The sequence below is a fragment of the Actinomadura kijaniata NBRC 14229 genome (assembly GCF_001552175.1).
Lineage (GTDB): Bacteria > Actinomycetota > Actinomycetes > Streptosporangiales > Streptosporangiaceae > Spirillospora > Spirillospora kijaniata.
Map to the genome: position 1 here is coordinate 1 of NZ_BCQR01000017.1, position 55,253 is coordinate 55,253.

The following is a 55,253-nucleotide window of genomic DNA, read 5'->3' on the forward strand; positions in this document are numbered from 1 at the left end:
ACCTCCCCGGCGATCGCGGCCGGGTCCCCGGCGAGCGTGCCGTACACCAGCGCCAGCCCCTCGCCGCGCGCGGCGGCCCGCACGCCCCGCCGGTGGCAGAAGACGTAGCCGCGCACGTCCTGCGCCTCCACCGCGACGCCCCGCAGGCCGCACTCCCGGCAGCAGGTGTAGTCGGCGCGCGCGGCGATCCCGGCGGCGTCGAGGTCGCGGCAGGCGGCCAGGAACCGTTCGGTGTCGGTCATGCGGTCGCCCCAGCCGCGCTGTTCCCGCCGGTAGGCCGCCAGCCCCGCCGCCACGGCCCGCGCGGCGGCCGGGTGCTCCCCCGCCAGCTCGGCCACCAGGGTGTCGTGGTCGTCCTCGGCCAGCGCCAGCGCGACGCGCACTTCGGCTTCCAGCAGGTCATCGGTCACGCCGGGATTATGTCCACCGGGCGTGACGCCGCGGACGCGGTCGGTGCGTTACGCCCGGTACCGGTCACCCGCGCCGAACCCGCCGCGGTGGGCGAAACGCACGGTCTCCTCCGGCGTCAGCGTCCGGCCGCGCCGGTGGTTGCGCTCGAACGCCTCGGCCCCCAGCGCCGCGCGGGCCTGCTCCTCCAGCCGCCGGTGCTGGGCGGCCAGCGCCCGGTCGCCCAGGTGCGGGACGCCGGTCCGCGCCGGGTATCGGGACGCCGCCCCGAGCAGGATCGCGCCCTCGGCGTAGCGCCGCCGCCGCGCCAGCACCCACCCCAGCACCTCGAAGCAGTTGGTGACGCCGACCGGGTCCCGCATCCGGTGGAACATCTCCAGCGCGGGCATCAGGTGCGCGGCGCAGGACTCGACGTCGCCCGCGAACCAGTGCGCCAGGGCGTTCATGTAGGAGAACCAGCCGCGCGCCCACGGCTCGCCGGGCTGGTCGGCCAGCAGGGCCAGGCCGGCCGCGCACTCGGCGATCCCGGGGCCGGGCTCGCCGTCGCGGATGTGCAGGAACGCGCGCAGCAGCCGATGGACGACCAGGTCCCGGGTGAGCCCGGCCGCCTCGAAGACCGGCAGCGCCTCGGCGAAGGCGCGTTCGGCCCCGGCCCGGTCGCCCAGGAACGTGGCCGCCATCCCCAGCGTGCGCTGGACGCGCGCGTACCCGGGGCGGTCGTCGGCGCGTTCGGCGAGCTTGAGGCCCTCGGCCAGCAGCGCGTGCGCGGCCTCCGGGTCGCCCTGGGAGACCCGGAAGACCGCGTTGCGCCACAGCAGCCCGACGCGGCCGGGCGTCGCCTCGCCGGTGACCGCCAGCGCGCGGTCCATCCAGTGGCGGCCCTCGGCGAAGCGGGACCGGCCGATCCACACGTGCCACAGGGCGTTGAGCAGGCGCACGCCGGTGGCGCGCTCGCCGGGCACCGACAGGCTGTGGTCCAGGGCGGCGCGCACGTTGTCGCGCTCGGCCTCCAGCCGCCGCACCCAGTCCAGGTAGTCGCCGGTCAGCCAGCGGCCGGCGGCGGCCTCGGCCAGGCGCAGCACGCAGTCGCGGTGGCGGCGGCGCAGCGGCCGCACGTCCTCGACCAGCTCCAGCCACGCCGCGCCGTACTCGCGGACCGTGTCGAGCATGACGTACCGGTCGGGACCGGCCCGCTGCACGATCGACTTGTCCACCAGGCCGACCAGCCGGGCGACGACGCTGACGCGGTCCAGGCGGTCGTCGGCGCACACGTCCTCGGCCATCGTCAGGTCGAACCCGCCGGCGAACACCGACAGCCGCGCCCACAGCAGCCGCTCGTGCGGGGCGCACAGCTCGTGGCTCCAGCCGACGGTGGTGCGCAGCGTCTGGTGGCGGGCCTCCTCGGAGGGTCCGTCGCCCAGCGTCCAGAACAGCAGGCCCAGCCGCCGCATCAGCTGCTCCAGGCTGAGGGTCCGCAGCCGCACCGCCGCCAGTTCGATGGCGAGCGGGATGCCGTCCAGGCGGCGGCACAGCAGCTCCACGTCGGCGCGGTTGGCGCGGGTGACGGCGAAGCCGGGCACGGCCTCGGCGGCGCGGGCGGCGAACAGCGCGACCGCGTCGCCGCTCCCCGCCGGGGCGTCGTCGCCGGAGGCGGGCCCGCAGGCGGACCCGGAGACGGATACGGCCAGCGGCGGCACCGGAAGGACGCGTTCGCCGAGCACGTCCAGCGGCTGGCGGCTGGTGGCCAGCACGCGCACCTCCGGGCAGCCGGCGAGCAGGGCGCGCACCAGGTCCGCCGCGGCCCCCACCAGGTGCTCGCAGGTGTCCAGCACCAGCAGCAGCCGCCGGTCGCGCAGGCCGCCGGCGAGCAGGTCGACCGGGATGGGGGCCATGCCGTCGCGCACGCCCAGGAAGGTGGCGACGGTGTCGGCCAGCAGCCCGGGGTCGCGCAGTCCCGACAGCTCCACCAGGCGGACGCCGTCGGGGAACGCCACGGCGGCGTCGCGGGCGGCGCGCAGCGCGACGCGGGTCTTGCCGACGCCGCCGGGCCCGGTGAGGGTGACCAGCCGCGCGGCGGCGAGGGCGTCGCGGACCCGCCGCAGCTCCCGCTCGCGGCCGACGAAGGTGCTGGGCTCCGGCGGGAGGCCGCCGTGCGGACGCCACGACCCGTCCATCGCGCCTCCTCCCGCCCGCCGGGGAACCGCTCCCAGTATGGAACGCGTCGCGCGCCGTAACGAGCCCTTCGCCGCGATGTCCGTATCCGGCTCCGTCCGGGGCGGCCGGGGTCAGCCGAGATAGGCGGCGCGGACGACCGGATCCTCGCGGACGCGGTCGGGCGGCCCGTCGGCGATGACCTTGCCGAGGTCGAGGACGACGACGCGTTCGCACGCCGCCATCACGAACCCGACGTCGTGCTCGACCAGCAGGACCGTCGCGTCCAGGGACGCCACGACCGAGGCGAACAGCGCGGCCTGCTCCTCGTCCAGGCCGGAGGTGGGCTCGTCCAGCAGCAGCACCGCCGGGTCGTCGGCCAGGGCGCGGGCCAGCTCCACCATGCGGCGGCGGCCGATCGGCAGGTCGGCGGCGTAGGAGCCGGCCAGGTCGGCGATGCCGCAGCGGTCCAGGACGGCGCGGGCGCGGTCGCGGCGGTCGCGCTCGACGCGGCGGCGGGCGCGCCAGCCCACCAGGTCGGCGGCCAGCCCTCCCCCGCCGCCGCGCCACTCCAGGGCGGTGAGGACGTTGTCGAGCACAGTCAGGCGCCCGAACACCTGCGGGCGCTGGAAGGTGCGGCGCAGTCCCATCCGCGACCGCCGCACGGCGCTGAGGCCGGTCACGTCCCGCCCGTCGAGCAGGACGGTCCCGGTGGTGGGGCGGCGCAGGCCGGTGACCACGTCGAACAACGTGGTCTTGCCCGCGCCGTTGGGGCCGATCACCCCGCAGGTCTGGCCCCGGGGAACGGTGAGGCCGACGTCCGACAGCGCGCGCACGCCGCCGAACCGGACGCCGACGTTCCTGACCTCGATCATCGTGCTCCCCCGATCCCCAGGTACGCCGAGGTCAGCCGGTCCTGGTCCACCTGTTCGCGCGGTCCGGCCCAGGACACCCGGCCCAGGCTCATGAACGCCACGGTGTCGGCCAGGGCCAGCGCCTCGCTGGCCTTCTCCTCCACGATCAGCAGTGCCACGCCCCGGTCCCGCAGCTCCCCGAACAGCGCGAAGACCTGCTCCACCACCAGCGGCGCGAGGCCCAGCGACGGCTCGTCGGCGATCAGCACGCGCGGCGGGCGGACCAGGGCGGGGGCGAGCGCGAGGATCTGCTGCTCGCCGCCCGACAGCGCCCCGGCGGCGACGTCGCGGCGTTCGGCCAGGCGCGGCAGGCGCGCGTAGACCTCCGCGCGGTCGGCGGCCGACGGCAGCCAGAGCGTCAGGTTCTCCTCCACCGTCAGCGCGGGGAACACGCCGCGCCCCTCGGGGGCCAGGTAGACGCCGTCGCGGGCGCGGCGGTGCGCGGGCCGGGAGGTGACGTCCCGGCCGTCGAGCAGGACGCGCCCGGCGGTGGGGACGAGCGTTCCGGCGGCGACGGCGCAGGCGGTGGACTTGCCCGCGCCGTTGGCGCCGAGCAGCGCGACGACGCTGCCCGCCGGGACGGCCAGGTCCACGCCGCGCAGTACGGTCGCGTCGCCGTAGCCCGCGACGATCCCCTCCAGCCGCAGCACCGCGTCCCCGTCGTGCGGGGCGGTCTCGGGCGCCGCGGCCGCCTCGGCGACGGCCCGCGCCTCGGCCCCGCGGTCGTGGCGCCTGCGGCGGCGGTAGCGCTGCTCGGCGAACTGGGCGAGCACGCCGTCGGGGTGCTTGGCCAGGATCATCCCGCCGAGCCCGAACAGGATCATCCCGACGTACTGGGAGTCGGTGACGTTGTCGAGCACCTCGGGGAACAGCGCCATGATCAGGCCGCCGAGGACCGCGCCGCCGACGCGCCGCACCCCTTGCAGCACCACCACGGCCAGCCACACGAAGCCGGTGAGGGCGGGCAGGTCGGTGGCGGTGATCTGGCCGTTGAACGTGGCGTGCAGCACCCCGCCGAGCCCGGCGATCCCGGACGCCAGCGCGAACAGGGTGATCTTGGCGCGGACGGCCGAGACGCCGACCGCGGCGGCGGCGGTGGGCGCGGAGCGGACGGCGAGCACGGCGCGGCCGGAGGCCGACCGTTCCAGGTTGCGGATCAGCAGCCCGACCAGGCCGAGGACGGCCAGCAGCAGCACCACCCGCACGCGCGGGTCGTTGGTGTCGCCGACCCCGAACGACACGGCGGGCAGCTTCCAGCCGACGGTGCCGTTGGAGAACGCGTCGATCTGGAAGAGCACCTGGTCGGCTAGCAGCGCCAGCGCGAGCGTCGCCAGCGCCAGCACGCGCCCGCCCAGCCGCAGCGCGGGCAGCGCGACCAGCACGCCCGCCGCGACCGCCGCGAGCACGCCGAGCAGCACCGCGACCGGGAACGGCAGGCCCTTGCCGAACGCCAGCCCCGCCGTCAGCGCCGCCAGCGCCGCGAACGACGCCTGCGCCAGGTTCACCATGCCGCCGATGCCGGTGACCACCACGAACGAGCAGAAGATCAGCGCGAGCACCAGGCCCTGCGCGACCAGCCCCACCCAGTAGTCGTCGCCGACCGTCAGCGTCCACGCCAGCAGCGCCGCCACCGACAGCGTCCACGGCAGGGCGCGCCGCCAGCGCGGCAGGTCGGCCAGGTAGTCGGGCGGCGGCGCGTCCTCGGCGATCGACCCGGCGACGCGCGCCCGCGACCGGCCCAGCACCAGCAGCCCGGCGAACAGCAGGATCGCCGGGACGGCCGTGCGGAACCCGGTGACCTTCTCGGCGAAGTCGGCGTACCCGGCGACCAGGTTCTGCACGACGCCGAGCGCGAGCCCGGCGGCGAACGTGACCGGGATCGACTGGAGCCGCCCGAACACCGCCGCCGTCGCCGAGGCGAACAGCAGCACCGTGAACGCGTTGGAGTCCAGTCCCAGCGTCGGCACCGCCAGCACGCCCGCCAGCCCGGCCAGCGTGGACGACAGCATCCACGCCTGGGCGGAGGCGGCGTCGGCGTCCACGCCGCGCATGGTCGCCAGCCGCCGCCGGTCGACGGTGGCGCGCATCCGCAGGCCGAGCGGGGTGTGCCGCATGACCGCCCACAGCGCGACGGCCGCCAGCAGCGCCAGCGCGAACGTGGTGACCTGGTCGGAGTCGAGCCTCACCCCGCCCAGCGGGCTCCAGTGCTCCACCGGCCGGGGGCCGAGGCCGCGCGCCGCCGCGCCCTCGGTGACCTTCGGCAGGTCCGCGCCGGCCGTCTCCACCAGCACGTCCACGGTCCACAGCCCGAGGGCGGGCAGCGCGATCGTCAGGCCGATGGTCGCGACGATCTGCGCGGTCTCGCCCGCCGACGCCAGGCCCCGGAACATCAGCCGGTGCAGCAGGTAGCCCAGCAGCGGCGCGAACACGACGATCGTGAACGGCCCGGCGGCCCACACCGGCCAGCCGAGCCCGGCGGTCAGCTCGAAGAACACCAGCGCGGTGAGGAACCCGACGGCGCCGTGGGCGAAGTTGAACACCCCGGTCGCCGCGTACGACAGCGTCAGCCCGGACGCCAGCAGCGCGAACACCGCGCCGGTGACGAGCCCGCTGAGAACGTAGCCGATCAGTTCGGTCATGGGCTGCGGTTACAGCGGGGTGTTGGCGAAGCACTTGAGGTTCTGGGCAACGGTGAACCTGTCGCCCTGGAGCCTCACGAGCGCGCCGCAGCCGTTGGACTCGGTCTTGCCGGAGGGGAACCGGATGCGTCCGAAGCCCTTGTTCTCGTAGCTGAAGTCCTGCGTGGCGGCGAAGAACCTCTCACGGGTGAGGTCCTTGCCGGTCTTCTCCAGCATCTTGAGGAACACGTCGGCCGACCAGTAGCCGGTGGCGGCGTGCTGGTCGAACTGGGTGACGCCCGCCTTGCGCAGGTCGTCCTTCATCCGCGTGACGTCGGGGGCGTCGGACTCGTAGGGCTCGAACTGCGGGGCGGCGTACACGCCGTCGAGGGCCTCGCGGGTCTGCGGGTCGGCCAGCACCTTGGGGTCGTAGGAGGTCGCGTCGGTGATGAGGCCTTTGTACCCGGCCTTCTTCAGCGCCGCGTACAGGCCGGAGTTGAACTTGCCGCCCGCCATGACCGAGACCACGACGTCGGGGGCCCTCCCGCCCGCGCTCTTCATGATCTTGTTGACATAGGGCGACCAGTCCTGCGGCGGGGCCTGGGCGGGCAGCGCGGCCGAGGTGCCCGCCAGGGCGAACCCGGCGGCGGTGAACGACTTCCCGATCGTCTGCAACGCGTACTTGCTGGCGGTGGAGTCGGTGGCCTGGACCCAGACCGTCCTGCCCTTGACCCCGCCGAGCTGGGCGGCGATCTGGTGGCCCCACCAGGTCTGGGTGCCCTGGCCGGGCTTGGGGGCCAGGCAGCCGTTGAACCCGAACGCGCTCTGCTTGCCGCACCAGAACGGCCCGGTCGCCCAGCCCAGCCACGGCACCTTCTGCTGTTCCAGGAACTCCGCGCCGCCGAACTGCGGGGCGCTGACCGGCAGCACCGCGAAGACCTTCTCCTTCTGCACCAGTTTCTTGGCGGCCGCCGCGCCCTTGTCGGGGGTCATGCCGTCGTCCTCGACGCCGATGAACTCGATCTTGCGGCCGTGCACGCCGCCCTCGGCGTTGGCGCGGTCGAAGCGGGCCTTGGCGCCGAGGCGCGCGCCGCCGGTGGAGTAGCCGGTGGCGCTGGTGACGGTGAGCACCCCGCCGACCTTGACCGTCGTTCCGGTCACCCCGGCGGTCCCGCCGCCGCCTCCACCGGCCTCGTTGCCGGTGGCGCAGGCGGACACGAGCCCGGCGGCCAGGCTCGCGGCGAGGCCGAGGGACGCCGCCCCCGACAGCCGGGAACGGATGGGGGATGGATGCATGTCGCGCCTCCGGCAGGGTGAGGGGGCAGGCCCCGAGGTGACCTAGCGCTCGCTTGGGCGTGAGCGTAAGTTCGCCGCCGAGACGGTGTCAACGGCCCGAACCCCCCGGTGACCCCCTATACCAAGCAATTGCTTGGTGCTAGCGTGGCCGTGTTCCGGGCGGGCGACGGGAGGGTGCGACGTGACGGGCACGACGATGCGGGCGGCGCTGCTGCGGGAGTACGGGGCGCCCCTCCGGGTCGCCGAGGTGGCGGTCCAGGACCCCGGGCCCGGCGAGGTGCTGGTGAAGGTGGCCGCCTCCGGCGTGTGCGGCTCGGACCTGAAGGCCATCGACGGCAGGAGCCCGGTGGTGACGCACCTGCCGTGCGTGCTCGGCCACGAGAGCGCGGGGGTGGTGGAGCGGACCGGGCCCGGCGTGGTCTCCGTCCGGCCCGGCGACCACGTCATCATCGCCATGAACGGCCCCTGCGGACGCTGCCGCAACTGCGCGCGCGGCCGTTCCCACCTGTGCGGCGACCGGGCCCGGATGGCGGCGATCATGGGGTTGATGGCCGACGGCACCACCCGGCTGTCGGCCGGGGACGAGGTGGTGCGGCCCTACATCGGGATCGGCGCGTTCGCTGAGAAGGCGGTGGTCGCCGAGTCCATGTGCGTCCGGGTCGCGCCGAACGCGCCGCTGGACCTGCTCGCGCTGACCGCCTGCGGCGTGGTGACCGGCGTCGGCGCGGTCCTCAACACCGCGCGCGTCGAGCCCGGCTCCAGCGTGCTGGTGGTGGGCTGTGGCGGCGTCGGCCTCAACGTCGTCCAGGGCGCGGTGCTGGCCGGTGCCACCACGATCGTCGCCGCCGACGTGGTGGAGTCGAAGCTGAAGCTGGCCGAGGAGTTCGGCGCCACCCACACGCTGCTGGCCGACGACCTGCCGAAGCAGGTGGGCGGGATCGTGCGGGGCGGCGTGGACTACGCGTTCGACGTGACCGGCGTCCCGGAGGTGCTGACGAAGGCGTTCGCGGCGACCCAGCCGGGCGGCACGACCGTCATGGTGGGCAGCCCCGCCGCCGGGCGGAACCTGGAGATCCCGCCGGGGCTGCTGTTCGGGTCGCGCCGCCTGATGGGCACCCAGGGCGGCGACGCCCACCCCGCCCGCGACCTGCCGACGCTGGTGGAGCTGTACCGCAACGGCCGCCTCAACCTGGAGGGCCTGGTCTCCGAACGCGTCCCCCTCGACGAGGTCAACGAGGCGGTCCGGCACGTGCGCTCGGGCGCGGTGGCCCGCTCGGTCATCGTGTTCGACTGAGTGAGCCGACCACCGCCCAGGTCTGGCCCTTCTCGCTGCCGTTGTACTGGAAGCGCAGCCGTTCCCGGTCCGGGGTCAGGGTGATCGTGCCCTGGTCGATACACCGTTCGGCGCCCTGGGTGATGTGCTCGCGCAACGTCAGCGCCTGGCCCGTCCCGATCAGCCGGACCTCGCCCGAGCAGTTCTGGTCGGGATAGGTGACCTTCCCGGGCCCGTCCCCGGCGGTCAGGCGCAGGATCACCCGGACGAACTTGCCGTCGCTCTGCTTTCCGGTCCCGCTCCACTCGCCCGTGAACGCGGTCGGGACGGTGAGCGGGCCGCCGTTCGCGGCGGGCCGGTCGGGCCTCGTGCCGTCCCGCCGGGTGAGGGCCACCGTGGCGGCGGTGGCGGCGCCCGCCGCGACCAGCACGACCGCCGCCACCGCGAGGGGCCGCCGCGAACGCCGCCGCCGGACCGGCGCGGCGACGGGCTCGGGGGGAGCCGCCGGGCGCGTGGCCTCGGTGTCGCCCATCAGGGTCCGCAGCACCTCGGCGGCCGTGGGCCGCCGCGCCGGGTCCTTGTCCAGGCAGCGCGCCGCCAGGGCGCGCAGCGTCCCGGTGAGCGTGCCCAGGTCGGGTTCCCCGTCGGTGATCCGGAACATCACGACGTGCAGGGCGTCGGACCCGAACGGCGGACGCCCGCAGGAGGCGAACACCAGCGTCGAGGCCCAGGCGAACACGTCGGACGCCGGGCCCGCCGCCTCGCCCCGCACCTGCTCGGGGGCCATGTAGGCGGGGGTGCCGACCGTCCCGGAGGAGGTGAGCGTGGCGCTGTCCAGGGCGCGGGCGATGCCGAAGTCGATGACGCGCGGCCCGTCGGGTCCCATCAGGACGTTGTGCGGCTTGAAGTCGCGGTGCACGATCCCGGCCTGGTGGATGGTGGTCAGCGCGGTCGCGGTGCCCACGGCCAGGCGTTCCAGCGCGCCGTCGCGCAGCGGTCCCCGCTCCCGCACCACCCGGCTCAGCGACGGGCCCGGCACGTACTCGCTGACGATGAACGGGCGGTCGCCCTCCACCTCGGCGTCCAGCACCGCCGCCGTGCAGAACCGCGCGACCCGCTTGGCGGTCTCCAGTTCCCGCAGGAACCGGCCGCGCACCACGGGGTCGTGCCCGAGCCCGGCGCGCAGCAGCTTCACCGCCACCGGCGCGCCCTCGGGGGACTCGCCCAGATACACGGTGCCCTGCCCGCCCTCGCCGAGCCGTCCGGTCAGCCGGTAGGCGCCCAGCCGCTCGGGATCCCCGGCGCGCAGCGCGTCGACCAGTGCCATGGGCTTCTCCCGACTGACGAGGACCGGACCTGCAATATCCCGATCATGGTAGGGACATCCGGAATCTTGCGGTATCGCAACGTCGAACACCAGTCGCCGCCACGGCGGGTCGCGCGCGGTGTCCGCCCCTTCCAGTAGATTCCTGCGTGTTCTCCCACCGGAGCGATAGGAACCCCTGTGACCGACACACCTCCCCCGCCGCCCGGTCCCGCCGACCAGCCGCCGCCCCACCACTCGCCCTACGGGCAGGCGCCCGGCACGCCGCCGCCTCCCGGACACGAACCGCCGCCCGGGAACGGGCCCCCTCCCGGATACGGGCCGCCGCCCGGCGGGGCCTACGACCCGAGGTGGGGCTACGGTCCGCCCGGTGTGCCGAACGGGCCGTACGGCCCCCAGGGACCGGTCAACCCCAACGACCTCACCTGGGCGATGTTCGCCTACCTCGGCGCGATCCTCGCGGGCTTCATCCCCGCGCTGGTCATCTACTTCGTCAAACGGCACGAGTCGTCGTTCATCCGCTTCCACGCGGCCCAGATGGTGAACTACCAGCTCACCATGCTGATCCAGTTGCTGGCGTCGCTCGCGGTGGCGCTGGTGCCGTTCGCGATCACCGAGCACCCGGCGTGGTTCGTCCTCATCGCGCCCGCCTACCTGAACGCGGTCATCGGGCAGTGGGTGTTCATCGTGCTCGGCGCGCTGAGGTCGGGGAAGGGGCAGTTCTACCGCTTCCCCACGTTCTTCTGCTTCCGGATGGTCCGCTAGCGGTCACAGGTAGGCGCCCGCGTAGTCGTCGAGGACGGGCAGCACCGCCTCCCGGTCCCCGGCGGGCACGCGCAGCACCACCTCCGTGACGCCGAGCCCGGCGTAGTGGTCCAGCTTGCCGGGGGTCGGCAGCGTCCCGAACGGGACCACCTCCACCCCCTCCCGGCCCGCCGCCGCGCACGCCTCGCGCAGCGCGGGCAGCGCCTCGCGGAGGCCCGCGCCGCCGATCGGCATCCACCCGTCCCCGTACTCGGCGATGTGGGAGAACAGCGTCGGCCCGGCCGCGCCGCCGAGCAGGACCGGCACGCGCCCGGCCGGCTTGGGCCACGACCAGCACGCCTCGAACGCCACGAACTCCCCCTCGAACGACGCCTCCTCGCGCTCCCACAGCTCGCGCATGGCCAGCACGTGCTCGCGGGTCATCGCGCGCCGCCGCTTCCAGGGGACGCCGTGGTCGGCGGCCTCCTCGGCGTTCCAGCCGTAGCCGACCCCCAGCGTGAACCGCCCGCCGGAGACCCGGTCGAGGGTGGCGACGGCCTTGGCGGTGACGATCGGGTCGCGCTGGGCGGGCAGGCACACGCCGGTCCCCAGGCGGATCGTGCCGGTGAGCGCGGCGGCGGCCGCGAGCGCGACGAACGGGTCGGGCGTGCGCCCGTACTCCTCCGGCAGCACCTCGACACCCGTCGGCGGGGGCGTCCGCCGGGAGACCGGGATGTGGGTGTGCTCGGGGATGTAGAGCGAGGCGAACCCCCGGTCCTCGGCCTCTCTGGCCAGGTCGTGCACCGGCATCGTCCGGTCGGTGGTGAACATCGTGATCCCGAGCCGCATCCGGCCGCCCCTTCCTCCGCGAACTCCCGCCCCGCGAGACTACCAAGCGATTGCTCGGTAAGCGCGCATTGATGTAGCGTGCGCTTGTTCAGCAAGTCCGGCGGCCGGAGGGAGGCCACCCCATGGCGTTCGCCGACCTGGGTGAGGTGCGCCTGTTCCACACCGACGACGCGCCGCGGGAGGGCGCCACGCGCACGCCGCTGCTGCTGGTCCACGGGTTCGGGGCCGACTCGCACGACTGGGCGTTCCACATCCCGGACCTGGTCGCGCGCGGCCACCGCGTCATCGCCCCCGACCTGCGCGGGCACGGCCACTCGTCGGCCCCCGAGCGCGGCTACCGGCCCCGCGACATGGCCGACGACCTGGTGGCGCTGCTGGACCACCTGGGCGTGGAGCGGGTGGTCGCGTTCGGCCACTCGATGGGCGCGCTGGTGGTCAGCGCGCTGGCCGTCGAGCACCCCGGCCGCGTGGCGGCCCTGGTCTGCGTGGATCCCGGCTACGGGCAGCCGCCGGAGGTCGCCGCCCTGTTCCCGCGGATGGTCGAGGGGCTGCGGAGCGGCGACCCCTACCCGGTCGCGCTCGCCAACGACCGCTGGTGCTACACCCCGGCCTCCCCCGGCTGGCTGCGCGAGTGGCACCGCCGCAAGATCCTGGCCACGTCCCCGCGGGCGCTCGCGCAGGCGTTCGCGGGCATGTACGAGGGCGACGACCAGTTCGGCGCGCGCCCCGCCTCCGACGCCTACCTGGCCCGCCGCGACTGCCCCGTGCTGTCGTGCTGGTCGGCCGTCCAGGCGGCCTCCGCCGCATGGGAGAACGGCCTGTTCAAGCACCCCGCCTCCCGCGCCGAAGCGTGGCCGGGCGGCGGGCACCGGCTGCACGCCGAGCGGCCGGCCGAGTTCCTGCTCGTCGTCACCCAGTGGCTCGACGAAGTCGACAAGGAGATCTCCGCGTGAAGTTCGCCATCTTCCTCAATCCGCAGATCCCCGGCTCCGGCTGGGCGGCCGAGGAGAACGCCAGGACCCGACGGCCCATCGGCCGCGACGTCGAGTCGTACCAGAAGCTGCTGCACGAGGTGCGCGAGATCGCCGTGCACGCCGACCGCATCGGCTTCGACGCCCTGATGATGACCGAACACCACTTCCACTCCGAGGGCTTCGAGTTCTCGGTCAACCCGCTGATGTTCCTCACCGACCTGGCCGCCCGCACCGAACGCATCCTGCTGGCCCCCCTCGGCCTGGTGCTGCCGACCTGGGACCCGATCCGCGCCGCCGAGGACGTGGCACTGCTGGACCACTTCTCCCAGGGGCGGCTGCGCCTCGGCGTGGCGCGCGGCTACCAGGCGCGCTGGGCCAACGTGCTCGGCCAGCGCTGGCACGCCGCCGCCGCCCGGTCCGACGGCTCCAAGTCCGACGACCGCAACTTCGACGTCTTCGGCGAGGTGCTGAAGATCATGAAGATGGCGTGGGAGCAGGACACCCTGCGCTACAAGAGCGACGTGCTGGACTACGAGATCCCCGCGCCGTTCGACGGGATCGAGGGCTGGCCCGCGCAGGAGTGGACGAAGACGTTCGGGGCTCCCGGCGAGATCGACGACGACGGCGTGATCCGGGCGGTCTCGGTGTGCCCCAAGCCCTACCAGTCGCCGCACCCGGAGCTGTGGCAGCCGTTCACGGTGTCGGACCGCTCGGTGATCCGGGCGGCGCAGGAGGGCATCATGCCCTGGATGTTCACCCCCAACCCCGACGACCACGCGGCCAAGGCCAAGCTCTACCAGGAGGAGTGCGCCAAGCAGGGCCGGGACTACAAGCTCGGCGAGCACACCGGCATCCTGAAGATCGTGGGGATGGCCGACACCAAGGAGGAGGCCATCGCCACCTACGGCCAGGGCATGCAGAAGGACTTCGCGTCGTTCTTCGGGCCGTTCGGCTACCTGGAGGTGCTGCGCACCAAGGAGGACGACCGGCACAAGCCGATCTCCCCGGAGAAGGGCGACTTCAAGCGCATGTCCGAGGTGGAGATGGCGCTGATCGGCGGCCCGGACGACGTCAAGCGCGGCATCCAGCGGATGCTGGACCGGATGCCCGACCTGGAGTGGTTCGGCCTGTTCATGCAGGGACAGCAGGGGGTGCTGCCGCTCGACACGGTCAAGCGCAACCTGGAGCTGTTCGCCACCAAGGTCATCCCCGAGTTCCAGGACTGATCCGGTGCGATTCTGGCTCGGCGCCGCGTTCGTGCCCACGGGCGAGTTCGTTCCGCTCGCCCGTGCGGCCGACCGTCTCGGCTACGACACCGTCGCGGTGTCGGACCACATCTTCTACAGCGACTACCAGGCGTCCTACCCCTACAGCGACACGGGCGCGCCCCCGTACAAGCCGGACACGCACTGGCCGGACCCGTGGGTGACGATCGGTGCGATGGCGGCGTCCACCGAGCGGGTCCGCTTCGCCACCAACGTCTACGTCGCCCCGGCCCGCGACCTGTTCACGGTGGCGAAGGCGGTGTCCACGGCGGCGGCGCTGTCGGGCGACCGGGTGACGTTCGGGGTGGGCGTGGGCTGGTGCGAGGACGAGTTCCGGCAGACCGGCCAGGACTTCCGCACGCGCGGCAGGCGCCTGGACGAGATGATCCCGGCCCTGCGCGCGCTGTGGCGGGGCGGGCTGGTGGAGCACCACGGGGAGCACTACGACTTCCCGCCCCTGTCCATCGCCCCGGTGCCCGCCCGGCCGATCCCGGTCTATATCGGAGGCGACAGCGACGCGGCCCTGCGCCGGGCGGCGCGCGTCGGCGACGGCTGGATCGGCAACCGCGTCTATCCCGAGGACGAGCTGGAGGCGCTGCTGCGCCGCCTGTCCGGTTTCCTGGCCGAGCACGGCCGGACCCTGGCGGACCTGGACGTCGTCGCCCCCATCGCGGCGATGCCGTCCGCCGACCTCTACCGGAGGTGGGCGGACCGGGGCGTGACCGCGACGATGGCGGCCCCCTGGTGGCTGGCGACGTCCGCGGAGAAGGAGAGGCACGGCCACCGGACCCTGCCGCTGAAGCTGGCCACGATGGAACGCTTCGCCGACGAGGTCATCGCGAAGATGTGACCCCCGGCGGAGGACCGGCGCGCGGCGCCGCGTCCGGGCGGCCGCCCGGACGCGGCGTTTCGGCGGTTCCGGGCGCGGAGAGGAACCGGATGCGGCGACCGACGCGGACGAGGACGGGGGCGGGGTCGTGGACGAGTTCATCGCGGGGATGCCCAAGTGCGAGCTGCACCTGCACATCGAGGGCACGCTCGAACCGGAGCTGAAGATGGCGCTGGCCGAGCGCAACGGCGTCGAGATGCCGTACCGGACCGTGGCGGAGGCCCGCGACGCCTACACCTTCGACAGCCTCTCGTCGTTCCTGGTCGGCTACTACGAGAGCATGCGGGTGCTCCGGACCGAACCGGACTTCCACGACCTGGCCCACGCCTACCTGACCAGGGCCGCCGAGCAGAACGTGCGGTACGCCGAGATCTTCTTCGACCCGCAGGCGCACACGTCGCGGGGGGTGCCGTTCGACATCGTGATCCGGGGCCTGCGGCGGGCGGTCATGGACGCCGAACGCCTGCTGGGGATCCGCGCCCAGCTCATCATGTGCTTCCTGCGCGACTTCTCCGCCGAGTACGCCATGGCCACCCTGATGGAGTCGCTGCCGTACCGGGAGTGGATCGTGGGCGTCGGGCTGGACTCCGACGAGCGCGGCAACCCGCCGGTGAAGTTCGCGGAGGTCTTCGCGCGGGCCCGCCGGGAGGGCTACATGATCACCGCGCACTGCGACGTGGACCAGCCCGACACCCACGAGCACATCCGGCAGTGCCTGGAGGTGATCGGGGTGGACCGGATCGACCACGGGACGAACGCGCTGGAGGACGAGGCGCTGACCGCCGAGATCGCGCGGCGCGGGCTCGGGTTCACCGTGTGCCCGATCTCCAACGGCTTCGTCGCCGGCGACACCAAGGCCGGCGCGGTCCGGCGGATGCTCGACCTCGGCCTGCGGGTGACCGTCAACTCCGACGACCCGGCCTACTTCCGGGGCTATGTGACCGAGAACGTGCGGGCCGTCCAGCGGGAGCTGGACCTGACCCGCGACGAGGTCGCGCGGCTCCAGCGCAACGCGTTCGAGATCGCCTGGCTGCCGCGGTCGGTCAAGGACGCCTACCTGGCCGAACTCGACGCGTACACCGCGGGCCACTGAGCCGGGGGGCGGGAGCGGGACTCTCAGCGCACGCGCGCCACGGCGCGGACGGGGGCGCCGTCGTCCCGGAGCCGCATCGGGAACAGCGAGACCTCGACCTCCCCGCCGGCGTCCAGCAGGGTCTCCAGGTTCGTGAGGTTCTCGACGATCACGGCGTGGGCGGTGAGCAGGACCCGGTGGGTGTCCAGGGAGAAGTCCGCGTCCCCCGGCGGCGGGGTGCGGTCGGCGCTCAGCGTGTCCAGGCCGACCGTGCGGACCCCGGCCGCGAGGGCCGCCTCGGCCAGCTCCGGGGACGGGTAGGGGTGGGCCGGGTACCCGTCGGTCCCCCAGTGCCGGGACCAGCCGGTGGCGATCAGCAGGACCGTCCCCGGCCCCAGTCCGCCGGGCAGCCGCTCGGGCCCGATCGGGGCGCGCGGCGCGACGTCGCGGGCGTCCAGCAGCACGGCCCGCCCGAGGAAACGCGTCAGCGGCAGCTCGTCCAGGCGCGGCAGGCCGTCGTCGATGTGGAACGGCGCGTCCACGTGCGTCCCCGTCTGCGAGCCCATGTGCACCGCCCGGACGTTCACCCCGTCCGCCGGGGCGCTCAGCGCGGGCGCGATCTCCACCTCCGGATCCCCCGGGTACACGGGCATGCCCGTCGTGATCGGATGCGTCAGGTCCACCAGGTCCATGCCCCCATCATGTCCCGGCGCGAGGTCCGGTAGCGTGATCGGGTGCTACCGCTAGTCACCGCCATCCGGTACGTGACCCCGCTGCGTGAGGGCGGGTCGCTGCCGGGCGTCGTCGAGGCCGACGACCTGGGCACCTACGTCATGAAGTTCACCGGGGCCGGGCAGGGCCGCAAGGCGCTGGTCGCCGAGATCGTCGCGGGCGGCCTGGCGCGGCGGCTGGGGTTCCGCACCCCCGACCTGGTGCTGCTGGAGCTGGACCCGGTCATCGGGCGGCACGAGCCCGACCCCGACGTGCAGGACCTGCTCAAGGCCAGCACCGGCTGGAACCTCGGCGTGGACTTCCTGCCCGGCGCGCTCGGCTTCGACCCCCTCGGGTGGCGGACCGACGCGGCGTTCGCCTCGCGCGTGCTGTGGTTCGACGCGTTCGTCGGCAACGTCGACCGCAGCTGGCGCAACCCGAACATGCTCGTGTGGCACCGGGACGTCTGGCTCATCGACCACGGCGCCAGCCTGATCTTCCACCACGCGTGGGCCAACGCCCGGAAGCTGTTCGCGGGCCCCTACGACGTGGACGACCACGTGCTGACGCCGTGGGCCACCGAGCTGGAGGCCGCCGAGGCCGAGTTCGCCCCGAAGATCACCGAGGGGCTGCTGCGGGAGATCGTCGCGGACGTGCCCGACCGGTGGCTGGCGGACGAGCCGGGCTTCGACGGCCCGGACGCCGTCCGCGAGGCGTACGTGGAGATCCTCGCCGAACGCGTCGGCGCGCCCCGCGACTGGCTGCCCGAACTCGACGTCAGCGGGCGCAGGCCCGACACCGCCTCGCGGCGCGGCGAGAAGCGGCCGGGATGGCTCGGAGGCCCCGCATGAGCAGGACCAACATCGTTCCGGACGCCGAGCGGAAGGTGTTCGAGTACGCGGCGCTGCGGGTCGTGCCCCGGCTGGAACGCGGCGAGTGCATGAACGTCGGCGTCATCGTCTACTGCCGCGCCCTGGAGTACCTGGACTGCCGCACCCACCTGGACGAGGAGCGCCTGCGCGTCCTCGACCCGACGCTGGACCTGGACGGCGTGCGCGCCGCGCTGCGCGGCGTCGCCGGGGTGTGCTGCGGCGGCGAGCGGGCGGGCCAGGCGGCGGCGGAGTCCCAGGGCTCGCGGTTCCGCTGGCTGACCGCGCCGCGCAGCACGATCGTCCAGCCGGGCCCGGTCCACGCGGGCCTCACCGACGACCCCGCCGCCGACCTGGAACGCCTGCTGGACCTGCTGGTCCGGTAGCCGCGGCCGGGCGTGTCAGCCGACGGGGACGTTCGGGACGGCGCGGTAGCCGGGGATCTCGACCGTGACGGACGTGACGTCGGCGGGGACCTTGAACATCGCCCAGAACGGCTGGGTGTCCCCGCCCTCCACCCTGAAGTGCGCGGCCGGTCCGCAGGAGTCGAAGTCGGGGGCCCCGACGGTGCGGCCGGTCGCGTCGCGGACCGCCCGGATCCGGCGGTCGCCCGCCGCCGGCACGACGGCGCTGGTGCTCGATCCCCGGTAGACGCCGTTCCGGTCGGACATGAAGGACGGATCCAGGGTGGTGCCGGAGTCGGCGTTGTCGACCGTCCAGACGAGGGTCGCGTAGCCGGACGCGTCGCGTTCCAGGCGGTTGATCTCGACCTGGCCCCGCTTGGGCCAGGTGGTGCCCGGTCCGGTGCCGGTGCCGGGCGGCGGGCGTCGCGGCGGGTTCCTGGGCGGCGGGCCGCGCGGCGGGGCGGGCGAAGGTGACGGTGACCCGGCGGTTCTTGGCGCGCCCGGCCTCGGTCTCGTTGGAGGCGACGGGCTCGTCCGAGCCGTGGCCCCGTGCCCGGAACGTCACGCCCCCGCGCGTCACCAGCCCGCCGAGCGCGCCGCGGACGCCGCGACTAGCACATCAGACGATCAGCGATCATCGGGCCTTTCAGTCCCACTCCCAGCGGATGCCGTGATATCCGGCGGCCATGCCGAACTCGATGAAGTGCACGCTGTGGTAGCTGGACAGGCGCAGGTCGGCGGAGTCCTTCAACGCCGTCTGGGCGTCCGGCCGCCACGTGCGGTAGCAGCGGGCGGGCAGCGCCGCCGGGTCGAAGAGCACCTCGATCAGGTACTCGTGCTGCGGGGTGTGGAAGCCGCGCCCCTCCTCGTTGACCGCCGGGCCGTTCTCGTCGAAGGTGAAGCCGTATTCGAGCAGGTAGGTCTCGCCCCGGGACAGGGCGCGGTCGAACAGCAGCTCGGCGGCGATCAGCCCGCTGGACTCGTCCATGCGGACCCGGCCGAACCGGCAGCCGCGCGCGGTGCGCGAGCGGGGCAGCAGCCCGAGCGGGTGGTGGTAGACCGCCACCCAGCGGTCCACGCCGCGCTGCTGAGCCTGGAACACCGTGCGGGTGCGGATCTCGGTGAGGGCCCGGGTCGGCCCGATGATGTACTGGTCGTGGAGGCTGAGGCCGGTGAGCTGGCGGTCGCCGGGATCGCCGATCTCGTCCAGCAGGTCGCGGACGCTCGGCTCGGGGACCAGCTCCTCCAGCGGCAGCCACGGGCCCGCCGCGCGTTCGGCCGAGGGGCGCAGCAGCGTCAGCAGGGAGTGGCGCGGCAGTTCGAGGATGACCTCCAGGCCGCGCACCGCGCGCAGCGAGTCGGCGCGTTCGGGACGGGTGCGTCCGCGCTGCCAGTAGCTGAGCGTGGAGAGGCTGACCGTGATGCCCTGCTCCTCCAGGCGGCGGCGCAGGGTCTCCAGGCTGAACCCGCGGGCCTGGATCGCCGCGTGCAGTGCGACGTTGAACGGACCGTACTGCAGCATCTGGAGGAGGTCCTCCTCCGTGACGCTTTGCAAAGCGGCCTCCGGATCCGACTCCGGCCGACCCCCGCAGCGGCCCTGACAGACACTCTTGCGATCTCAGCGCTCACTGTAAGGCCAATGGCCCACAATTCCAAGAGCCCGCGAACAGTGACAAAGGTCCCACGCGACCTCGGGAAAGGCGCGTGGGACCCTCGTTTCCCCGGGGTTACAGGCCGCCGGTGTTCAGCAGGAGGTTGGGGGTGCCGCTCGGGTTGCCGGTGATGACGCCCGAGGAGGCACGGGAGACGATCCAGGAGCGGATCGTGCCGTAGGCCGCGTCCCCGTTGGTGGCCTTGTAGAGGGCGGCGACGCCCGCGACGTGCGGGCTGGCCATGGAGGTGCCGTTGATGGTGTTGGTGCCGCCGTTCAGCCAGGTGGAGGTGATGGCGCTGCCGGGCGCGTACAGCTCGACGCAGGAGCCGTAGTTGCTGTAGGACGCCTTGGCGTCGGTGCGGGTGCTGGCGGCGACGGTGGTGACGTTGGCGGCGCTGGCGGGCGAGCGGTTGCAGGCGTTGGTGTTCTCGTTGCCCGCGGCGACCGCGACGAACACGCCGGCGTTGGCCAGCCGGTCGGCGGCGGCGTTGACGGAGCTGGAGTAGCCGCCGCCCAGCGACAGGTTCGCGACGGCGGGCTTGACGTGGTTGCGGGCGACCCAGTCCATGCCCGCGATGACCTGCGACCAGCTGCCCGAGCCGTTGCAGTCCAGGACGCGGACGCCGCGCAGGTTCACCGACTTGGCGACGCCGTGGCGGGTGCCGCCGACCGTTCCGGCGACGTGGGTGCCGTGGCCGTTGCAGTCGTTGCCGTTGCCGCCGAGCGCGTCGTAGACGTTGCTGGCCCGACCGCCGAAGTCGGAGTGGCTCGCGGCGATGCCGGTGTCGATGACGTAGGCGTTCACGCCCGCGCCCCGGCTGTTGTAGGTGTAGCTGCTCGACAGGGGCAGCCGCGCCTGGTCGATGCGGTCCAGGCCCCACGACGGGGGGTTGCTCTGGGTCTCGGAGGCCCGCACGACGCCGTCCTGCTCGATGGCGGCGACCCCGGGGGTGGTCCGGAGCCTGGCGAGCTGGGCGGAGGTCAGGCGGGCGGCGAAGCCGTTGATCGCCTTGCCGTAGCGGTGCAGGGTCCGCACCTTGGTCCTGGAGACGGTCGAGCCGACCGACACGCCCGGCTTGAGCGTGACGATGTACTGGCCGGCGAGACCCTGGCCGGGGGCCGCGTGGGTGACCTTGACGCCGGGGGCGGGGGTTTCGGCCGCGAGGGCGGTGCCGCCGAGGGCGGCCGACAGGGCGACGGCGCCGACGGGCAGGGCGAGGCGAAGCGGGCGTCTCATCGTTGCTCCTGAGGATGCGGGGGACGAGCGACGATGCGATCTTGGTTGCGAGGTATGGGGGGAATCAACGCTTTCTGGGGGTTCTGAAATCAAAGTTGAACTTCATTCCCACTCCCACTCCAGCCCGACGATCCCGCGCCGCACGTCCGGCATCACCAGGTGGGCGCCGCCGGACGCGCCGACCCACAGCTCGCTGATCCGCTCCCGGGCCGCGATCCCGGTCTCGGCGGAGTAGGCGTAGCAGCGGGCCGGAAGGGCTCCCGGATCGAACTGCACGACCGCCAGGTAGTCGCGGACCGGACGCGGGAAACGCCGCTCGTAGTGCCCGGCGGGCGGCGCGTCGCCGGGCAGCGTCAGCGTGTACTCGACCACGGCGGTGTGCCCGGCGCCCAGCACCCGGTCGAAGACCAGCTCGAACGCCACCAGCCCGCCCCCGGACCGGACCCGCCCGGCCCGGCAGAACCGCAGCTCGGTCAGCCGGGCGGCGGTCGTGTCACCGCCCGCCGGGTGCACGCACACCACCCGGTCCACGTCGTCGCCGGTGGCGCGCAGCACCTCCCGGACGCGCAGCGCGCGGGGCCGCCGGTCGGGGCCGAGCAGGTGCAGGTCGTGGGCGCTGATCCGCTCCAGCCGGTGCTCGCCGGAGCGGTCCAGCTCGCCCACCGCCCCGGCGTAGGCGACCGGGTCCGGCCACAGCTCGGCGGCCTCGGGCGCCCGGTCGTCCAGCAGCGCGACCAGCGCGCCCGGCGGCACCTGGAGGATCTCCTCCAGCGCGGCGACGACCGTGCGGGACCGGGGCCTGCTGCGGCCCCGCTGCCAGTAGCTGAGGGTCGCGACGCTGACGGTCAGGCCGCGCTGGGCGAGACGGTGCCGGACCCGTTCCAGGGTCAGGCCGCTGCCCTGGAGGGCCTCGCGAAGCGCGGCTGCGAAGTCCACGCCCGGATCGTAATGGATCTCCGCAGTTCTGCAGAGATCTACACAGATCTCAACAGACCGCTACAGATCAGAAGAGGACGGACATGAACGCGCCGGTCTCCACGAAACCGACGCGCCGGTAGGTCGCGCGGGCCCGGACGTTGAAGTCGTTGACGTACAGCGACACCGTCGGCGCGATCGACCGCAGCGACTCGGCGACCAGCGCCGCCATGCCCGTCACCGACAGGCCCTTGCCGCGCAGGTCGGGCGGCACCCACACGCCCTGCACCTGGCAGGCGTGCGGGGTGACCGCGCCGACCTCGGCCTTGAACATGACCCGCCCGTCCTCGATCCGGGCGAACGCGCGGCCCGCCCGGATCAGCTCGGCGACGCGGGCCCGGTACAGCGTGCCGCCGTCCCCGGCGTTCGGCGAGACCCCGACCTCCTCGGTGAACATCGCCACGCACGCCGGGTACAGCAGGTCGAAATCCGCCATCGTGACCCGCCGCACGTCCGGGTCCGGCGGCTCCAGCGGCGGCATGGTGGTCGCCATCACCGGCTGCACCGAGCGGATCGCGCGCGGCGGCCCCCAGTAGGGGGCCAGGAAGTCCCACAGCTCGCCGACCGCGTCGACCGGGCCGACGATGGAGGAGCAGCGGCGGCCCTGCGCCTGGGCGCGCTCGGCGAACGCGCGCACCGCGTCGGACCCGGCGTTGACCGGGATCAGGTTGGCCCCCGAGTAGCACAGCGCGGTCAGCCGCCCGTCGCGCTGGTAGCCCCACATCTGGGCGCCGAGCCGCCGGGGGTCGAGCCCGGCGGCGTGCACGCGGGAGGACACGAAGACGTTGGTCACCGGGTCGGAGTCGAGGATGGCGAGGACCTCCTCGCGGTGCCGGTCGTCCAGGACCCGCACCGGCAGCGACGACCCGAGCATCCGCATCTCTACCGGCCTCCGGAGGCGGGTCGGGCCCGGCCGGACACCACGACAGTCAGCACCACACCCATAAGCCTATGTCGTCCGCGATCCGGTGGCGTTCACCGGCTCCATTACCCGCCGGTCACCATCGGGTGCCCCGCGGTGCCCCTCGCCCGGACCGGGCGGCGGCGGGGCGGTGCAGACCATGTCGGCGCCCGGCTGGTCGCGGGGCAGCCGCCGCCCCGCCAGGTAGTCGGCGACCGCCTCGTCCACGCACCGGTCTCCGCTCAACGCGACGCCGTGGTTGCCCCCGCCCCGCTGCTCCAGCAGCCGGGAGCCGGGCAGCAGCCGGTGCGTCTCGACCGCCCCGGCGTAGGGGGTGGCGGCGTCCTCGGTGCCCTGCACCAGCAGGACCGGCGGCAGGCCGGCGCGCCCCCGGACGCGCGGCGGCGGTCCGCCCGGCACGGCCCAGAACGCGCAGGGGGCGTTGTACCAGGCGTTGCCCCAGGTCTCGAAGCGGTACCCGGAGCGGTGGAGCCGCCAGTTGTCGGCGTGCCAGCGGTTCCAGTCGCGCGGCCAGGCGGCGTCGCGGCACTCCACGGCGGTGTAGACGGCGTAGTTGTTGTGGTCCAGCCACGTCGGCGGCCGCCACGCCGCGGCGAGCGGGCGGGGGTCGTTCTCGACCAGGTAGGCCGACAGGGCGCGGGCGTGGGCGGCCCAGGTGTGGTCGCCGTACCCGTCGGCCAGGAACAGGTCGTCCAGCTCGACCGGGCCGATCCGGCCGTTGACCGGCTTGTCGGCGAGGGTCCGGCGGACCCTGGTGTAGGAGGCGGCGACCTCCCGGCGGGTCTCGCCGAGCCGGTACGTCGCGTGGTTGCGGGCGATCCACTCGAAGAACGCCTGGATGCGCTTCTCGAACGCCACGTTCTGGTCGAGGTTGTTGTCGTACCAGACGCCGCTCGGCCGCACGACGCTGTCCAGGACCATCCGGCCGACCCGGCGGGGGTACATCGTGGCGTACACCGCGCCGAGGTAGCTGCCGTAGGAGTACCCGAAGTAGTTGATCTTCTTCTGGCGGAGCGCGATCCGGATCGCCTCCAGGTCCCGCGCCCAGGCGGCGGTGCCCATGTGCGGCAGCAGGGACCGGTGCCGGGCGGCGCAGTCGGCGGCGAACCTCCGGGCCCGCTCGGTCCAGGCGTTCTCCGCCCCGTCGTCGGCCGGCACGGTGTCGGGCCGGGGCCGTCCCGGGTCCTGGTAGGTCCGGTCGCAGACGATGGCGGGCCTGCTGGCGCCGACGCCGCGCGGGTCGTAGCCGATCCAGTCGTAGGCGGCGGCGACCTCGCGCGGCAGCCCGGCCCGGAACAGCCGCGGCAGGTCGCGGCCGTGCGCGCCGGGTCCGCCGCGGTTGAGCAGCACGACGCCCTTGTAGCGCTTGCGGTCGGTGGCCCGGGCGCGGGTGAGCGCGAGGGTGATCTTCTTTCCGGAGGGGGCGGCGTGGTCGAGGGGGACGCGCAGGGTCCCGCACTCCAGCCCGGCGAGGACGCCCTTCTCCACCGGATCCTTCTTGGGGCAGGGCTTCCACCTGACCCGGGGGGCGGCCTGGACGGCGGACAGGGCCGCCGGCAGAGCCGCGGACGGGGCCGCGGGCGGGCTCACGGGCGGGGCGGCGGGGACGGCGGGGACGGCGGAGACGGCGGCGTGCGTCGGGACGGCGAGGTACCCGAGGGTCACCGCGGCGACGGCGGCCGCCATGAGGCTCTTTGCTGGGGCGTTCGACACTCCGGTGTTCTACCGGCGCGCCCCGGCGTGGCGCCGGAACGCACGAGTCCCGCGTTTCCCACCCATTACCGGCGAACGGCCGCGGTCCCCGAACCGGGGCCACGGCCGTCACCGGAGGTCGGCGCGCTACGGGCGGCCGACCGGGAGGTCCTTGCCGGCCTTCGCCGAGGCGGACTTGACCGCCGTCGGGTCCGGGTCGTTCAGGGCCGGGACCGCCTTGCACAGGGCGTCCGCGCCACGACGGCCCGCGGGCAGCTTCCCGCTGTCGAGGTAGGCGGCCACCTTGTCGTCGAGGCACTTGTTGCCGTTGAGGGTGTTGGAGTGGGTCTTGCCGCCCAGCTCGGCGACCAGACGCGACGACGGGAACGTCTTGTGCATCTCGTAGCCGCCCGCGACCGGGGTCGCGGCGTCCAGCGTGGACTGCACCAGCAGCAGCCCGGGCAGCTTCTTGGCGCCCAGCTTCAGCGCCGGGCCGCCCTGGAACGGCCAGTACGCGACCGGGGCGTTGAACCAGACGTTGGACCAGGTGTTGAAGCGGTAGCCCTGCTTGTAGAGCTTGACCGCGTCGTTGTGCCAGACCTTCCAGTTCCGCGGCCAGCGGGCGTCGGCGGCCTGGACCGCGTTGTAGACGGCGAAGCCGTTGTCGTCACCGCCGGGGTTGAGGAACTCCAGCAGCGCCGCGGGGTCCTTCTTGTTCGCCCACGCCGACAGCGCCTGGGCGAACGGGATGTAGTAGCCGGTGTTGTACCCGGCGCTCAGCACGATGTCGTCGAGCTCGGACGGGCCGATCTTGCCGCCGATCGGGCTCTTCTTCGCCGCCGCGCGCAGGGCGTAGTACTTCGCCTCCACGGCCTTGGCCGTCTTGCCGAGCTTGTAGAGCGAGTCGTACTTGGCGACCCAGGCGAACCACAGCTTGATGTTGCGCTCGAACGCCTTGTCCTGCTCCAGCTGGGCGTCGTACCAGACGGTCTTGGGGTTGACGTTGCCGTCCCAGACCATGCGGCGCACGCGCTGCGGGAACAGCGTGGCGTAGGTCGCGCCGAGGTAGGTGCCGTAGGAGAAGCCGTAGTAGTTGATCTTCTTCTGGCCGAGCGCGGCGCGGATCGCGTCGACGTCACGGGCGACGTCGGTGGTCCGCATGTGCGGCAGCAGCCAGCCGAACTTCTGGGCGCAGGCGCGCGCGTAGGCGCGGGACTTGGCCTTCCACGCCTCCTCCTCCTTGCGCGAGGAGGGGACGTAGTCCGGGCGGATCGGGTTCTGGAAGTTCGGGTCGCAGCTCAGCGCGGGCTTGCTGGAGCCGACGCCGCGCGGGTCGAAGCCGATGATGTCGTACTTGGCGGCGACGGCCCCGTGGCCGACGCCGGTCAGCCAGCGCTTGAGCCCGGCCGAGTACGCCAGGCCGCTGCCGCCGGGACCGCCCGGGTTGACCAGCAGGACGCCCTGGTAGTTCTTGCGGTCGGTGGCCTTGACCCGCGACACCGCGATCGAGATCTTGCGGCCCTTCGGCTTGCGGTGGTCCAGCGGCACCTGGACCTGGGCGCACTCGGCCTGGCCCTTCAGGCTGCCGGCGCACTCGCCCCACTTGACACCGGTCACGGCCGACACCGCGCTCGCGGCCCGGCCGCCGGTCGTCGCGGCGGCGGCCACGGCCGTCCCGCCGGACACCGCCACGGCCGCCGCGGCCGTGACGAGAACGATCTTCTTCACTTGACCCCCTTGGACCGGCGGGTCCACGCCCGGATCACGGAACGGGACGTTCGCCGGTGCATCGCCATTACGTGGGTTAAGTGGCGATTGTTTCGGTTGTGGGGGAATTTGCGGCAGGGGGTGGTCGGGACGGATGCACAATCGTGATCTATCGGTGGGAACTTCACGTTCCACCCATGCGTATCGCCCACGCGGGCCTTCCCCGGAACGCACCCGGGCCCCGGAGCACGCGCCGCGCGCGTCCCGGGGCCCGGCGCCGCGAAGGCCCCCGGAGGGGTCCTCCGGGGGCCTTCGCGGCGAGGGTCAGGTCACTTCACGGTGACCTGCACGCCGGGTCCGTCCGCCGCGCCGTCCTCGTCGATCTCCACGCCCATCTCCTCGGCGATCCGCATCGCCTCCTCGATGAGGGTCTCGACGATCTGCGACTCGGGGACGGTCTTGATGACCTCGCCCTTGACGAAGATCTGGCCCTTGCCGTTGCCCGACGCCACGCCCAGGTCGGCCTCGCGGGCCTCGCCGGGACCGTTGACGACGCAGCCCATCACGGCCACCCGCAGCGGCACCGGGAAGTCCTTCAGCCCGGCGGTGACCTCCTCGGCCAGGGTGTAGACGTCGACCTGCGCGCGACCGCAGGAGGGGCACGACACGATCTCCAGGCCGCGTTCGCGCAGGCCGAGCGACTCCAGGATCTGGTTGCCGACCTTGACCTCCTCCACCGGAGGGGCCGACAGCGACACCCGGATGGTGTCGCCGATGCCCTGGCTCAGCAGCGCGCCGAACGCCACCGCCGACTTGATGGTGCCCTGGAACGCCGGGCCGGCCTCGGTCACGCCGAGGTGCAGCGGGTAGTCGCACTGCGCCGCCAGCTGCCGGTACGCCTCGATCATCACGACCGGGTCGTTGTGCTTGACCGAGATCTTGATGTCGCGGAAGTCGTGCTCCTCGAACAGCGAGCACTCCCACAGCGCCGACTCCACCAGCGCCTCGGGGGTGGCCTTGCCGTACTTCTCCAGCAGCCGCTTGTCCAGGGACCCGGCGTTGACGCCGATGCGGATCGGCACGCCCGCGTCCTTGGCCGCACGGGCGATCTCGCCGACCTTGTCGTCGAACTTCTTGATGTTGCCGGGGTTGACCCGCACCGCCGCGCAGCCCGCGTCGATCGCGGCGAAGACGTACTTGGGCTGGAAGTGGATGTCGGCGATCACCGGGATCGGCGACTTGCGGGCGATCGCGGGCAGCGCGTCGGCGTCGTCCTGCGAGGGGCAGGCCACCCGCACGATCTGGCAGCCCGCGGCGTTCAGCTCGGCGATCTGCTGCAGGGTGCTGTTGACGTCGGCGGTCAGCGTGGTGGTCATGGACTGCACCGAGATCGGGGCGTCGCCCCCGACCGGAACACCGCCGACCATGATCTGCCGGGACTTGCGGCGCTCCGCCACCGGACGGGCAGCCCCCTGCCCCTGACCCGCGCCGCGGACCGTCGGAATTCCCAGTGAAACGCTCATGCCTCTCCCTTTGCTACGCCCCCCACAACCTTATGTGGTGAAGGGGAATGGGATGGCGCCGACGGTGTGGATGTATGGTGACTGTTCCGCGACCGAAAGTAGTCGCGTCGTTACCGTGGGATACGCAACGGGTTGAACACGTCGGCGAGGATCAGCAGCAGGCCGAGACCGACCAGCAGCAGGGTGGCGACGTAGGTGACGGGCATGAGCCTGGTCATGTCCACGTTCCCGGGATCGGGCCGCCCGCGCGCGCGGGCGATCCGGGCGCGGGCGCGTTCGTAGACCAGGACCGCCAGGTGTCCGCCGTCGAGCGGCGGCAGCGGCAGGACGTTGAGCGCGCCCAGGAAGACGTTCACCATCACGACCAGCGCCAGATACCCCGACAGCTTGTCGCGGAAGGACCGGTCGGAGGAGAAGATCTGCCCGGCCACGTCGGTCGCGCCGACGACGCTGCCGACCTGCCCACCGGGGGTGCTGCCCCGGTCCGGCGAGAACAGCCTCGGCAGCGCGGCGGGCAGGTCCCGCAGCGCGGTGGCGACGCCGCCGAGCATGGCGCCGACGGTGCGGCCCGCGAACGCGGCGGCCTCGACCGGACCGGCGCGTTCGTAGCGTTCGCCGACGACGCGCGGGGACATTCCGAAGAAGGTCCTGCCGTCGCCGGACGCGGCCGTGCGGACCTGGAGGGTGACCCGCGTCCCGCCGCGCTCCACGACGACGGGGACGGCCCGGCCGGGCGCGGTCCGTTCGATGGCGCGGCGCAGCTCGTCCCAGTCGCGGACGGGGACGCCGCCGAACGTCACCACCCGGTCCCCCGCCCGCAGCCCGGCCGCCGCGGCGGGCGACCGGGGGGCGTCCGCGCCGCAGCCGACGCCGGGCCCGGCGGGAACGCACTCGCTGACGGTCCGCACGATGGTGGTCGGGGTGCCCTCCACCTTCAGCCCGAGCGTCATCGCGACCACCACGAGCAGCAGGAACGCCACCAGGAAGTTGGCGACGACGCCCCCGGCGATCACGATCGCGCGCCTCCCGGCGGGCTGCCGGTGGAACGCGCGGTCGCGGTCGGCGGGCGCGACCTCCTCCAGCGGCGTGTAGCCGACGATCCGGACGAAGCCGCCGAGCGGGATCGCCTTGACGCCGTACTCGGTCTCGCCGCGCCGCCGCGACCACAGCGTGGGGCCGAACCCCACGAAGAACTGGCTGGCCTTCATGCCGAACCGCTTGGCGGTCAGCAGGTGCCCGGCCTCGTGCAGCATCACCGAGACCAGCAGGGCGGCGACGAACGCGAGCGCGCCGAGCAGAAAGGCCACCTGCGGCCCCCTCGTGCGACGGGGGCCGGGCCCCCGGTCAGTCGGTAGCGGTCAGTTCCCGGGCGCGGACGCGGGCCCAGCCGTCGGCCGCGAGGACGTCGTCGAGCGTGGGCGTGCCCGGAGTTCCGTCGCCGTGCTCCTCCACTACCCGCGCGATCGTGTCGACTATCCCCGGGAAGGGCAGGCGTCCTTCGCGGAACGCCTCGACGCACTCCTCGTTGGCGGCGTTGTAGACCGCCGGGAACGTGCCGCCGAGGTCGCCGGCCCTGCGGGCGAGCGCCACCGCCGGGAACGCCTCGTCGTCCAGCGGGAAGAACTCCCAGGTGTGCGCCCGGGTCCAGTCCACGCCGGGCGCGGCGTCCGGCACCCGGTCGGGCCACTCCATCCCCAGGGCGATCGGCAGCCGCATGTCGGGCGGGCTGGCCTGGGCGAGGGTGGAGCCGTCGACGAACTCGACCATCGAGTGGATCACCGACTGCGGGTGGACCATCACCTCGATCCGGTCCATCGGCACGTCGAACAGCAGGTGCGCCTCGATCACCTCCAGGCCCTTGTTGACCAGGGTGGCCGAGTTGATCGTGATGACCGGGCCCATGTCCCAGGTCGGGTGGTTCATGGCCTGCTCGGGGGTGACGCCCTCCAGCTCGGCGCGGGTCCGGCCGCGGAACGGGCCGCCGCTGGCGGTCAGCACCAGCCGCCGGACCTCCTCGGGCCGGCCGCCGCGCAGGCACTGCGCCAGCGCCGAGTGCTCGGAGTCGACCGGGACGATCTGGCCGGGGCGGGCGCGCTCCTTCACCAGCGGGCCGCCGACGATCAGGGACTCCTTGTTGGCCAGCGCCAGGGTGCGGCCCGCGTCCAGGGCGGCCAGCGTGGAGGACAGGCCGAGCGCGCCGGTGACGCCGTTGAGCACCACGTCGCACGGCCAGGCGGCGACCTCGGCGACCGCCTCCGGCCCGGCGACGATCTTGGGGATGGCGTACTCGCCGGCCGCGTAGCCGCGCCGCTGCGCCTCGGCGTAGAAGGCGAGCTGGAGGTCCTGCGCCACCGACGCCCGGGCGACCGCGACGACCTCGGGGCGGAACTCCAGCGCCTGCCGCGCCAGCAGGTCCACCCGGGCTCCCCCGGCGGCCAGCCCGGTCACCCGGAACCGGCCGGGGTTGCGGCGGATCACGTCGAGGGCCTGGGTGCCGATCGAGCCGGTGGAGCCGAGGACGACCACGTCCCGGGGCCCCTGACCCGGAACCGCGGCGGGGGGCGTGCTGCTGGCGCTGGAGGAAGTCACGCCTTCCATTGTCGGCCATTCCACGGCCCCGGCCGTACCGGGCGGTCACATGGGCGAATACGGAAAGGTGTGCAACCGTATGGTCCTGTTTGTCCAAATGTGCCACTAGTCGTGACATCGCTACCGAACGTAAGTTCCGCTCGCGGGCGTCTCCCGCAGACCGTCTCCCCCCGACCTCGCGGAGACCACATGACACGCTCTCTGGCACACCCCACCCGCACCGTGGCCCTGGCGGTCCTGGGCGGCGCCGCCCTCGCGGCCCCGCTGTTCACCGCCCCCGCCCACGCCGCTCCCGCCCCCTCCCCCGCGCCCTCGGTCCGCGCGCAGGCCACCGACGCCGCCGAGCAGCGCCGCGTCCTGAGGTTCTGGACGGCCGAGCGGATGCGGTCGGCCACCCCGATGGAGAAGCTGTTCAAGCCCCGGAACGTCACCCGCTCGGAGGTGCGGCGCGGCCTCGCGAAGGTCGTCCCGCCCGTGTCGGTCCGCTCGATCCCCAACGGCGGCAGCCAGTGGACCGGCGGCGGCAGGGTCGTCACGACCGCCGGACGGGTGTTCTTCACCTACCAGGGGCGCACCGCGTCCTGCTCCGGCGACGCGGTCACCAGCGCCAACAAGAGCACCGTCATGACCGCCGGGCACTGCGTGAAGCTGGAGGGCTCCTGGCACACCAACTGGGTGTTCGTCCCGGGCTACGACAACGGCAACCGCCCGCACGGCACCTGGACCGCCGCCAGGACCCTGGCCACGCCGCAGTGGACCGCCACCGAGGACATCAACTACGACGTCGGCGCGGCCGTGGTGAACCCGCTGAACGGGCAGCGCCTCACCGACGTGGTCGGCGCGCAGGGCATCGCGTTCAACCAGCCGCGCGGGCAGAACATGTACTCGTTCGGCTACCCGGCCGCCGCGCCCTACGACGGCTCCAGGCTCATCTACTGCAGCGGCCGGACCATCAACGACTTCCTCGGCAGCCAGGCGATGGGGCTGCGCTGCAACATGACCGGCGGCTCCAGCGGCGGCCCCTGGTTCCTCAACTTCAACGAGGGCACCGGCACGGGCGTCCAGAACTCGGTCAACAGCTTCAAGTACAACCTGCCGTTCCTGAACGCCTACATGTTCGGCCCGTACTTCGGCACCGACGCCCAGAACGTCTACAACCAGGCACAGAACTCCTAACCGTTTCCCCACATGCCACGGCTCGGCGCGGCGGGTGACGGACACTGCGGGGCATGGACCCGCGCCCGTTCCGCACCCCCGCCGCGCCCGCCCTGGCCGCCCTGGCCGCCCTGACCACGGCCGCCCTGAGCGTGGCGGTCCCCGCGGGGCCGGCGTCCGCCTCGGACGCCGGCCCCGCCGCCGTTCCCGCCGCCGTCCACCGGGTGGCCCCGGACCTGGACCGGCGGGCCCGCGCGTACTGGACGCCCCGCCGCATGCGCGCCGCCGCCCCTCCCGAGGCGGAGCGCCGCGACGAGAGCGCCGGGGCGCCCTGGACGCGGGGCGGGCTGGTCGCCCGGAGCACCGGCAGGGTCTTCGCCACCTCGGCGGGCCGCGAGCAGGTCTGCTCGGCCGCCGTGGTGCGCGCCGCCAACCGCGACCTGGTGGTCACCGCCGCGCACTGCGTGCGCCCGGCCGGGGGCGGCTGGGCCGACAACTGGATCTTCGTTCCGGGGTACCGGGACGGCGCCGGCCCCCACGGCGGGTTCACCGCGCGCCGCATGTTCGTCCCCGCCGCCTGGACCCGCGACGGTGACGGCGACCACGACGTGGCGTTCGTCGCGCTGGCCACGGCGGGCGGGCGGCACGTCGCCGACGTGGCGGGGGCGCAACGGCTGGCGTTCGGCGGGCCGGGCGGGCGCCTCACCCACGTGTTCGGCTACCCGGCGGCGGGGCGCTTCGACGGCGAACGGCTCGCCTACTGCTCCGGGCGGCCCGTCCCCCACCGGCGCGGCCTCACCGCCGGCCGGGGCCTGCGCTGCGGGCTGCCCCGCGGGGTCAGCGGCGGGCCGTGGCTGACCGGCCTCGACCCGGGGACCGGGGCCGGAACGGTCGTGTCGGTCAGCAGCTTCCGGTTCAGCGACGACCCCGGCACGCTGTACGGGCCGCCGTTCGGGAAGGCCGTGCGCGACCTGTACGCGCGGGCTTCGGTGTCCTAGCACCTGTGGCCCGAAGCCGCGGGCCAGGGTTTGGGAACACGATCTAGCGGTCCTCCGGAGGGTCGGGTTCCAGCGGGAGGCGCAGCACGAAGCGGGCCCCGGGCTGGTCGCCCGCGGCGACGTACAGCAGCCCGCCGTGCCGGGCGACGATCTCCCGGGCGATCGGCAGGCCCAGCCCCGAGCCCCCCGCGTCGCGGCTGCGCGCGGCGTCCAGCCGGGTGAAGCGCTCGAAGATCCGCTCCCGGTCGCCGTCGGGGATGCCGGGACCGTCGTCGCGGACCTCCAGCACCGCCTCGCCCGCCACCCGGTCGGCGCGCACGGTCACCCCGACCTTGGCGCCCGCGTGCCGGTCGGCGTTGGTCAGCAGGTTCACCAGGGCCCGCGCCAGCTGGAGCCGGTTGCCGACCACCCGCACGCCGGGCTCCAGGTCGGTGCGCACCGGAACGCGCGGCTCGCGGCGCGCCAGCTCGCCCTCCACCAGCTCGGCCAGGTCCAGCGGGACGCGCCCCGGCTCCACGCCGGAGTCCAGCCGGGCCAGCGCCAGCAGGTCCTCCACGACGCGGTGCAGCCGGTCGGTGTCGCTCAGCGCGTACCGCACCGTCTCCAGCAGGTCGCCGTCCTCGGGGTCGTCCAGGGCCAGCTCCAGCCGGGTGCGCAGCCCGGTGATGGGGGTGCGCAGCTCGTGCGAGGCGTCGGCGACGAAGCCGCGCTGCTGGTCGACCGAGCGCTCCAGCCGGTCCAGGGTCGCGTTGATGGTGCGGGCGAGGCGTTCGATCTCGTCGCCGGTGTCGGGCACCGGGACGCGGCGGGCCAGGTCGGAGGCGGTGATGTCGGCCATCTCCGCCTCGATCCGGGCGACCGGCGCCAGCGTGCGGCCCACCGTCCGCCAGATCCCCCACGCCACCAGCGCCAGCAGCACCGAGCCCAGCGCGGCCAGCGCGCCCGGCAGCAGGCCGCTGCTCAGCAGCCACGGCTCGGGCACCGCGGCGTAGACCGTCACGTCCCCGTAGGTCTCGGTGACGACCTCGAACCCGACGATGATCGCGCAGCCGGACAGCACGTCGTCGTCCCGGCACACGCGGCCGTCGACCCGGTTGTCCTCGTCGCCGGAGCGCAGCCGGGAGATCGGCGCCTTGCCCCGCAGCGGGGCGGTGGCCGCCACCACCTCGCCGCCCGGGTCGGACACCACCTGGATCAGCAGCACCCCGTCGTCGGCGGGCAGGGGGTCGGGCAGCCTGCCCTTGGAGGCCGACACCGCCACGTGCCGGGCGACGCGCGCGGCCGTCTCGGTGAAGTGGCCCTCGATCGCGGCGCGCAGGGCCACGGCGGTGGCCACCAGGGCCGCCCCCAGCAGCGCGCCGACCACCAGCGTCGCGACCAGGGTGACACGGGCACGGGAGGAACGCGGCCCGCCGGGCCGCACGCGGTGTACGGCGTTCCCGGCGCGCATGTCTCATTTGTACGCACCCGTCCTCCAACGGAGGGCAAAGAGAGTTCCGCGCTCCGCCGCGAGAGCTCCGGAGGGTTCCGGGCGGCGGACCGACACGCGGTTCCGGGTGATCCCCGTTCCCGGCCTTTGCCAGCCCTTGGACACCCCCTGAGGTAGAGCACACCGGCCTCGACCTATAAAAGAACACGGGAAGTAGCCGGATGAACACCGGGGAGGTGACATGGGACCGACGGACGAGCCGAGGTTCGACCCGCGCGCGCTGACCCGTGCGCAGCGGCAGGGCGACGCCTGCGTCGCCTGCCGCAAGAGGTGGCCTCGTCCGCGCGTCCGGGTCGGCCGTGTCCCCGACGGGAGCGGGGTGTTCGCGTGCGCCGACTGCGCACCGGCCCTGCCGACTCTCGGCGCTCGTCACGCGCCGCCGGCTACGGGCGTCGCACGACCGGTGGCGACACCGGCGTCGGCGCGGGCGGCGGTCGTCACCTAGACCGTCCGCTCTGGAGATCTCTCCAGGAGGAGGGTGACCCGGGTATTCGGGGGGAGACCCGGGACCACCCCGCAGGAGGCGCGCCCGGCTGGGGGCGGTCGGGCGCGCCGGAGAGGTCTCCGTCCCGCCCCGCGCCCCGCCTCACCTCTTCGTCACGTCACTTCTTCGTCGCGTCGTGCCAGGCCCGCACCCACGCCTCGTAGTCGGCGCAGTCGCGTTCGCCGTTGGTCGCGGTCGCGCCGCCGCACACCTTCGACGGCGCGTAGGCGAAGATCACCTTGTCCAGGTGGTCGCGGTCGCCGACGCGGTGGGCGGAGCAGAACGCCCCGCGCAGCCGGTCGCCCGAGCACGCCTGCGGGTTGGCGGGGGCGACGCCGTTCCACTCGGCGATCTGCCGCTGCACGTCGGGCGAGGCGGTCCACCGCAGCCACTGGTACACGCAGTTGGGGTGCGCGGCCCGCGCGCCCATGACCCAGGCGTTCATCCAGCCGGTCACGCCCTCGGCCGGGGTGACGGCCTGCACCTGGCGGCCCGCCCGGCCCAGCACGTCCGGCTGGTAGGGCCAGGTCTGCCCGAGCACCGCGCCGCCGCCCGCGAACGCCGCGACCGCGTCGGCGGGCTGCTCCCAGTACCGCTGGACGTGCGGCCGCTGCTCGGCCAGGACCCGGGCCGCCGCCGCCAGCTGCGGCGCGGTCAGCGAGTACGGGTCCTTGATCTTGAGCTTGCGGTCGCGGGACCGCAGGTACAGCGCGGCCTCGGCGATCGTCAGCGGGCTGTCCCGCATCACGATCTTGCCGGAGTAACGGCGGGCCTGCGCGGGGTCCAGCAGCGACGCCCAGCCCGACGGGGCGGGCTGCACCGCCTGCGTGTCGTACATGACCAGGTTGGAGCCCCAGGTCGCGGGGACGCCGTAGACGTCGGCGCCGCGCTTGAGTAGCCCGCGCAGCCGGGGTTCGAGCTTCTTGTAGCCGTCGACCAGGTCGGGGTTGACCGGGGCGAGGTGCCCGCCCTCGATCAGCCGGCCGGTGACCTCCGGCGGGGCGACCGCGCCGTCGTAGCGGCGGTTGGGGTCGCTCAGCAGGGAGGTCATCTCCTCCGGGGTGCGCGCGCTCCGCCAGCCGACCTTGCAGCCGGTGCGCTCCTCGAACGGGGTCACCCAGTTCACGCGGGAGTCGGTGCCGCCGTTCTCGACGTAGCCCGGCAGCGTCACCAGGTCGATCGCGCCCTCGCCGGGTCCCAGGCTGGCGGCGGCCCGTACCGCCCCGGCGGGCCGTTCCTCCTGGCCGCTGCACGCCGCCAGCGTTCCCGCCGCCGTGACCAGAACCGTTCCCAGCACCGCCCCGCGGACCAGGGCCCGCGTCCCGTCGCCCAGCCGCCCGGCCGTCAGCCGCATCTCACTCCGCTCCCGTCCGAATCCGTCAGCGCAGCGTAGCGTCTCGGCGGCGGTGTCCCGGCGGCGGCGGGAGGGGGCGCGCCGGACGAAATGGTTTTCAGACGGGTTTACCGGCAAGCCGAACGACTATTAACCGGATACTGTGGCGTCCTTTTTCGAACGGGACCGGCGGAAATGAAACCGCCGCGGTCCGGGGGGCAGTGGGTGCTGGCGACCGCGCCATACACGGAGGTTGCTGGAGAGGGATATGGCGCGGGCTACTGCCCTTCCCGGGACCGCGGCGGCACCGGTGGACGTGGCGAGGTTGGGGAACAGCGGATCACCTTGCAGTGCTGCCTGGCCACGCGACCACCGGGACCCGGCGGAACGGCGGCGGTGTGACGCCCTCGATACGGAGGAGATTCGAGGGACGCCGCGCGTCCGGCCGGGTGCTGGGAGACGACCTGCCAGGGTCGCCGTCGATCAGTTCCTGCCCGTACCCGTCGTGGAGGACCACCTCGATCCGTGCGATGAGCCGTTGCGGTGTCGGAGCCTCGATGAACCGGCCGACGTCGCGGTCGCGGGGCGGCAGGGCCCACCAGTGCCCGGTGAACAGACCGAACCAGATGGTCCAACCCGGATAGCGTCTGGCGAGCGCCTCGACCTCCGCGGCGTGGTCGTCAGCAGTCATAGCGCGGCTCCCTGCGCACCGACCCCGTTCTGCGGCCTTCCGGCCGGAGAACCTGACCCTTTTGCAATTTCGCCTCAATTAATTGAGACAGTCAGATTGTGTCGCCCGCCACAGAGCCAGTCAATACTTGTAGCTATTATTTGTCACAGCCGAGAAGACGGAAATTGACGACAGAAATGTGCGGGCGGTAGAAATTATCGAGGACCTTCCACCTGCCCGTTCTCACGTGGCGTGACGATCGGTCGCCGTTGGCGACGGGGGGTGCGGGGCCCGGTGCGGGCCGGGACGCGGGACGTGCCACCGGATACCGGCGGGGACGTCACGCGCCAAGCCCGAGACGCTACGCTGCGTTCACCTCCGGGTCATCCGCGAAGGTTAGAGTCGCCTTTCTTGTGAGCCAGGACAGGACGGACCGGCCCGGCATCCCCGGTCGAACATTCATCACTTTTCATGCCTTTTGCACGGTTCGCCGGATCCAGCGGCACGCGGTGTTCGCGGTCGCGCTGGCGGGCGCCGTTCTCGTCCGGTGGACGGCGGTGCGCGGTTATCCCGGGGTGCTGTGGTTCACCGGCGACTCCTACTTCTATCTGGGACGCGCCCTGCGACCGTCGCCCTCCCCCAGCAAGTCGATCGGGTACTCGCTGCTGCTGCGGGTGATGGAGCCGCTGCACGACCTGACCGCCGTCGCGGTCGCGCAGCACCTGATGGGGCTCGCCGTCGCCGTGCTGGGGTACGCGCTGCTGCGGCGGTGCGGCCTCGGGCAGGTCCTGGCGACGGTCGTCGTGCTGCCGGTCCTGTTCGACGCCCGGCAGGTGCAGCTGGAGCACCTGCTGATGTCGGAGGCTCTGTTCACGTTCCTGATCGCCGCCGCGCTGGTGCTGCTGCTCTGGCGGGTGCGCGAGCCCTCGGCCGCCCCCGGCTGGGCCGCGGCGACGGCGGCGGGCCTGCTGCTGGGGTTCGCGGTGCTGGTGCGGTCGGCGGGCGCGCCGCTGGTGCCGCTGGTGCTGGCCGGGCTGCTGCTGTGGCGGGGCGGCTGGCGGGCCGCGACGGCGTTCGGGCTGGCGGCGGCCCTGCCGCTGGCCTCCTACGGGCTCTGGTTCCGCTCGGCCCACGGCGCCTTCGGGCTGACCAGCAGCGACGGGCTGTACCTGTGGGGGCGGACGGCGGTGTTCGCCGACTGCGCGAAGATCCGGCCGCCGTCGCACCAGGAACCGCTGTGCCTGCGGCCGGAGCTGCGGGCGGCCGGTCACCATCCCGGCCATCTGATCTGGCGGAGCGAGGCCCCGCCCCGGGTGCTGTACGAGAACGTCACCTCCCCGTTCGCCAACGCGACCATGCGCGACTTCGCGATCCGGGCGATCCTCGCCCAGCCGGGCGACTACCTGCGCGTGGTCGCCGACGGGATCGGCAAGGCGTTCAGCCCGCACCGGTTCCCGGTGCCGACGGCGGCGACCGAGTCGCTGTACCACTTCCCCGAACGCCCGCAGCCGTTCCCCGGCGGGCGGAGCTGGGGCGCCGACCCGGAACGGCCGTCGACGGCGCTCACCGACGCGATGCGGTACGGGCGGACGTGGCGGCCGAGCCGGGTCGTCGAGCCCCACGCCGGGCGGACGCGCGCCTACGAGCGGGCGGTGACGCTGCCGGGCCCGCTGCTGGGGGTGGTCTTCGCCGCGGGCGGGCTCGGCGTCGCGCTGGGCCGGCGGCGGCGCGCGGTGCTGCTGATGTGGGGCACGGCGGTGACGCTGCTGGTGTTCCCCATCGCCAGCGCCGACTTCGACTACCGGTACGTGGTCCCGGCGACGCCGTTCGCCTGCCTGGCGGTGGGGCTCGCGCTCACGCCCCGCACGGGCGGGGACTCCGGAACCGGCGGGGACTCCGGCCGTGCGGGGCGGTGGACGCGGCCCGGCGGGCTCAGCCGTTGGTGGGGAAGCCCAGGTTCACCCCGCCGTGGCTCGGGTCGAGCCAGCGCGCCGTGACGGCCTTGGTGCGGGTGTAGAAGTGGACGCCCTCCATGCCGTGGGCGTGGCTGTCGCCGAACAGCGACGCCTTCCAGCCGCCGAACGAGTAGTAGGCCATCGGCACCGGGATCGGCACGTTGATGCCGACCATGCCGACCTCGACCTCGTTCTGGAAGCGGCGCGCGGCCCCGCCGTCGTTGGTGAAGATCGCGGTGCCGTTGCCGTAGGGGTTGTCGCCGATCAGCTTCATCGCCTCGTCGTAGGAGGCGACCCGCACCACCGACAGGACGGGACCGAAGATCTCGTCCCGGTAGGCGTCCATCTCGGGCGTGACGTGGTCCAGGACGGTCGGGCCGAGCCAGAACCCGTCCTCGCCGCCGCCGAGGATCTCGGTCTCGCGGCCGTCGATGGCCAGGGTCGCGCCCTGGGCGACGCCGCTGTCGAGGTAGGAGGCGACCTTGTCGCGGTGCTCGCGGGTGACCAGCGGGCCCATCTCGGACTCGGGATCGTCGCCGGGACCGACCTTGAGCCGGGCGACCCGCTCCCTGATCTTCTCCAGCAGCTCGTCGGCGACCGGCTCCACCGCGACCAGCACCGAGATCGCCATGCAGCGCTCGCCGGCCGAGCCGAAGCCCGCCGACACTGCCGCGTCGGCGGCCAGGTCCAGGTCGGCGTCGGGCAGCACGACCATGTGGTTCTTGGCGCCGCCGAGGGCCTGCACGCGCTTGCCGGTGCGGGCGGCGGTCTCGTAGATGTACTGCGCGATCGGGGTGGAGCCGACGAACGACACGGCCTTGACGTCGGGGTGCTCCAGCAGCCCGTCGACGGCGACCTTGTCGCCCTGCAGGACGTTGAACACGCCGTCGGGCAGCCCGGCCTCGGCCCACAGCTCGGCGATCCGCACCGACGCCGACGGGTCCTTCTCCGACGGCTTGAGCACGAACGTGTTGCCGCACGCGATCGCCACCGGGAACATCCACATCGGCACCATGGCCGGGAAGTTGAACGGGGTGATCCCGGCGACCACACCGAGCGGCTGGAGGATCGAGTAGGCGTCCACCTTCGAGGAGACGTTCTCGGAGAAGCCGCCCTTGAGCAGGTGCGGGATGCCGCAGGCGAACTCCACGACCTCCAGGCCGCGCGCGACCTCGCCGAGCGCGTCGGAGACGACCTTGCCGTGCTCGGCCGAGATCAGCTCGGCCAGCTCCAGCTTGTGGGCCTCCAGCAGCTCGCGGAACCGGAACAGGATCTTCACGCGGCGGCTGAGGGGGGTGTCGCGCCAGCCGGGGAAGGCGGCCTTCGCGGCGGCGACGGCGGCGTCCACCTCGGCCGGGGAGGCGAGGTCGACCTTCCCGGCGACGCGGCCGGCCGCGGGGTCGTAGACGTCGCCCTGCCGCTCGGCCGTGCCGGTGTGGGGCTTGCCGCCGATCCAGTGGGTGATGTGCTTGGTGCTCATGCGGTCGCGGCCTCGTTCACGGTCTCAAGGGAGTCGATCAGGATGCCCAGGCCCTCGGCGGCCTCGGCGTCGGACAGGGTCAGCGGCGGGGCCATCCGCACGGTGTTGCCGTACAGGCCGCCCTTGCCGACCAGCAGGCCGCGTTCGCGGGTCGCCTCCATCAGGGCGGCGGCCAGCGCGGTGCTGGGCTCGCCGGTGCCGGGGTCGACCAGCTCGACGGCGAACATCAGGCCCTTGCCGCGGACCTCCCTGACGATCGGCAGCCGGGTCGCGGCGTCGCGCAGCCCGTTGATGATCGTCGCGCCCTGCTTGGCGGCGTTGGCCTGCAGGTCGTGGTCCAGGACGTAGTCGAGGGTGGCGTTGGCGGCGGCGGTGGAGATCGGGTTGCCGCCGAAGGTGGCCAGGCCGACCGCGTGCAGCGAGTCCATCAGGTCGCCGCGCGCCACGACGCCGCCGATGGCGAAGCCGTTGCCGAGGCCCTTGGCGAACGTCATCGCGTCCGGGGTGATCCCGTGCGCCTGGATGCCGAAGAACGTCTCGCCGGTGCGGCCCCAGCCGGTCTGCACCTCGTCGGAGATGAACAGGATGCCCTGCTCGTCCAGGACCTCCTTGTAGGCCGCGAACAGCCCGTCGGGGGCGGCGGTGAAGCCGCCGACGCCCTGGATCGGCTCGGCGATCAGCGCGGCGACGTCGCCGCCGGTCGCGGTCGCCAGCACGTGCCGCAGGTCCGCCACGCACACGTCGACGTACTCGGCGTCGGTCAGGTTGCGGAACTGCGGCAGGTGCCGGTCCGCGCCGTGCAGGAAGTGCACGTTCAGCGGCGAGTAGGAGTTGTTCTTCCAGGCGCGGTTGGAGGTGACGCCGATCGCGCCGAACGAGCGGCCGTGGTAGCTCTGCCGCATCGCCAGGACCTGGTCGGTCCTGCGCGCGTAGGTCGCCAGCAGCAGCGCGGTCTCGTTGGCCTCGGTGCCGGAGTTGGTGAAGAAGACCTTGGCGTCGGGGATGCCGGACAGCCGGGCGATCTTCTCGGCCAGCTCGACCTGGCCGCGCAGCAGGTACGCGGTGGAGGTGTGCACGACACCGGTCGCGAGCTGGCGTTCGACGGCCTCGCGCACCTCGGGCACGTCGTACCCGATCATGTTGGTGAGGATGCCAACGAAGAAGTCGAGGTAGGTGTTGCCCTCGGCGTCGGTCACGCGGCTTCCCTTGCCGGCGACGAGCTCGATGGGGTTGCTGTAGTTGAGAGCCAGCCAGTCGGGCATGACCGCCCGGTGGCGCTGGAGAAGGGTCGCGTGTTCCGCCATGGGCCCAGTCTCGCGGTCCGCCGCGCGGCCTGCCAGCGGCAGAGTGTCAGCACCGGGGCGGAACGATTGACGCTCTGACAGGGTGTGGCGCTACGGTATCCGTGCTGGTACCCGGCCGTCGCCACCGAATTCGCACTGGTCACACCGCCCCCAGGGTTTTCAAAATGTAACATTTCCCGGGTCCGGACTTGACACAGTGTCGGGTTACGATCGGCGCGATGCTTCCCACCGTCGCCGACGTCCTCCAGCTCGACGCCGTCCGCCGCGGCCAGCCGCGCGTGGTGGCCGGCGGGGACCGGCTGTCCAACCGCGTGCGCTGGGTCCACGTCGCCGAGGTCACCGACATCGCCCACCTGCTGCACGGCGGCGAGCTGGTGCTGACCACCGGGATCGCGCTGCCCGACGAGCCCGCGCGGCTGCGCGTCTACATCGGCGAGCTGGCCGAGGTCGGGGTGAGCGGGCTGATGGTGGAGCTCGGGCGGCGGTACTCCAGCGCGCTGCCGCCCGCGCTGGTCGCCGCCGCCGAGGACCACGGGCTGCCGGTGGTGGTGCTGGCGCACGAACCGGCGTTCGTCGACATCACCGAGGCCGTGCACGCCCGGATCGTGCAGGACCAGTTCGCCGAGCTGCGGGCCTCGGAGCAGCTGCACGAGATCTTCACCCGGCTGTCGGTCGAGGGTGCCTCCACCGACGAGGTGGTCCGCCAGGTCGCGTCCCTCGGCGGCCACCCGGTCGTGCTGGAGAACCTGGCGCACCAGGTGCTGGCCGCCGACGCCGACGGCGGCGACCCGGCCGAGCTGCTGTCGGCGTGGGAGACCCGCTCCCGCGCCGTGCGGCCCGACCAGCGCACCGCCTACGACGAGGCGTCGGGATGGCTGGTCACCACGGTCGGGGCGCGCGGCGAGGACTGGGGCCGCCTGATCCTGGTGCTGGGCGCGCCGCCGTCGCCCCGCGAGACGGTGCTGGTGGAACGCGCCGCCACCACGCTGGCCCTGGGGCGGCTGCTGGACCGGCACGCCGAGAGCGTCGAGCGCCAGGCCCACGGCACGATCATCGCCCGCATCCTGGAGCACTCCTACTCCGACCCGCAGGAGGCCGCCGCCCGCGCCCGCGCGCTCGGCGTCCCGCTGTCGGGCCGCCGCCTGCTGGGCGTCGTGCTGCGCCCCCGCACCGCGACGGCGGCGGGCTCGGCCGCCGAGCTGGCGGAGCTGGCCGAGGTCGCCGCGACGGCCTGCAAGGACGCCCGGCTGGCCGCGCTGGTCGGCGTGCTGGACGAGGGCAGCCCGAACGCCCGGGTCGGCGTGCTGGCGTCGCTGCCCGCCCGCACCGACGTGGAGACCGCGCTGAACGAGGTCGCCACGCGGGTCCGCAAGCAGTCGGGCGGCGAGGTGGTGATGGCGACCGGCTCGGTGGTGGAGTCGATCCGGGACGTGCGGCGGTCGTTCCAGGAGGCCGAGCAGGTCGCGGACGTGGCGTGCCGCAGCTCCGGCGGGCGCCTGTTCTACCGGCTGCCGGACCTGCGGCTGCGCGGTCTGCTGCACCTGCTGCGCGACGACGCCCGGCTCCAGACGTTCGTGGAACGCGAGCTGGGCCCGCTGCTGGAGTACGACGCCCAGCGCGGCAGCGACCTGACCCGCATCCTGGAGCTGTACCTGGAGGCGGGCCGCAACAAGGCCGTCGCCGCCCAGCAGGCGCACCTGTCGCGCCCGGCGTTCTACGAGAGGCTGCGCCGCATCGAACGCGTCCTGAACGCCGACCTCGACGACGTGGAGTCGTGCGTCTCCCTCCACGTCGCCCTGCTGGCCCTCAGCTCGGTCCGCTGGGAACGCCCCTAGCCGGGCCCCTCACCCCAGCTCCTCGACGGCGCGCCAGGCCGCGTCGATGGCGGCGTCGGCGTAGGCGCGGTTCTGGGAGTCGGAGTTGGCGATGGTGACCCGGCCGAACGGGCGGCGCCCCCGCACCGACGGCAGCGGGCCGTCGGGCCAGAAGTCGGCCCACGGGCGGCCGTACTCCAGCGCGTAGCCGTGGCCCCAGCGGTTGACGGTGATGCCGAGGATGTCGCGGGCCGGATCGAAGCCGCCGTCCTTGAGCAGCCGGGTGAGCTGGTCGCGGAGGCTGCGCTCGTACCGCTCGTAGGGCCGGGCGAACAGCTCGCGGCGGCCGGGGCCGATGCCGCCGCGCGGGTTGCGGTAGCCCGGCGCCGTCGCCATCCGGATCATGTGGACCAGCACCGGCTGACCGGGGTCGTGGGAGAAGCGGTAGCCGCCCATGCTGACCGGGTAGTCCAGCTCGGCCACCACCCAGTCGCCGCTGGTGAAGCGCGTGTGGTAGATCCCGAGCCGGCGCCACGCCTCCCAGTTGCGCAGCAGGACCATGGCGTACACGATCGGCAGCTTGGTGCCGTAGAACAGGGCCTCCTGGGGGGTGGGCAGGTCCTGCATCAGGTACGGGATCATGGTGTTGTAGCAGGCCATGACCACGCCGCCCGCCGTGCAGCGGTGGACCTTCCCGTCCCGGTGGAAGTCCACCTCGACGGTCTTGGCACCGGGGTTACCTCCGGTGTGGTGGACGCGCACGCACGGGGCGTCGAGGCGCAGCCGGACGGCGTTGCCCGCCACGTCCAGCCGGGAGTAGTCGATGCGGGCGGAGGTCTCCTCGCCCATGGCGCGGGGCGCGCCGGTGCCCGGGATCAGCCTGCCGACCAGCAGGCGGCAGACGCCGTTGTTGCCGTCGGGGAAGTGGTCGATGTACGGGTCGTCGGCGTTCCACTGGAGCTGGATGGTGGGGCCGCAGTACCGGTACGGCCGGGAACGATCCAGCTTCAGTCCCCCGAACCCCGGGTACTCCATCGCCCACGCGTCGATCGCCCCGAACGCGTCGCTGCCGAACCCCCACTCGTCGCTGGTGTAGGTCTGGAGGTAGTCCAGGACCTCCGCGGGCATCTTCGCGACGTCCCGCAGGTACTCGCGGTAGGTCAGCCCGACCAGCCTCTGCTTCTTCTGCTCCTCGGTGAGGCCCGGCAGGTAGTCCCCGGGCCTGTCCTGGAGTTCCAGGAACGCCCGGCGCGCCCGCTCCGACAGCGGCGCGTTCCGCAGCGTCCCGGCGGTCTGGGTGTCGCCCTTCATGACCGCCAGGTGGTCGCGGCCGAACAGGTCGGAGGTGAAGAACTCCGAGTCGTTGAGCTTCCAGCGCGTGTTGAAGTCCTGGTCGTAGTACTTCCTGAACGCCTCCAGGTCGATGCCCAGCTCGTCCAGCAGCCCCCGGGCCTCCTTGCTCCACACCGACGGGGCCTCGATGGACTGCGAACCGCCGTAGCCGACGATGAGCCTGCCGTTCGCGGTGAACTCGTTGCGCCGCGCGTGGCCGCCGAAGTCGTCGTGGTTGTCCAGGATGAGGACCGTGGCGTTGGGGTGCCTCCTCCGGTAGAAGTAGGCCGCGCTGAGACCGCTGATGCCCGCGCCGACCACGACCAGGTCGTAGTGCTCGCCGGTGCGGTGGACGGGTTTCTCGCCCGCCCAGAAGATGCCGTCGCGTAGTTCGTGCGGGATGCGCATCGCCGGGTTGGTCGAGCCGCGCAGCCCGGTCATCGCGGGCGGGTAGCCGGGGCTGCCCCGGCCCGCCTGGTTCCAGCCGTCGGGCGGGTTCACGACCTTGTCGTGGACGCCGCCCCACTCCCCGGCGGCGCACCCCGAGAGCAGCCCGCCGGTGGCCGCGGCCCCCACGGCCACGGCCATGCCGTCCAGGAAGTCCCGACGGCTGATCTTCCGGTCCATCCCGAGCTCCCGGTCGGAATGGACGGGCTGGTACGAGTTGTCCCCCGACATCGATCCCCCGATCGCACGCCCTCAAAAAGATCTTCCACCCGGGGCCGCGCCGGAAACGGCCGCCGGAAAAGGGGAGGTCCCCGCGGGCGCGGGTCGCCTATCGTGCTGATCATGCGGATCGAGGTGCCGGAGAGGCTGGCGGAGGTCCAGGCGGAGACCAACGGGGACGCCGGCCGGCGGTGGGTCGCCGGGCTGCCGGGGCTCGCGGCCGACCTGCTGGAACGCTGGGAGCTGCGCCCCGACGGGGAGCCCCGGCACGGCTGGGCCTCGCTAGTGGTTCCCGTGCGGCGGGCCGACGGCGGCGCGGCGGTGCTGAAGCTCCAGCTCGTGGACGAGGAGAACGCGGGCGAGGCCGCGGCGCTGCGGGCCTGGGACGGCCGGGGCGCGGTCCGGCTGCTGGCGGAGGACGCCGGGCGGGGCGCGCTGCTGCTGGAGCGCCTGGACGCCGCGCGTTCGCTGGCGGACCTGCCCGACGACCGGGAGGCGCTGACGGTCCTGACCGGACTGCTGGCGCGGCTGGTGGCGGCGCCCGCGCCGCCGGGGATGCGGACGCTGGCCGACGTCGCCCGCGAGATGCTGGCGGACGCGCCCGAGCTGCTGCCGGCGCTGCGCGGCGCGGACCGGCGGCTGGCCGACGTCTGCGTGGGCGCGGTCCGGGAGCTGGCGGACGAGGCCGGGGACCGGCTGCTGCACTGGGACCTGCACTACGAGAACGTGCTGTCGGCCGACCGGGAGCCGTGGCTGGCGATCGACCCCAAGCCGCTGGCCGGTGACCCGGGGTTCGACCTGCTGCCCGCGCTCCGCAACCGCTGGGACGACCTGGTCGCCGCCGGGGACGTGACGCGGGCGCTGCGGTGGCGGTTCGACCACATGACCGAGGTGCTGGGGCTGGACCGGCGGCGCGCGGCGGGGTGGACGCTGGGGCGCGTGCTCCAGAACGTCCTGTGGGACCTGGAGGACGATGAGGAGCACGTGGACGACGTGCAGCGCGCCGTCGCCGAGTGCCTGGAGCCACTGTGGACCTGACCGACCGGATGGACCGCAACCTCGCCGAGCACGCCTGCCACCTGCACCGGGGGACACCGGGCATGACGGTGGCCGAACCGGGGGACGTGCTGGTCGCCGACAGCGGGCTGGACGACGACACCTTCAACATCGTGGCCGCCGCGCGGTTCGCGCCCGCGACGGCCACGGCGCGGATCGCCGAGACGGTCGCGGCGGTCCGCGCGACCGGGCGGCCCTTCTCCTGGTGGGTCGGGCCGGAGGCCGGGGACCTGGGCGAACGCCTGGCCGGCGCGGGCCTGGAGCCGTCCGAGCGCGAGGCCGCCATGTGGGCCGAGCTGGACGACCCGCCCGAAGTCCCGCGGCCGGACGGGCTGGAGATCCGGCGGGCCACCACCGAGCCGGAGCTCGCCGACTACGCCGTGACGCTGGCCGCGCTGTGGGAGCCGCCGTCGGTGACCGTTCCGCGGTTCTACCGGCTGACGACCGGGCCGGCGCTGCGGAGCGCGGCCCGCTACCTGGTCGGGTACGTCGGGGGCGAGCCGGTGTGCACGGGCGAGGTGTTCCTCCACGGCGGGGTCGCCGGGATCTACAACATCGCCACGCTGGCCGCGCACCGCCGCCGGGGCTACGGGGGCGCGATGACGCTGGCCACCCTGCGCACGGCCCTGGCGGAGGGGCACCGGACCGCGGTGCTCCAGGCATCGGCCGAGGGCGAGCCGGTGTACCGGCGGCTGGGTTTCCGGGCGGCGGGAACGTTCACCGAGTTCGCCATCACCGCAGCAGGCGGCGGCCGGTGATCATTGGGAGGGTGAACGGCGTGTGCAGGCCGGGTGGGGCCGCCGCGACGGCGGGGACGGCGTTGACCAGGCGCAGCGCGGTCGCCAGGGTGCCGGGCACCGTCGGGTCGGCCGCGCCGGGGTTGGCGATGTCCATCCGCCACGGCGGCTCGCCGTCGATCTCGACGCGGTAGCCGCCCGCCTGCCCGAACGGCGGCGCGGGCCAGTGCGGGGCCAGGTCCTCGCGCAGCCGGGTGACGTGCTCGACCACGATCGCGGGACGGCCGCCCGCGATCCCCGCCACCCGGAACCGCAGGCCCGCCGAGGTCCCCTCGGCGATCGTCCCGGCGGGGATCGCGAACGTCTCGGGCGCGGGGCACAGCTCGTACTCCTCGGTGACGTCGTCCAGCGCCACGTCCAGCTGCTCGGCGACCAGGTGGACGACCGGGCCCCACATGAGGGTCAGCACGCCCGGCCGCAGGATCGGCGGGACGTGGTCCAGGGGCGCGCCGAAGCCGAACTTCCCGACGATCGCCTCCGGCTTGTCCCACCGCCCGTAGCACATGACCTCGCTGACCCGGACGGTCCGCACCGACAGGCACAGGCCGGTGAGCAGGACGGGCAGGACGTCGTTCATGAAGCCGGGGTCCAGGCCGGTGGTGAGCATCGACGACCGTCCCGCCGCGCACGCCGCCCGCAGCCGCCGCACGGTGCCGGGGTCGGCCGAACCGGGGTGGACCAGGGGGATCAGGGCGGAGGACACCACGTCGATCCCGGCCTCCAGCACCCGGCACAGGTCGTCCACGGCGTCGGTGGGCCGGGCCCCGGTGGCGACCTCGCGGCGGCCCGCCGTCCCGACGGCGCAGTAGCTGATCACGTCGGGGCGGGCGGCGATCAGCGCGGCGGGGTCGGCGGTGGCGCGGACGCCGGTGCGGCGGCCGACTCCGGACAGCTCACCGGCGTCCCGGCCGACCTTGGCGGGGTCGGAGACCACCAGCCCGGCCAGTTCCAGGTCGGGGTGTTCGATGATCGCGCGCAGCGCCTGCCTGCCGACATTGCCGGTGGCCCACTGCCCGACCCGGTACGCCATCGCGTCCCCTCCTTTGACCAAGCGCTAGCTCAGTTCAGCGCATTGTAGGCATGATCGGGTCCGGGTGACGAGAAGTACATCCGACGTACGGGGGCAGGTACGGAGTGTGAAACCTTACGAGACCAACCAAGTGCGGACTTTCGGGGTGGAAGAGGAGCTGCTGCTCGTCGATCCCGAGACGGGTGTGCCCCAGGCCGTCTCCGGCGCGGTGATCCGGTATGCCCGTGAGCACGGTGAGCAGGTTCCCGTGCCCAACGGTAAGGACACGTTCGAGACCGAGATGCAGCGCGAGCAGCTGGAGACCGGTACCCGCCCCTGTACCTCCCTGGACGAACTGGCCGAACAGATCCGCGCGGGCCGCGCCGCCGCCGCACAGGCCGCCGCCGGGGTGGACGCGGCGGTCGTGGCGCTGGCCACCTCGCCGGTCGAGGTGCGGCCGTCGTTGACCCCCAAACGCCGCTACCGGATGATGGCCGACGCCTACGGCGTGACCGCCGACGAGCAGCTCACCTGCGGCTGCCACGTCCATGTGAACATCTCCTCCCCCGAGGAGGGCGTGGGCGTGCTGGACCGGATCCGGCCGTGGCTGCCGCCGCTGCTGGCGCTCAGCGCCAACTCCCCGTTCTGGCAGGGCCGCGACACCGGTTACGACTCCTGGCGGCAGCGGGTGTGGGACCGCTGGCCGTCCAGCGGGCCGACCGAGCCGTTCGAGGACGCCAAGACCTACCGCGCCACCGTGGACGCGCTGCTGGAGACCGGCGTGCTGCTGGACGAGGGCATGATCTACTTCGACGCGCGGCTGTCGCGGCACTATCCGACGGTGGAGATCCGGGTCGCCGACGTGTGCCTGGACGCCGACGACACGGCGCTGATGGCGGCGCTGGTCCGGGCGCTGGTCGACACGGCGGCCGACGAGTGGCGGGCGGGGCTGCCGCCCGACCCGGTGCGCACGGAGCTGCTGCGGCTGGCGATGTGGCGGGCCAGCCGGTCGGGGATGCGCGAGGAGCTGGTCCACCCGGTGACCAGGCACGCCGCGCCCGCCCGGGCGGTGGTCGAGGCGCTGCTGGAGCACGTGCGCCCCGCGCTGGAGCGCAGCGGCGACCTCGACACGGTGCTCCGCCTGCTGGACGCGCTGTGGGAGCGCGGCAACGGGGCCACCCGCCAGCGCGCCTCCTACGAACGCGCCGAGAACGTCCACGACGTGGTCACCGACGCCATCCGCGCCTCCGCCCCCCGTTAGGCCTTCCGTCCAGGGCGGTTCCGGCCGGCGCGAACGCCGATCGGAACCGCCCTGGGCGATGCGGGACTATCCCGGCACGTTCGCGAAGATGGCGCCCTCCCAGCCGGGCACCGACCTGATGAACGCGACGGCGTCGGCCGCGTCGAGCCGGCCCGGGTCGAAGGGGACGTACCGGGGGTCGTCGGTGACGCGCTCGCGCAGGCCCGGGTGCGTTTCGAGCGCGGCGGCCAGCTCCTTGCCGGGGAACAGCGCGCGGTCGGCGGTGGCCTCCGACAGCACCGCATGGAGGGTGTCCTCCTGCGGGGGCGGCCCGCCTCCCTCCAGGTCGCCGAAGTCCGCGGCGATGAAGGCGTACCGGTCCCGGACGGCGGACGCGACGATGGCCCCCGCGCTCCACCAGCGCGCGTCGATCTCCCCGAACCGCAGCCGGGCCGAGCACCGTTGCAGGTGGGCGTTGTGGGCGAAGACCAGGCAGGGGCCCCGGTCGGCCTCGGCGCGGGCGACGGCCAGCAGGTTGTCGGCCATCATCGCGTCGCGTAGCTGCCCCAGGACCGCGACGCGGTCGGGCGCGGCGGAGGCCATCGCCGCGTGGTAGCGCAGCAGCCCCCGGGCGGTCCGGGCCGACGTGTACGCGCGCTCGAACCCGGCGTCGGAGTCGGCGTGCCGCAGTCCCGGGGCCTGCGCCTCGAACAGCGCGACCAGGTCGTCGGCGGCCAGGCGCAGTTCGCGGGCGCGGGGCGTGTTCCCCACGGACCGGGCGGGGTTCATGATCGCCTCGGGTTCGCTCCAGTCCGCGTCGTCGCCGAGCAGCCCGGCCAGCGTCCCGGCGTCGTGGGGGACGCGGTCCTCGCCCAGGTGGGCGGCCAGGTACGACCGCGCGGCCAGCAGGGAGGCGCGCGGGCTCTGCGCGGCGACCATCTCCATCGGGGCGTCGAACCCGTAGAACCGCACCCGCTCGCCGGGGTCGCGGCCCGCGTTGTGCTCGCGCAGCCAGACGACGAGCTCGCGGTTGGCGGGCGAGGCCCCGAAGTTGTGGCTGAAACCGGTGGCGAGGACCTCGTCGAGGTCCCCCGCCCCGGTCGTGACGTGGTCGTTCACGACGGCCCCCGCCAGGCAGTCGCTCTCGATGGCGAGGGACCGGAACCCGTGGCGCTCCACCAGGTGGGCCAGCAGCTCGTTGCGCAGCCGCGGGAAGGCCTCGACGCCGTGGGTCGGCTCGCCGAGGCCCAGCAGGACGGGCCGCCGGTCGAGCGCCGCGAGGAACCGGTCCGCGGCCGCGCCGAGCCGCGCGGGGTCGTCGCCGAAGGGCAGGGCGACATTGTGGACCGACAGTCGAAGGGACATGGCACACCTCTCCCGAAATCGGATCGTCCCTTCGACCGTATCCTTGGATAATCTGTTGAGACTTGGACGCGAAATCATCGGGTTTTCGTCGCGGAAACCCTCAAAGAGGAGTCATGGCACCACGAGCGCTGCGGCCGGTCGACCTCGCCCGCGAGCACGGCCTGTCCACCCAGGCGGTCCGCAACTACGAGGACGACGGCATCCTCCCCGCCGCCGAGCGCGGCGCCACCGGGTACCGCCGCTACTCGGCCGTCCACGCGCAGGCGCTGCGCGCGTTCCTCGCCCTGCGCCCCGGCTACGGGCACCAGACGGCCGCGGCGATGATGCGGGCCGCCCACCGGCGCGACGAGGAGACGGTGTTCCGCCTCCTCGACCGGGCGCACGCCGACCTGCTGCGCGAGCGCGACACCCTCGACGAGGTCGCCGCCGCGCTCGGCGCCCTGGCCACCGCGCCCGCCCCGGAGCGGGACCGGGCCGGGACGCTGACCATCGGGGCCCTGGCCCACCAGCTCGGGATGCATCCGGCGTCGCTGCGCAAGTGGGAGGAGGCCGGGATCGTCCGCCCCGAACGCGACCGGGCCACCGGCCACCGCCTCTATCCCCCCGACGCGGTGCGCGACGCGCGGGCGGCGCGCCACCTGCGACGCGGCGGATACCCGCTCGCCCAGATCAGGGTGTTCGTCGAGCAGCTGCGCGCCGCGGGCGACACCCCGGCCCTGGAGGACGTGCTCCAGGGGTGGCGGGCCCGGCTGCGGCGGCAGAGCAGGGCGATGCTCGAAGGCGGGCACCAGCTCGACGTCTACCTCGCGATGCTCGACCCCGCCTAGCGCGGCGGGGTCAGGGCTTGCGGGCCAGCGCCGCCGCGCCGAGCCGCCCGATGGTGCCGAGCGGGAGGCCCACCGGCCCGTCCGGCCGCCACTCGGGGATGTGCACCAGGCCCGGTTCCAGGATCTCCAGCCCCTCCAGCCAGGTGAGGGTCTCCTCGAACGAGCGGAACCGCCCGGTGCCGAGCATGCCGAGGAACGCCTTCTCCAGCTCCTCGCTGGCCGGGTCCACGTCCACGAAGGTCGTCATGAACAGCAGGCTGCCGGACGGCACCGCGTCCATGTACGCCCGGACGATGCCGCGCGGGTCCTCCTGGTCGTGCAGGTGGTTCAGCACGCCGACCAGCATGACGCCGACCGGCCGGGGGAGGTCCAGGTGCCGGTTCACCTCGGGGTGGGCCAGCACGGCGGCGGGCTCGCGCAGGTCGGCCGTCACCACCGTGGTCCGCTCGTTCTCGGCCAGCAGCGCCCGGCCGTGGGCCAGCACGATGGGGTCGTTGTCGACGTAGACGACGGCGCTCTCGGGCGCGACGGCCTGCGCGACCTGGTGGGTGTTCTCCACGGTCGGCAGCCCCGACCCCAGGTCGAGGAACTGCCGGATCCCCATCTCGGCCATGTGCCGCACGCCGCGCCGCAGCGCCGCGCGGTTGTCGCGGGCGAGCCGGGTCACCTCGGGCAGCACCTGGTTGAGCTGGTCGATGAAGCCGCGGTCGGGCGCGTAGTTGTCCTTGCCGCCGAGCGCGTAGTCGTAGGCGCGGGCGATGCTCGGCCTGGTGACGTCGATCCCGAGCGCGGCCCAGTCGTGTTCCCGCTCCGTCATGTCACCCTCCGTCGCACCCCGAACGGCCGTGCGCCCCGAACGGCCGGGGCGCCGTGGTCCTGGCGATGATCGTAGACGCCGCGGGGCGCGTTCGCTCCGATCACCCTGAAGCCAGGATGAGCCCCTCCTTAAGCCGACCTTAAGACGGCCCCTTTTGCCGAGTTTCGCGGCGATACGCCCTTATGGTCCTTCGCGGCGCCGGGTGGATCTTCCGTTCGCGGACGGTCCCCGGCGCGTCCGCGCGGCCCCGCTCCCGACCCGGAGGGCCGCGCGGACCCGACGTTCCTGACCCCCGCAGGAGAGACCTTGCGCAAGGACACCAGCGCGGACGGCCCCGACCGGCCGTCCGCGTCCCGCCGCCGGCGCGGCGTGATCGTCGCCGCGTCCACCGGCGCCCTGTTCCTCACCTCCCTCGGCGCCGTCGGGCTGATGGCGAACGACCCCGACCCCGGACGGCAGGCGCTGTCGAGCGCGGCGGCGCCCGACCCGGTCCCGGCGGATCCGGGCGCCGACCAGGAGCGCGCCGCCGACCCGCGGCAGCAGCGCCTGCTGAACGAGCAGGTCGGCCGGACCCTGGTCCGGCAGCGCGCCCGCGCCGCCGGGAAGGACCGGGGCGCCCCGGTCGTCGAGGCCCGCCGCTCCGACCGGCGGCACCGGTGGGTCTTCGGCTCCTCGGCGCTCCCGCCCACCGGCCGGGCCGACCACGCCAAGCCGGTGACCTCCCTGTTCCTGGCCCGCCGGACCGGACGCGGCTGGGACGTGGCGCTGGAGGGGACCGCGAAGTTCACCCGGCACCTGCGCCAGGTGCCCGCCTCGGTGGTCCCGCCCGCCGAGAAGCGCACGCTGACCCGTTACAACTCGGCCAGGGGCGCCGGGGACACGGGGCTGCGGCTGCCCTGGAAGGTCGGCGACTCCTGGGTGATGGGCGGCGGCCCGCACGGTAACAGCGGCGGCAGCCGCCCGTTCAACTCCCTGGACTTCAACGGCGGCGACGGCCGGGTCCTGGCCGCGGCGGCCGGGCGCGTCTACCGGTTCTGCAGCACCGACCGGAGCCGGGGACTCATCCGGGTCGTGCACGACAACGGCTACGCGACCGAGTACTACCACATGCGCGACACCGTCCAGGCGGCCGACGGCGCGCGGGTCGGCCAGGGCGAGTACCTCGGGCTCATCGGCACCGACCTGCCCTGCGGCGGGAGCGCGACCGGCCCGCACGTGCACTTCGCGCTGCGGCAGGGCGGGCAGCCCGTCGCCGTCGACGGCAGGACCATCGGGGGCTGGACGTTCCGCGAGGGGAGCGCGGCCTACGGCGGCTACGCCGAGCGCGCCGGCCAGCGCGTGCAGCCCGGCCGGGGCCGGATCCGCCACGAGCCGACGGCCGGCACGCCGGGGACCACCCCGCCCAGCCCGACCGGCTCGCCCAGCCCGACCGCCACGCCGCCCACGGGCCGGCCTCCGGCCGGGTCCGCGACCGGGGTCGTGAACTCCGGCTGGTACCGGGCCGTCAACCTGCGCGGCGGCCCCGGCCTGACCTACCGGATCCTCGGCCACGCCCGGACCGGCGACAAGGTCCAGATCATGTGCTCGGCGCGCGGCGACCAGGTGCGCGCCCCCGGGGCGAGCTCGAACGTGTGGTTCCGGCTCCCGCGCGACCGGTGGGTGAGCGCGGCCTACGTCTACCTGGACACCTCCGCCGCGGTCCCGTCCTGCACGACCGCGCCCAAGCCGACCCCGACCCCGACCACCAGCCCCCGGCCGTCCTCGCCCGCTCCCCCCAAGCCGACGGCGTCCACGCCCCCGGCGGGCGGCTCCAGGCAGACCACCGCCGAGGACGAGGTGGTGCGGCTGACCAACGCCGAGCGCGCTAAGGCCGGATGCTCCCCCCTGCGGATCGACGAGCGTCTGCGCAAGGCCGCCCGCGGCCACGCGGAGGACATGCGCGACCGCGGCTACTTCAGCCACAACTCCCCTGACGGCAGGACGCCGTGGGACCGCATCAAGGCGGCCGGGTACCCGGCGGGCGCGGCCGAGAACATCGCCAAGGGCTACCCCGGGCCCGCCGAGGTGGTGAAGGGCTGGATGAACAGCTCCGGCCACCGGGCCAACATCCTCAACTGCGGCCTCAAGGCCATCGGCGCCGGAGCGGCCTACGGCTCCGGCGGCCCGTGGTGGGTCCAGAACTTCGGCCGGGAGTGATCCCCCGCTGACCTGAGGAGATCCCGCCTGGGGGCCCGTTCCGCGGAACGGGCCCCCGCTGCTAGGAGGCGCTGTCCCTCAGCAGGGCCTGGAGGTTGTCCATGGCGCGGGGGTTCCCCGCCTCGGCGGCGCGCCGGTACCACCGTTCAGCCTGCGCGGGGTCGCTGTTCTTCAGCAGCAGGCCGAGGTTGTTCATGGCGCGGTGGTTCCCGGCGTCGGCGGCCTGGCGGTACCACCGCTCCGCCTCCACGGGATCGCGCTTCTCCAGCAGCAGACCGAGGTTGTTCATCGCACCGGAGTTCCCGGCCTCGGCGGCGCGCCGGTACCACCGCTCGGCCTCTCCGGGATCCCGGCTCTCCAGCAGGAGCGCCAGGTTGAACATGGCGGAGTGGTTTCCGGCGTCGGCCGCGCGCCGGTACCAGTACTCGGCCTGCTGGGGATCGCTCGGCTTGAGCAGCAGGCCGAGGTTGTTCATGGCGCGGTGGTTCCCGGTCTCGGCGGCGCGCCGGTACCACTGCTCGGCCTGCCCGGGGTCGCGCTTTTCCAGCAGCAGGCCGAGGTTGTTCATCGCGCGGTGGTTCCCGGCGTCGGCGGCGCGCCGGTACCATCGCTCCGCCTCCACGGGATCGCGCTTCTCCAGCAGCCGCCCGAGATTGTTCATCGCACCGGAATTTCCGGCCTCGGCGGCACGCCGGTACCACCGCTCAGCCTCCGCGGGGTCATGTTCCTTCACCAGGAGTGCCAGGTTGAACATGGCCCGGGAGTTCCCGGCCTCGGCGGCCTGCCGGTACCACCGCTCGGCCTCCGTGGGATCGCGCTTCTCCAGCAGCCGACCGAGGTTGTTCATCGCACCGGAATTTCCGGCCTCGGCGGCGCGCCGGTACCACCGGTCGGCCTCTGCGGGGTCGCGGCTCTTCAGCAGGAGCGCCAGGTTGAACATGGCGTGGTGGTTTCCGGCCTCGGCGGCCTGGCGGTACCACCGCTCCGCCTCCACGGGATCGCTGTCCTCCAGCACCCGCCCGAGGTTGTTCATCGCACCGGTGTTCCCGGCCTCGGCGGCGCGCCGATACCACTGGCCGGCCTCCGCAGGCTCGCGGCTCTCCAGCAACAGGCCGAAGTTGAACATGGCGCGGTGGTTCCCGGCCTCGGCGGCCTGGCGGTACCACCGCTCCGCCTCCACGGGATCGCGCTTTTCCAGCAGGAGAC

45 protein-coding genes are annotated in these 55,253 nt (G+C 73.7%); 17 read left to right on the forward strand and 28 right to left on the reverse strand.

Annotated features, from left to right (window positions below; translation table 11 throughout):
- From AKI01S_RS52505 to AKI01S_RS07080, 5 genes are all read right to left on the reverse strand, one after another.
- Nucleotides 1–410 (reverse strand): DUF6891 domain-containing protein (locus AKI01S_RS52505; RefSeq protein WP_439951660.1); only part of this gene is annotated, 410 nt, incomplete at its 3' end.
- Nucleotides 411–458: 48 nt separating this feature from the next.
- Nucleotides 459–2,582, reverse strand: a complete 2,124-nt coding sequence (locus AKI01S_RS07065) for an ATP-binding protein (RefSeq protein WP_067813079.1) — start codon at nucleotides 2,580–2,582, stop codon at nucleotides 459–461.
- Between the two features lie 111 nt (nucleotides 2,583–2,693).
- A complete protein-coding gene (locus AKI01S_RS07070; RefSeq protein WP_067813080.1) occupies nucleotides 2,694–3,434 on the reverse strand; it encodes an ABC transporter ATP-binding protein in 741 nt (246 codons plus the stop codon).
- A complete protein-coding gene (locus AKI01S_RS07075; protein WP_067813081.1) occupies nucleotides 3,431–6,112 on the reverse strand; it encodes an ABC transporter permease subunit in 2,682 nt (893 codons plus the stop codon). Before AKI01S_RS07075 ends, AKI01S_RS07070 begins: the two co-directional genes overlap by 4 nt.
- A 9-nt stretch (nucleotides 6,113–6,121) precedes the next feature.
- The gene (locus tag AKI01S_RS07080; RefSeq protein WP_067813084.1) at nucleotides 6,122–7,387 is read right to left on the reverse strand and encodes an ABC transporter substrate-binding protein; all 1,266 of its coding nucleotides are present in this window, start codon (nucleotides 7,385–7,387) and stop codon (nucleotides 6,122–6,124) included.
- Nucleotides 7,388–7,583: 196 nt separating this feature from the next.
- Between AKI01S_RS07080 and AKI01S_RS07085 the strand changes: the two genes are divergently transcribed.
- Nucleotides 7,584–8,681, forward strand: coding sequence for a zinc-binding dehydrogenase (locus AKI01S_RS07085; protein WP_067813157.1), 1,098 nt, complete (start codon nucleotides 7,584–7,586; stop codon nucleotides 8,679–8,681).
- Here AKI01S_RS07085 and AKI01S_RS52740 read toward each other — a convergent pair.
- Nucleotides 8,665–9,987, reverse strand: coding sequence for a serine/threonine-protein kinase (locus tag AKI01S_RS52740; RefSeq protein ID WP_067813087.1), 1,323 nt, complete (start codon nucleotides 9,985–9,987; stop codon nucleotides 8,665–8,667). The two genes, AKI01S_RS07085 and AKI01S_RS52740, sit on opposite strands and share 17 nt — an antisense overlap.
- 177 nt (nucleotides 9,988–10,164) lie before the next feature.
- On the opposite strand from AKI01S_RS52740, the gene AKI01S_RS54190 reads away from it, so the two are divergent.
- A complete protein-coding gene (locus tag AKI01S_RS54190) occupies nucleotides 10,165–10,749 on the forward strand; it encodes a DUF4870 domain-containing protein (protein ID WP_281185955.1) in 585 nt (194 codons plus the stop codon).
- A 3-nt stretch (nucleotides 10,750–10,752) separates the two neighbouring features.
- Here AKI01S_RS54190 and AKI01S_RS07100 read toward each other — a convergent pair whose 3' ends face one another.
- Nucleotides 10,753–11,577 (reverse strand): LLM class F420-dependent oxidoreductase, encoded by an 825-nt coding sequence (locus AKI01S_RS07100; protein ID WP_067813089.1) that lies wholly within the window; start codon nucleotides 11,575–11,577, stop codon nucleotides 10,753–10,755.
- A gap of 122 nt (nucleotides 11,578–11,699) precedes the next feature.
- On the opposite strand from AKI01S_RS07100, the gene AKI01S_RS07105 reads away from it, so the two are divergent.
- From AKI01S_RS07105 to add, 4 genes are all read left to right on the forward strand, one after another.
- Nucleotides 11,700–12,530 carry an alpha/beta fold hydrolase gene (locus AKI01S_RS07105; protein WP_067813090.1) on the forward strand — a complete coding sequence of 277 codons (831 nt, stop codon included), beginning with the start codon at nucleotides 11,700–11,702 and terminating at the stop codon, nucleotides 12,528–12,530.
- On the forward strand, nucleotides 12,527–13,777 hold the full coding sequence (locus AKI01S_RS07110) for an LLM class flavin-dependent oxidoreductase (RefSeq protein WP_067813099.1): 1,251 nt from the start codon (nucleotides 12,527–12,529) through the stop codon (nucleotides 13,775–13,777). Before AKI01S_RS07105 ends, AKI01S_RS07110 begins: the two co-directional genes overlap by 4 nt.
- Before the next feature lie 4 nt (nucleotides 13,778–13,781).
- Complete coding sequence (locus AKI01S_RS07115; RefSeq protein WP_067813100.1) at nucleotides 13,782–14,666, forward strand: TIGR03619 family F420-dependent LLM class oxidoreductase; 885 nt, start codon at nucleotides 13,782–13,784, stop codon at nucleotides 14,664–14,666.
- Nucleotides 14,667–14,793: 127 nt separating this feature from the next.
- Nucleotides 14,794–15,798 (forward strand): adenosine deaminase, encoded by a 1,005-nt coding sequence (gene add, locus AKI01S_RS07120; RefSeq protein ID WP_218009585.1) that lies wholly within the window; start codon nucleotides 14,794–14,796, stop codon nucleotides 15,796–15,798.
- 23 nt (nucleotides 15,799–15,821) lie between these two features.
- Here add and AKI01S_RS07125 read toward each other — a convergent pair whose 3' ends face one another.
- Nucleotides 15,822–16,469 carry a cyclase family protein gene (locus AKI01S_RS07125; protein ID WP_067813101.1) on the reverse strand — a complete coding sequence of 216 codons (648 nt, stop codon included), beginning with the start codon at nucleotides 16,467–16,469 and terminating at the stop codon, nucleotides 15,822–15,824.
- A gap of 42 nt (nucleotides 16,470–16,511) precedes the next feature.
- On the opposite strand from AKI01S_RS07125, the gene AKI01S_RS07130 reads away from it, so the two are divergent.
- Entirely contained in the window at nucleotides 16,512–17,339 is an 828-nt protein-coding gene (locus AKI01S_RS07130; RefSeq protein WP_067813102.1) for a HipA family kinase, read from the forward strand.
- Nucleotides 17,336–17,743: a DUF3037 domain-containing protein gene (locus AKI01S_RS07135; protein ID WP_067813103.1), complete on the forward strand. Its 408-nt coding sequence runs from the start codon at nucleotides 17,336–17,338 to the stop codon at nucleotides 17,741–17,743. Before AKI01S_RS07130 ends, AKI01S_RS07135 begins: the two co-directional genes overlap by 4 nt.
- 15 nt (nucleotides 17,744–17,758) lie before the next feature.
- On the opposite strand, the gene AKI01S_RS07140 is transcribed toward AKI01S_RS07135, so the two are convergent.
- The 10 genes from AKI01S_RS07140 to dxr form a co-directional block, all read right to left on the reverse strand.
- Nucleotides 17,759–18,028 (reverse strand): hypothetical protein, encoded by a 270-nt coding sequence (locus tag AKI01S_RS07140; protein WP_067813105.1) that lies wholly within the window; start codon nucleotides 18,026–18,028, stop codon nucleotides 17,759–17,761.
- A gap of 379 nt (nucleotides 18,029–18,407) precedes the next feature.
- The gene (locus AKI01S_RS07145; RefSeq protein ID WP_067813106.1) at nucleotides 18,408–19,283 is read right to left on the reverse strand and encodes a hypothetical protein; all 876 of its coding nucleotides are present in this window, start codon (nucleotides 19,281–19,283) and stop codon (nucleotides 18,408–18,410) included.
- Nucleotides 19,284–19,488: 205 nt separating this feature from the next.
- On the reverse strand, nucleotides 19,489–20,652 hold the full coding sequence (locus tag AKI01S_RS07150) for a S8 family peptidase (protein ID WP_067813107.1): 1,164 nt from the start codon (nucleotides 20,650–20,652) through the stop codon (nucleotides 19,489–19,491).
- A gap of 102 nt (nucleotides 20,653–20,754) precedes the next feature.
- Complete coding sequence (locus AKI01S_RS07155; protein ID WP_067813109.1) at nucleotides 20,755–21,588, reverse strand: helix-turn-helix domain-containing protein; 834 nt, start codon at nucleotides 21,586–21,588, stop codon at nucleotides 20,755–20,757.
- A gap of 67 nt (nucleotides 21,589–21,655) precedes the next feature.
- Nucleotides 21,656–22,501: a GNAT family N-acetyltransferase gene (locus AKI01S_RS07160; protein WP_067813162.1), complete on the reverse strand. Its 846-nt coding sequence runs from the start codon at nucleotides 22,499–22,501 to the stop codon at nucleotides 21,656–21,658.
- Nucleotides 22,502–22,576: 75 nt separating this feature from the next.
- Nucleotides 22,577–24,235 carry an alpha/beta hydrolase gene (locus tag AKI01S_RS07165; RefSeq protein WP_067813111.1) on the reverse strand — a complete coding sequence of 553 codons (1,659 nt, stop codon included), beginning with the start codon at nucleotides 24,233–24,235 and terminating at the stop codon, nucleotides 22,577–22,579.
- 153 nt (nucleotides 24,236–24,388) lie between these two features.
- Complete coding sequence (locus AKI01S_RS07170) at nucleotides 24,389–25,969, reverse strand: alpha/beta hydrolase (RefSeq protein ID WP_067813113.1); 1,581 nt, start codon at nucleotides 25,967–25,969, stop codon at nucleotides 24,389–24,391.
- Nucleotides 25,970–26,277: 308 nt separating this feature from the next.
- Entirely contained in the window at nucleotides 26,278–27,471 is a 1,194-nt protein-coding gene (ispG, locus tag AKI01S_RS07175; protein WP_067813119.1) for a flavodoxin-dependent (E)-4-hydroxy-3-methylbut-2-enyl-diphosphate synthase, read from the reverse strand.
- Nucleotides 27,472–27,581: 110 nt separating this feature from the next.
- Nucleotides 27,582–28,778: a M50 family metallopeptidase gene (locus AKI01S_RS07180; RefSeq protein ID WP_083999075.1), complete on the reverse strand. Its 1,197-nt coding sequence runs from the start codon at nucleotides 28,776–28,778 to the stop codon at nucleotides 27,582–27,584.
- A 37-nt stretch (nucleotides 28,779–28,815) separates the two neighbouring features.
- Nucleotides 28,816–30,060: a 1-deoxy-D-xylulose-5-phosphate reductoisomerase gene (gene dxr, locus AKI01S_RS07185; RefSeq protein ID WP_067813165.1), complete on the reverse strand. Its 1,245-nt coding sequence runs from the start codon at nucleotides 30,058–30,060 to the stop codon at nucleotides 28,816–28,818.
- A 189-nt stretch (nucleotides 30,061–30,249) separates the two neighbouring features.
- On the opposite strand from dxr, the gene AKI01S_RS07190 reads away from it, so the two are divergent.
- On the forward strand, nucleotides 30,250–31,236 hold the full coding sequence (locus AKI01S_RS07190; RefSeq protein WP_067813121.1) for a trypsin-like serine peptidase: 987 nt from the start codon (nucleotides 30,250–30,252) through the stop codon (nucleotides 31,234–31,236).
- A gap of 53 nt (nucleotides 31,237–31,289) precedes the next feature.
- Complete coding sequence (locus AKI01S_RS07195; RefSeq protein WP_067813124.1) at nucleotides 31,290–32,213, forward strand: trypsin-like serine peptidase; 924 nt, start codon at nucleotides 31,290–31,292, stop codon at nucleotides 32,211–32,213.
- 43 nt (nucleotides 32,214–32,256) lie between these two features.
- Here the strand turns inward: AKI01S_RS07195 and AKI01S_RS07200 are convergent, their stop codons facing one another.
- The 3 genes from AKI01S_RS07200 to AKI01S_RS07210 all read right to left on the reverse strand — a co-directional run bounded on the left by AKI01S_RS07200 (nucleotide 32,257) and on the right by AKI01S_RS07210 (nucleotide 36,210).
- The gene (locus AKI01S_RS07200; RefSeq protein WP_067813127.1) at nucleotides 32,257–33,663 is read right to left on the reverse strand and encodes a sensor histidine kinase; all 1,407 of its coding nucleotides are present in this window, start codon (nucleotides 33,661–33,663) and stop codon (nucleotides 32,257–32,259) included.
- Nucleotides 33,664–34,304: 641 nt separating this feature from the next.
- Nucleotides 34,305–35,540, reverse strand: coding sequence for an extracellular solute-binding protein (locus AKI01S_RS07205; RefSeq protein ID WP_067813130.1), 1,236 nt, complete (start codon nucleotides 35,538–35,540; stop codon nucleotides 34,305–34,307).
- 319 nt (nucleotides 35,541–35,859) lie between these two features.
- On the reverse strand, nucleotides 35,860–36,210 hold the full coding sequence (locus AKI01S_RS07210) for a hypothetical protein (RefSeq protein ID WP_067813132.1): 351 nt from the start codon (nucleotides 36,208–36,210) through the stop codon (nucleotides 35,860–35,862).
- Nucleotides 36,211–36,698: 488 nt separating this feature from the next.
- Between AKI01S_RS07210 and AKI01S_RS07215 the strand changes: the two genes are divergently transcribed.
- Nucleotides 36,699–38,186, forward strand: coding sequence for a phospholipid carrier-dependent glycosyltransferase (locus AKI01S_RS07215; protein WP_067813133.1), 1,488 nt, complete (start codon nucleotides 36,699–36,701; stop codon nucleotides 38,184–38,186).
- Here the strand turns inward: AKI01S_RS07215 and AKI01S_RS07220 are convergent.
- Both AKI01S_RS07220 and AKI01S_RS07225 read right to left on the reverse strand, forming a co-directional pair.
- Nucleotides 38,122–39,624, reverse strand: a complete 1,503-nt coding sequence (locus AKI01S_RS07220; RefSeq protein ID WP_067813135.1) for a CoA-acylating methylmalonate-semialdehyde dehydrogenase — start codon at nucleotides 39,622–39,624, stop codon at nucleotides 38,122–38,124. The two genes, AKI01S_RS07215 and AKI01S_RS07220, sit on opposite strands and share 65 nt — an antisense overlap.
- Entirely contained in the window at nucleotides 39,621–40,928 is a 1,308-nt protein-coding gene (locus AKI01S_RS07225; protein ID WP_067813137.1) for an aspartate aminotransferase family protein, read from the reverse strand. Before AKI01S_RS07225 ends, AKI01S_RS07220 begins: the two co-directional genes overlap by 4 nt.
- A gap of 218 nt (nucleotides 40,929–41,146) precedes the next feature.
- Here AKI01S_RS07225 and AKI01S_RS07230 point away from each other — a divergent pair, with 218 nt between their 5' ends.
- Nucleotides 41,147–42,763 carry a PucR family transcriptional regulator gene (locus tag AKI01S_RS07230; protein ID WP_067813139.1) on the forward strand — a complete coding sequence of 539 codons (1,617 nt, stop codon included), beginning with the start codon at nucleotides 41,147–41,149 and terminating at the stop codon, nucleotides 42,761–42,763.
- Between the two features lie 9 nt (nucleotides 42,764–42,772).
- Here AKI01S_RS07230 and AKI01S_RS07235 read toward each other — a convergent pair whose 3' ends face one another.
- Nucleotides 42,773–44,701, reverse strand: a complete 1,929-nt coding sequence (locus tag AKI01S_RS07235; protein ID WP_067813169.1) for a flavin monoamine oxidase family protein — start codon at nucleotides 44,699–44,701, stop codon at nucleotides 42,773–42,775.
- Between the two features lie 162 nt (nucleotides 44,702–44,863).
- On the opposite strand from AKI01S_RS07235, the gene AKI01S_RS07240 reads away from it, so the two are divergent.
- Nucleotides 44,864–45,778, forward strand: a complete 915-nt coding sequence (locus AKI01S_RS07240; protein ID WP_067813173.1) for an aminoglycoside phosphotransferase family protein — start codon at nucleotides 44,864–44,866, stop codon at nucleotides 45,776–45,778.
- Nucleotides 45,769–46,554, forward strand: a complete 786-nt coding sequence (locus tag AKI01S_RS07245; protein WP_245681510.1) for a GNAT family N-acetyltransferase — start codon at nucleotides 45,769–45,771, stop codon at nucleotides 46,552–46,554. The genes AKI01S_RS07240 and AKI01S_RS07245 overlap by 10 nt, the downstream gene beginning before the upstream one ends.
- Here the strand turns inward: AKI01S_RS07245 and AKI01S_RS07250 are convergent.
- On the reverse strand, nucleotides 46,529–47,623 hold the full coding sequence (locus AKI01S_RS07250) for an NAD(P)H-dependent amine dehydrogenase family protein (protein WP_067813141.1): 1,095 nt from the start codon (nucleotides 47,621–47,623) through the stop codon (nucleotides 46,529–46,531). The genes AKI01S_RS07245 and AKI01S_RS07250 overlap by 26 nt on opposite strands.
- Nucleotides 47,624–47,753: 130 nt before the next feature.
- On the opposite strand from AKI01S_RS07250, the gene AKI01S_RS07255 reads away from it, so the two are divergent.
- Nucleotides 47,754–48,863, forward strand: coding sequence for a carboxylate-amine ligase (locus AKI01S_RS07255; protein ID WP_083999082.1), 1,110 nt, complete (start codon nucleotides 47,754–47,756; stop codon nucleotides 48,861–48,863).
- Nucleotides 48,864–48,929: 66 nt separating this feature from the next.
- On the opposite strand, the gene AKI01S_RS07260 is transcribed toward AKI01S_RS07255, so the two are convergent.
- Nucleotides 48,930–50,207, reverse strand: coding sequence for an erythromycin esterase family protein (locus AKI01S_RS07260; RefSeq protein WP_067813148.1), 1,278 nt, complete (start codon nucleotides 50,205–50,207; stop codon nucleotides 48,930–48,932).
- A 113-nt stretch (nucleotides 50,208–50,320) separates the two neighbouring features.
- Here AKI01S_RS07260 and AKI01S_RS07265 point away from each other — a divergent pair, with 113 nt between their 5' ends.
- Nucleotides 50,321–51,034, forward strand: a complete 714-nt coding sequence (locus AKI01S_RS07265) for a MerR family transcriptional regulator (RefSeq protein WP_218009588.1) — start codon at nucleotides 50,321–50,323, stop codon at nucleotides 51,032–51,034.
- Between the two features lie 10 nt (nucleotides 51,035–51,044).
- Here the strand turns inward: AKI01S_RS07265 and AKI01S_RS07270 are convergent, their stop codons facing one another.
- Nucleotides 51,045–51,851: an SAM-dependent methyltransferase gene (locus AKI01S_RS07270; protein WP_067813150.1), complete on the reverse strand. Its 807-nt coding sequence runs from the start codon at nucleotides 51,849–51,851 to the stop codon at nucleotides 51,045–51,047.
- Between the two features lie 306 nt (nucleotides 51,852–52,157).
- Here AKI01S_RS07270 and AKI01S_RS07275 point away from each other — a divergent pair, with 306 nt between their 5' ends.
- Complete coding sequence (locus tag AKI01S_RS07275) at nucleotides 52,158–54,047, forward strand: CAP domain-containing protein (RefSeq protein WP_067813152.1); 1,890 nt, start codon at nucleotides 52,158–52,160, stop codon at nucleotides 54,045–54,047.
- Nucleotides 54,048–54,108: 61 nt separating this feature from the next.
- Here the strand turns inward: AKI01S_RS07275 and AKI01S_RS07280 are convergent.
- A partial coding sequence (locus AKI01S_RS07280; RefSeq protein WP_157419709.1) for a tetratricopeptide repeat protein occupies nucleotides 54,109–55,253 on the reverse strand: 1,145 nt, incomplete at its 5' end.

Bases quoted from the DNA above. Each gene is read 5' to 3' on its own strand.
- AKI01S_RS07190 (WP_067813121.1), top strand. From the start codon at position 30,250: ATGACACGCTCTCTGGCACACCCCACCCGCACCGTGGCCCTGGCGGTC.
- AKI01S_RS07160 (WP_067813162.1), bottom strand. From the start codon at position 22,501: ATGCTCGGGTCGTCGCTGCCGGTGCGGGTCCTGGACGACCGGCACCGC.
- AKI01S_RS07250 (WP_067813141.1), bottom strand. From the start codon at position 47,623: ATGGCGTACCGGGTCGGGCAGTGGGCCACCGGCAATGTCGGCAGGCAG.
- AKI01S_RS07220 (WP_067813135.1), bottom strand. From the start codon at position 39,624: ATGAGCACCAAGCACATCACCCACTGGATCGGCGGCAAGCCCCACACC.
- AKI01S_RS07195 (WP_067813124.1), top strand. From the start codon at position 31,290: ATGGACCCGCGCCCGTTCCGCACCCCCGCCGCGCCCGCCCTGGCCGCC.
- AKI01S_RS52740 (WP_067813087.1), bottom strand. From the start codon at position 9,987: ATGGCACTGGTCGACGCGCTGCGCGCCGGGGATCCCGAGCGGCTGGGC.
- AKI01S_RS07145 (WP_067813106.1), bottom strand. From the start codon at position 19,283: ATGCTGCAGTACGGTCCGTTCAACGTCGCACTGCACGCGGCGATCCAG.
- AKI01S_RS07140 (WP_067813105.1), bottom strand. From the start codon at position 18,028: ATGTCCGACCGGAACGGCGTCTACCGGGGATCGAGCACCAGCGCCGTC.
- AKI01S_RS07270 (WP_067813150.1), bottom strand. From the start codon at position 51,851: ATGACGGAGCGGGAACACGACTGGGCCGCGCTCGGGATCGACGTCACC.
- AKI01S_RS07240 (WP_067813173.1), top strand. From the start codon at position 44,864: ATGCGGATCGAGGTGCCGGAGAGGCTGGCGGAGGTCCAGGCGGAGACC.
- AKI01S_RS07225 (WP_067813137.1), bottom strand. From the start codon at position 40,928: ATGGCGGAACACGCGACCCTTCTCCAGCGCCACCGGGCGGTCATGCCC.
- AKI01S_RS07150 (WP_067813107.1), bottom strand. From the start codon at position 20,652: ATGAGACGCCCGCTTCGCCTCGCCCTGCCCGTCGGCGCCGTCGCCCTG.
- AKI01S_RS07230 (WP_067813139.1), top strand. From the start codon at position 41,147: ATGCTTCCCACCGTCGCCGACGTCCTCCAGCTCGACGCCGTCCGCCGC.
- AKI01S_RS07265 (WP_218009588.1), top strand. From the start codon at position 50,321: ATGGCACCACGAGCGCTGCGGCCGGTCGACCTCGCCCGCGAGCACGGC.
- AKI01S_RS07165 (WP_067813111.1), bottom strand. From the start codon at position 24,235: ATGGCGGCCGCCGTCGCCGCGGTGACCCTCGGGTACCTCGCCGTCCCG.
- AKI01S_RS07105 (WP_067813090.1), top strand. From the start codon at position 11,700: ATGGCGTTCGCCGACCTGGGTGAGGTGCGCCTGTTCCACACCGACGAC.
- AKI01S_RS07125 (WP_067813101.1), bottom strand. From the start codon at position 16,469: ATGGACCTGGTGGACCTGACGCATCCGATCACGACGGGCATGCCCGTG.
- AKI01S_RS07085 (WP_067813157.1), top strand. From the start codon at position 7,584: ATGCGGGCGGCGCTGCTGCGGGAGTACGGGGCGCCCCTCCGGGTCGCC.
- AKI01S_RS07200 (WP_067813127.1), bottom strand. From the start codon at position 33,663: ATGCGCGCCGGGAACGCCGTACACCGCGTGCGGCCCGGCGGGCCGCGT.
- AKI01S_RS07210 (WP_067813132.1), bottom strand. From the start codon at position 36,210: ATGACTGCTGACGACCACGCCGCGGAGGTCGAGGCGCTCGCCAGACGC.
- AKI01S_RS07235 (WP_067813169.1), bottom strand. From the start codon at position 44,701: ATGGACCGGAAGATCAGCCGTCGGGACTTCCTGGACGGCATGGCCGTG.
- AKI01S_RS07135 (WP_067813103.1), top strand. From the start codon at position 17,336: ATGAGCAGGACCAACATCGTTCCGGACGCCGAGCGGAAGGTGTTCGAG.
- AKI01S_RS07075 (WP_067813081.1), bottom strand. From the start codon at position 6,112: ATGACCGAACTGATCGGCTACGTTCTCAGCGGGCTCGTCACCGGCGCG.
- ispG (WP_067813119.1), bottom strand. From the start codon at position 27,471: ATGAGCGTTTCACTGGGAATTCCGACGGTCCGCGGCGCGGGTCAGGGG.
- AKI01S_RS07100 (WP_067813089.1), bottom strand. From the start codon at position 11,577: ATGCGGCTCGGGATCACGATGTTCACCACCGACCGGACGATGCCGGTG.
- AKI01S_RS07070 (WP_067813080.1), bottom strand. From the start codon at position 3,434: ATGATCGAGGTCAGGAACGTCGGCGTCCGGTTCGGCGGCGTGCGCGCG.
- AKI01S_RS07205 (WP_067813130.1), bottom strand. From the start codon at position 35,540: ATGCGGCTGACGGCCGGGCGGCTGGGCGACGGGACGCGGGCCCTGGTC.
- AKI01S_RS07080 (WP_067813084.1), bottom strand. From the start codon at position 7,387: ATGCATCCATCCCCCATCCGTTCCCGGCTGTCGGGGGCGGCGTCCCTC.
- AKI01S_RS07260 (WP_067813148.1), bottom strand. From the start codon at position 50,207: ATGTCCCTTCGACTGTCGGTCCACAATGTCGCCCTGCCCTTCGGCGAC.
- AKI01S_RS07065 (WP_067813079.1), bottom strand. From the start codon at position 2,582: ATGGACGGGTCGTGGCGTCCGCACGGCGGCCTCCCGCCGGAGCCCAGC.